The following is a 57671-nucleotide window of genomic DNA, read 5'->3' as shown; positions in this document are numbered from 1 at the left end:
GCAAATTACTACGTTGAAGATAAGCAATTCCGCAAAAAAAAGTTTAGATATTCCTATTTGTTTTTCCTCATGGGGGCTCCGAACCTACTGGTAGCTGTAGTGTTAACCCTCAATTACATTTAACACTTCTTCAGATTTTATTTTCTTCCATTTAGTAATACTATTATTTGTCTTACTTTAGGTGCCATCATAATCAAGCTGTTAAGACAATCGAATGAAAGTACCGCTATTTTATGTGAGCGCTTAAATAAAACTTTATAACTCTCACGGACGGCAAAGGTACCAGTGTTAGGTACAGGATGTTCTAGACAAGTAGCTGAATTTAAGGTACCTTGAGCTTTTTCAATTGTGAACAATTTGAAAAACCTCCGTCAACTGTGATGTGACTCACATTATTCACTATTTTATAGTGTTAAAATGGTGGACATTACAAGGGAGGTTTGCCTCATGTTTGAAAGAGATTATAATCAGGATCCATTTATTGTAATATGGGAGCTTACAAGAGCTTGTCAATTGAAGTGTCTACATTGTCGTGCGGAAGCACAGTATAAAAGAGATCCCCGAGAGCTTTCCTTTGAAGAAGGAAAAAATTTAATTGACCAAATATACGAAATGAATAATCCCATGCTTGTGTTTACGGGCGGGGATCCATTAATGCGCCCCGATGTGTATGATATCGCAGATTATGCTATTCAAAAAGGTGTGCGCGTCTCAATGACACCAAGTGCAACTCCTAATGTTACGAAAGAAGCTATTCAGAAAGCAAAAGAAGTCGGATTAGCACGTTGGGCGTTCAGTTTGGATGGTCCGACTGCTGAAATTCATGACCACTTCCGTGGAACAAATGGTTCTTTTGACTTAACCATGAAAGCTATTCAGTATTTACATGAGCTTGAAATTCCTATTCAGATAAATACGGTTATTTCAAGATATAATGTTCATGCATTAGATGATATGGCAAAATTAGTGGAGGACCTTGATTGTGTATTGTGGAGTGTGTTTTTCTTAGTTCCTACAGGAAGAGGTAAGGAAACAGATATGATCTCACCTGTAGAACACGAAAAGGTGTTTCGCTGGTTATATGATTTAAGTAAACGGGTAAAATTTGATATTAAAACAACAGCTGCACAGCACTATCGACGTGTGGTAATCCAGTCTAAGATGCGTGAGACAAAAGATACAGAACAACAAATTCGCTATGAAGATGCACTCATGCAAGGTAAGACAGGGAAAATCGATGGACTTGGAAGAGCACCTCAAGGTGTAAACGATGGCAATGGATTCGTGTTTATTTCTCATACAGGGGATGTATATCCAAGTGGCTTGTTACCAGTAATAGCAGGAAATGTAAGGGAAACTCCCTTGGCTGAAATTTATCGTGAATCCCCAATTTTTAAAGATTTGCGTAATCCAGATAAATATAAAGGAAAATGTGGCGTTTGTGAATTTAGACATGTATGTGGTGGATCGCGTTCTCGAGCTTATGCTATGACAGGGGATTACATGGAGAGCGAGCCATTCTGTGTATATATTCCAAAAGCCCTTCGCAAAAAAGAAAACACAATCTGAAGGCAAAGAATCCTGTTAGCAAGCTTTTTCTTGTGCTGTTTTTGAATCCAGTATGGTTAGGATTCGAACTCCATGCACAGAATGTATGGCCTTAAACTAAAATTGAGACACTTTACCCTCTCATTTTTATTGTATCTACGATTAGCTTATGACCTCAAGCTGACGGCGTCTGGAACTAGACAAACGAGAAGACCCAGGAATCTATGGGTCTTTTCGCTTTTTATGGTTATTCAATACTACAATATTTTGCAGGACACTCTTCACATTGTATTTCATTTTTTATGTAAGCTAAATCATGAATGGTAATATAGCCTCTCGAGACGGTGATGATCCCTTTAACCCTTAGCTCATGTAGCATACGGTTTACACTTTCCCTTGTTGTTGCGCAAAAATTAGCAAGCTCTTGATTCGTTAAATGTAGGTCAATAAAGACACCATTTTCCTTTTGAATCCCATAACTATTGGTCATTCTAATTAACGTTGAATACATTGCCCCTTTTTTGCCAAGTAAAACGAGGTCTCTAAATTTTGTTTGTGTTTTTCGAAAATGGTCACTCATCCATTTCATGAATTCAAATGCCAAGGAAGTATTTTCAAAGAGTTTCCTTTCTAATTCATCTTTTTGAATGACTGCAATCTCACTATCTTCTAATATTCTGCAATCAAATAAATACTTCGGTTCGTCTGTAAACAATGTTAACTCCCCAACAATTTCATTTTGACTGCAGATTCGTAAGGATAGTTCATTCCCATCGGCTGTCCCTTTGCTTACTTTTAAACGGCCTGACAGAATGAGATAGAGCTCTGAAGCCTTCATTCCTTCACGGAATAGATATTGTCCCTTTTCCATATGTATGACGTGATCAGCTGATTGTAATAGTTCTGTTAATTCATTTGAGAGCGTTGGCTTTTCTAATGTTATGCGACTCATCGTTACCACCTTCCTTTGGAGATGCTATAATTGCTTCTAAAGGAATAATATAATGTTACTATAATAGTAGGTGTATAATTAATCACACTTATTACATGATGGGTGCAAGACCTTTATCAGAATAGGGATTGCATAATTTTGAACATTTTCTAACAATTGAGGTTTATATGATGGAATACACATTTTGGTCACCTATAAAACTATCATTGTCTATAGCAATAACGGCAGGATTCATTGTCTTACTTCTTGGTTTGGTCGCAGGGAAGTGGATGGCGCATAAGCAATTTAAAGGGAAACTCTTTCTTGAAACAGTCTTGATGCTACCACTTGTCTTACCTCCGTCCGTAGTGGGTTTTTTATTAATTGTGATCTTTGGGAGAAATAGTGTCATCGGATCATTTATTGAAAAAATAACAGGTCAACCAATCATGTTTACGTGGTGGGCAGCGGTTATTGCTTCAACCGTTGTAGCATTTCCGCTCATGTATCAATCCGTAAAAACTGGATTCCAATCAGTGAATCCAGATATTGAGGATGCTGCAAGAACAGATGGCGCAAGTGAAATGAACCTGTTTTTATTTATATCCATTCCGTTATCCATAAAGTCGATTATAACAGGCTTTATCTTAAGTTTTACCAGAGCTCTTGGTGAATTTGGAGCAACCCTAATGTTTGCTGGAAACATTCCAGGTAAAACACAAACACTACCTACGGCAATCTATGTGGCAATCGATAGTGGCAATATGGAATTAGCCTGGCTCTGGGTTGTTACAACGGTCTTCATTTCTTTTTTAATGCTAGCAGCTACGTATCTAATTAAATAGCAAGTTTAAGAAAGATGCATTCTTGACAAGAATGTGTCTTTTTTTGGTTTTAAACCATTTTGTGACAAACTTAACAGATTATGTACAGTCAATATGTGACAATTTTGCTGAAAAGAAAAATGAGGAGGGGGTTCTTTTGTACCAAACAGCAGCTTGGTATCTTTCCATTATTTTAATGACGTTAATCACCGTCATTTTTATTACCGTCGTATTAAAGACAACTAAACGAAAAGAGTATGACGGCATTCAAAAAAAATGGTACCGCTTTAGAACGTTGTATTTCATTATTTTACTAGTTGTTTTTGGGACTGCAACATACTGTACACTTCAAGATCTTCCTTTTGAAAGGCCAGTCTATGGGCAAGGTGAAAATCCTGTCATCGTTGATGTGGAAGCGTTCCAATTTGGCTGGAATATGAGTCAGACTGAATTCAAAGTTGGTGAACCAATCGAATTTGACATTACAAGTTCAGATGTAAACCATGGCTTTGGTATCTATGACAAAGATATGAACTTAGTTGCACAAACTCAGGCGATGCCAGAATATACAAACACTGTTTTTTATACGTTCACGGAGCCTGGCACGTATCAAATTTTATGTATGGAATACTGTGGAATTGCTCACCATCTCATGATTGGTGAAATAGTTGTTACAAATTAAGAAGGAGGAGGTAACATGTCTACTACTATTCGGGGGTCAAATACCTCAAAAAATAAAACAATAGCTATGTATTTATTAACAGGTAGTCTAATTATTTTATTCATGATGGTATTTGGGGTTTTGATGCTTCTTGCACAAGGAAAAATGATGGATATAGACCCTGGCTTCTTTTATGAAATCATGACTGTCCACGGAACAGGTATGATTGGTGCGGCTGCATTATCTGCTGTTGCTGTTATGTGGTATTTCCTTAGTAAATATGTTCAATTAAGCAAAATAATTCTAATAACTAATCTTATCACCTTCATTATCGGAGTCGTAATGGTATTAGTAGGTATCTTTGTATTTGATTTTGCAGGAGCATGGACCTTCTTATACCCCCTACCTGCCATTTCTGCTGGTGGCTGGTCAATGACTGGAGCAGCCCTGTATTTAGGTGGTATGCTCATACTCGGAATAGGATTTTTATTACTAAATTTGGATGTAGCTCGAGGAATTATTAAACAATATGGAAGTTTAGGTGGAGGCTTGGGCTGGTCAATTGTATTTGGTAAGGAAAAAGGTTATGGTCCTCCAGCGGCGGTCGTGGCGAGTACAATGGTTGCGATTGTAAATACTACTGCATTAATTGCAGGAGCAACGGTTCTCATTATGAACCTTATTAATCTGTTTATACCATCAATCATGATTGATCCAATGCTTGCCAAGAACCTAACATACGCGTTTGGTCACATTTTTGCTAACTCAATTATTTATATGGGTGTTATAGCGGTTTATGAAATCTTAGCAACATATACAAATCGTCCATGGAAAGCCAATCGACCATTCTTGATTGCCTGGAACTGTTCAACTTTGTTTACGATTACAATCTATACCCATCATTTATTAATGGACTTTGCCATGCCAAAATGGATGATCATAATTGGACAGGTGTTATCATATGCAAATGGATTACCAGTACTAGTTGTCACAGCATATGGAGCACTAATGATTGTATATCGTTCTGGAATTAAGTGGGACATTGCCTCATCTTTTATGTTTCTATCTATGTTTGGGTGGGTAATAGGTGTTGTTCCAGCCATTATTGATGCAACGATCGTCGTTAATCATGTAATGCATAATACAAAATGGGTTCCAGGACATTTCCATATGTATATGGGATTAGGAGCAACAGCAATGTTATTTGGGTTTATGTATTACTTAATTAAAGTGAATGGAAAAGAGAAAGAATCATCAGTTGATCCGATTAGTTTTTGGGTATACATCATGTTCTTCATAGGATTATGTGGATCATTCCTATATTCAGGAAAAGTAGGAGCACCAAGAAGATGGGCCGAACACTTCCAAGAGTGGGTTTCATATGACCGTATGGGGGCAATCTTTGGTATTTTTATCGTTCTAGCTGTCTTGACATTTATCATCCGTTTTTGGAACTATTCAAGATCAATGGACTTTAAGTACCAAGATAAGATAGGATCAGATCACCATGTTGCGTAAAGGTGTCGGTATCCTATTTGCATTAGTTGTAAGTATTTCATTGCTTTGGCTAGGTACGGATGGATTACGTGCTTTTACAGCAGAGAAGGCAAGAATTATTGACCTAGAAAGGGAGCAGCCGAAGCTCCCTTCTGCTACATTAATTGATTCATGGGAAAACACCTTCAGTTTACAAGATTTAGAGGGGAAATATGCGCTCTTTACATTTATGTATACAACCTGTGGAGATGTTTGTCCTGTATTAGAAAGAAATTTTGCAGAAATCTATGAAAATATCCCAGAGGATGTACTTGGGACAGATGTTGTTTTAGTAAGTATAAGCTTTGATCCTAAAAATGATTCTCCAACAGTCTTACAAGCCTATTCAGAACATTTCGGAGCGGATGGCGATCGGTGGAAAATGGCGACTATTCAAGATGAACAAGAATTACAGAATGTGTTAGAGGCACTAAAAGTTATTGTGATACCGAATGAATATGGTGGTTATGAGCATAATTCTGCTTTTTATTTAATTAACCCAGAAGGAAAACTAACCAATATTTTTGACTACCAAACGCCACAAACTGTTGTGGATTTTTTAGATACCTTTCTTTTCTAGGGGTGAAGTTATGTACCGTTATCGTGATATATTTGTAGCGCTACTTTTACTTCTGATTGTTTCCATCCCCTATATAAGGTTATGGTTAGAAGAAAGCATGGTAGGCACAATGTTTATTCAATACCCAATATTAGTAGCTAGTGGATATTTTCTAGCTAAAGGATTCCCAAAAAGATGGAGAAGCTTTTTTACTTATTATAATGAAAATGGTATAGCAGGGATTATTATTGTTTTATGTGTATCCATTTTCTGGATGCTACCTCGGGCGATGGATGCAGCGTTGAATGACCCCTATATGGAAATGGCCAAATATCTAAGTCTATCTTTTGTTGTAGGGGTACCATTGTACTATAGTTGGAATCTGCTTGGTTCGATTAGCAAATCTTTTATTTGGACGAATCTCATTTCTAAGATTTTTGTAATGAGTTGGCTCTATATAGTGTCACCAGCAAGACTATGTAATAATTATTTAGTATCGGAACAGCAACAGCTTGGAAAAGCTTTATTTATCTTAGGGATAGTTATATGTATTGTATTTATAGGAAGGGTTTTTGTGGGAAAAGCATTATTTAGCGGTAATAACAACAATAATAGGCAGAAGATGAATGTAACGTCTAATGCCCTTAATGATAGGATAACGTGAAAAATGAGCTGACGATAGTAGAGGGCACTGAAAAAGTCCCTTTCTAAAATTGGTGTTGATTTCCGCTGCAGCCACTCGCTTTCCGCGGGCGGTCCGGGAGCCTCCTCGTCGCTGTGCTCCTGCGGGGTCTCCCCTGGCCACGCTTTTCCCGCAGGAGTCTCGTGCCTTCCGCTCCAATCAACATTAGTTAAAAAGGTATTATTTTCTCTGAATTTGAGAAAATAATACCTTTTTTCATTGTATAATGGTTGTATCAATTCTATGTGGGTGGGTTCAATGATTCAAAAACAACAATTAAACGATTGTTACGGTTGATAACACGACGATACAAATCATTTAAATCCGAAGTCGCAAAGCGCCCACCGTCTAACTATGCTACGGAAAATTAATGAACTTGTGGACTTCTCTTTCGTATATGAAGAGCTTAAGGAAAATTACTGTCGTGATAACGGTTGAAATGCTGTCGACCCTATTCGCATGTTCAAATATTTATTGCTAAAGACTATCCATGACTTGTCTGATGTTGATATTGTCGAGCGTTCTAAGTACAAAGAGCGTTATAAAATAGAAGCTAAAAATAGCGAATTAAAACACAGACACGGGTATGATGTAGCGAAATCCTCGGGTCTAATTGGCATGGAATTACAAGGTGCCATGGCGATATTTACGGTAAATATAAAGCGGATTTTAAAACTATTAGGGTAATAACCCAGGGTGAAATGGTATCATATGCATAAAAAAGACGACTTTTAATTCAAAAAATGAATTTTAGTCGTCTTTTTTGATTTATCAATTTAATCACCTATAAAAAACGTAAGTTTTTCAGCTGCCTCCGTTAGTATCAGCTCATTTTTTTTGTGATCAATCTGATTGAAAATGCTCAACTACTGTAATCGTGCGTCTTGAGTTTATCGCTACTACAAGGCCTACAAAGGTTAAAAGTACAAGACCTGCATATACTTCTCTGGAATTGATATCTGTATAAGTCTCTTCTTAGTTTCCAGCTGCTGCTCTTGGGAACAGAATATTATTTTCTAGATGTATATGCTCAAATAAATCTGATTCAAGCGCTTCAAGCCGCTGATAGACTAGACGGTATGTGCCACAAGCTCCAACTGGTGGTTGGAAATCATTTGTGATATCACGTATTTCTTTAATTAATCTTCCAGCTTCGTCATGATCATCTTCTAGATCTTCTACATGTTTTTTCACGAGTTCATGATTTTCTGGAGTAGGTTCATTTTCAAATTTAAGAATTAGAGGGAATGAGTCTGCTTCCTCTTTAATTGTATGCTGCTCAAGTTCCACCTTTAACTGATTAAATAATGAATGAACTTTCGCTAGATGTGGGTGATTACCTCCATGTACTCGTAATACTTTTGTTACATATGGGCTGAGTTGTGGAAGTTCTTCATTTAAATAACGATGGTGTTTATTGATAATATGGTCAATTAATTCAGAATAACTTGCAGCTTTCCAATCCACTGTTCTCTCATTTAATTCTTTCGTTTCTTGATAAAGAGTGTTTAATTTTGTCAAAACGTCATCTTTTGAAAGATTTCTTTCTTCAATAGCATCTATTAGTGGGCGATTACCACCACAGCAAAAGTCAATTCGAAGCTTCTTGAATAAGTCTCCAGCCTTCGGAAACTCTGTTACAATTTCTCCGATAATATGTTGTTCAGTAAAAGTTTGTACCATTTTATGACCTCCTAAATTTTTCATTACCATTAGCATAGCGTTTTAATAGGATGTATGAGGTGATGCGTATCACACTCGAAAGAAAACATGTAGAAATATAGGAGTTTGTGATGAATATCACAGGTTTAAATGGCTCTTGTTTGGTACGATAAAGCCAAATATTGATTGTTGCAAGGAGATGTCATCAATGTTTGTTCGTAGACAATATATGAACAGTCTAGTGAAAGAAAATGAACGACTAAAAACAGAAATAAAAGAATTAATAGCGGAAAGAGAACAACAGAGAGAAACTACAACGGTGTTTTTTAAAAACTTTTACGAGGAACTTGTAGCAACAATCGAACAACATGAGCATGTTAATGGTCAACATCATGTTCTAGGTGATTTGGTTGCCAAATTAAAATCAAAGTTTGACAGGGTTGAAGAGTTAAGTCAGTTATCTTTTAACAACTCTACAAAATTATATAAAAATGGTAAAGCATTACTTTCAGAAGCAGAGGATATGGTTGAAAAAGCAAAAGATGGAAAACGCCAAGTGTTAGAAGTTGAATCCATTATGAAACAACTCGGTAGTCAATTAAATGATACATCTGAAAAAATGAACCATCTTAATAGCCGTTCTAAGGAAATTGAAAACATTGTCCAGGTTATTAAAGAAATTGCGGACCAAACCAATTTACTGGCACTAAATGCTTCTATTGAAGCAGCTAGGGCCGGTGAGCAGGGAAAAGGATTTTCAGTAGTTGCTGCAGAAGTAAGAAAATTAGCTGAGAGTACAGCATCTAGCACGGATCATATTAGTTCACTCACGAAAACGATTCAAAAAGAGATTGACGGATCCTTACAATCTACTACAAATAGTACAATCCTTGTTCAATCAGGAGTGGAGGTAAGTACATCTACGACGGAAAAAATTAATTCTATTATGACGATTGTTGAAGCTGTACAGAAGGAAGTACATTTTGTTCTTGATACCATTGATGAGCAAAAGAGGTATTCACAGGATGTCATGCACGAAATTTCCCATACAAAACATATATTTGATAGTGCGAATGATTTAATTGTTAGGCATATCAATGACGCAAAAGTTGTGGATGATAAACTTGAAGAAGGAATGATTCAACTTAATGAAATCACTGCAAGAAAGTAGTGGTTTTTGATTAAATATACTACAATAGGAAAAAAGAGTAAAAGTAAACTAGCAAAAAGAAGGATGAATAGGACCAAGTATTTTTTAGTCGAATGAACTCCGAGGGCTAGATTGTTGGAGTTCATACGAAAAACTCTCGTGAAGCTAATTAATTTTGAAATTCGATGTGTCCCTGTTCACCAGACTTTTTGAAAAAAATTAAAAGTGAGTGAAATAGATGATTGAAAGACGAACACCAATACCAGTTCCAGAAGCAGTATCACGAGTCATGGAATATGCAGGTGAAGCTAAGAGTGAAGTCGTGCCAATTGAAAATTGCTATGGCCGATATTTAGCGGAAGACTTAGTGGCCGATCATGATGTTCCTCATTTTGATCGATCCCCATATGATGGGTTTGCTATTCGAGCAATCGATTCAACAAATGGAGGGCAGGACAATCCTGTTGAATTTGAGGTAATTGATGAAATCGGAGCGGGGTCTGTTACAACGAAGAAGGTAGGTGCTTTTCAAGCAGTTCGAATCATGACTGGTGCGCAAATGCCTGTAGAATGTGATGCAGTTGTCATGCTTGAATTAACGAATGAATATGAGCGTGATGGTAAAAAGTATATGTCCATAAAAAGAGCATTTCAACCAGGAGACAATGTTTCGTTTCAAGGAGAAGATACAAAAAAAGGTACCATTTTAGTTGAAAAAGGAACATTCATCAACCCAGGTGTAAAAGCTCTTTTAGCAACATTTGGTTACCATGAAGTAAAAGTTGCCAAAAAACCAGTCATTGGGATTTGGGCTACTGGTTCAGAGTTACTTGATGTCAATGAAAAACTTGTGCCTGGGAAAATTCGTAACAGTAATGCTTATATGATAAGTGCACAAATTGAAAGGGTAGGGGCGGAGCCAAAATATTTCGGAAAATTACCTGATGAATTTGAACTTTGCTACGAAGCCATTGAGAAAACTTTAGATGAAGTAGATATGTTAATTACGACAGGTGGAGTATCGGTTGGGGATTTTGATTATCTTCCAGCGATTTATGAAAAATTAGATGCGAGCGTTTTATTTAATAAAATTGCGATGAGACCTGGTAGTGTGACGACCGTTGCACAGTTAAATGGCAAGTTGATGTTTGGATTATCAGGAAATCCTTCAGCTTGTTATGTTGGGTTCGAGTTATTTGTTAGACCCGTAGTCAGGACAAGATTTTTCTCGAAAAATCCATATTTATTAAAAATGAAAGCAATACTAGATGCTGATTTTCCAAAACCAAATCCATTTACAAGATTTGTTAGAAGTAAAATCAGTTTTTCTGAAGGCAATATTGTCGTTACACCAAGTGGTCTTGATAAATCAAATGTTGTTACCTCGCTGGCTGGGGCTAATGCATTCATGGTTTTACCTGGAGGAACACGTGGATTTGGAAAAGGGGACGAAGTAGATGTTTTATATCTAGATGACCAGGAAGGAAGTATGTGGCCTTGGAAATAAGGTTTCCGCTTCTTCAAATTGTTGGGTATCAAAATAGTGGGAAAACAACTTTAGTTGAAAAAATTGTAAAAAAAGGAACCGAACAAGGGATAAAAATTGCTACGATTAAACATCATGGACATCAAAAAAGTTTAGAAAACCTTCATCAAGAAAAAGATTCTGCTCGTCATTTTAAGGCTGGTGCATCTGCTACGATCGTCGAAGGTGGAGGAAGTCTCCAGCTTGAAGCAAAGACCACAGGATGGACGCTAGAGAAGCTAATCCAGCTTTACGCTTTTTTTGAAAATGATATGATTTTAATTGAAGGCTTTAAAACAGCAGATTACCCAAAGATTGTTCTAATTAAAAATGAAAATGATATCGAGTTGCTAAATACATTAACAAATATCATGGCAGTGATATCCTGGATTCCAATTCAAACTAACTTCCGAGTTTTTCATATAAACGAGGAAGAAAAATATTTACACTGGATTTTTAATAGTGAGGTAGATAATGAATAATAATCGTTTATTTCGGATAACAAAGGAACCGATTAATGTTGAAGAAGTTATGAAGAAGGTTATAAGACGTGAGGCAGGAGCTGTAACAACATTTGTCGGTACAGTGCGCGAATTCACCAGAGGGAAACGAACCCTTTATTTAAAATATGATGCATATATCCCAATGGCAGAAAAAAAACTTGCACAAATTGGTGCAGAAATTTCAGAGAAATGGCCTGAAGCAAAGACTGCGATTACCCATAGGATTGGCGAGTTGGATATATCAGAAGCAGCTGTTGTCATCGCAGTCTCCACACCACATCGCAAGGATTCCTATGCGGCCAACGAGTATGCCATTGAAAGGATAAAGCAAATCGTCCCTATTTGGAAAAAAGAGCATTGGGAAGACGGCGAAATGTGGATTGGGGATCAATTAGAAACGAAACATTATCCAACAGGTCGACCTGAAGAGGAGGATTTGTAATGATTAAGGTTTTATTTTTTGCCCATTTACAGGAAATGGCGGGGACAGACAGTATCACTCTACATGTAGATGAAATAACCATCTCAAAACTGAAACAAACTCTTATTAATGAACATGATATAAATAACCTTGAACAGATTATGTTTGCTATTAACGAGGAATATGCAGTTGATGAGGACCTTGTCAAAGCAGGAGATACAGTAGCATTAATTCCACCAGTAAGTGGGGGTTAATTTGAACTCAACCACTTTCTGGTGGTTTTTTTACATCATTCCAGAGAGTCTATCTAAGATCAAGCCGGTTTTTTTTACAAGGTGGGGAAAGTACACACCTTTTGTCTGTTATCTTTTCCTTGTCAGGCAATAAGACTAGTGCAGGATTTGGAAAGCTTGAAGTGTTTTACATAACCAAAGAAAATGAAACGTATTTTCGCGTCGAAATTTCATTGAAGATTGCCACAGCATGTGGCTGAAAGTGGTGGAAGATACGATTTTTGAGATTCTCTTTTGGATTTTGCATAAAAAAACAGAAAAATTTATAAAAATACAATTGCTTTTATTTTTATACGGACTTATAATGATACTTATTATTTCAATATTTACGAAAACAATGAGGTGGATAAATTGAAAGCGGCAATTATAGGGGTTACTGGCTATGGCGGAATTGAGTTACTGAGATTATTAACAAATCATCCAACAATAGACGTGCACTCAATTCACACTTCGTCACAGACAAGGATGAGGCTTTCAGAGGTCTACCCCCATGTTACAAATCTAGTAAAACATTCATTAGAAGAAATAGATATTCCAAAGATAGCAAACGAAGTGGACGTTGTTTTTCTCTCAACACCATCAGGAGTTTCCACTACGATTGTACCTGAATTATTAAAAGAAGATGTGAAGATCATTGATCTCTCTGGAGATTATCGTTTAAAGAATCCAATTTTATATGAACAATGGTATAAAAAGCCAGCTGCTTTACAGGACGAATTAAACAAAGCTACATATGGCTTAGCTGAATGGAATAAGGAAGAAATTAAGAATAGTAGCTTCATATCTAATCCAGGTTGTTACCCAACTGCAACTCTACTTGGGTTAGCACCTTTAATAAAGAATAAATTAATTGATGAAAAATCAATTGTAATAGATGCAAAATCTGGTATTTCGGGGGCTGGTAAAAGCCCTTCAAGAACAACTCATTTTGCTGAAAGTAATGATAATTTTTCAATCTATAAAGTCAATCAGCATCAACATATTCCCGAGATTGAACAAGTCATTCAAGGCTGGGATGAATCAGTGCCATATGTTACATTTAGTACACATCTGGTGCCTATGACAAGAGGAATCATGTCAACGATGTATATTAATAGTGCAGTAGACTCACTTACATTGGATCAACTTCATGAATTATATAAGGAAAGTTATCAGGATTCTCCGTTTGTGAGAATTCGAGAAAAAGGAACCTTCCCTGCCACAAAAGAGGTATATGGAACGAATTATTGTGATATTGGCCTTGCATTTGATGAGAGAACGAAACGAATTACTGTTGTTTCCGTTATCGACAACTTGGTCAAAGGTGCTGCAGGGCAAGCCATTCAAAATGCAAATATTATGTTTGGTCTAGAAGAAAATACGGGATTACACTATGTACCGTTATTCCCATAGGCTATTAACTTAAAGGATAACCCTGACTGAACAAGTACTTAGAGCGTTTATCACGTCTGGGTAGCAAGTTATGTGACTCACCTATTGTTTTTGGGGACCTGACAAACCTGGGCGTAAATTAGCCAAAGCGCATTTGATTAGAAAAGGAGTGACTTTGCATGATAGATACGAAGGAAATTCAAGTATTAAAAATAGATGACGGATCCGTTGTGACTCCAAAAGGATTTAAGTCAGCGGGAATTCATGCTGGATTACGTTATACAAAGAAGGATTTGGGAGCAATTGTGTGCGATGTACCGGCTAGCTGTGCAGCCGTTTATACGCAAAGTCATTTTCAAGCGCCTCCCCTAAAAGTGACAAAAGAAAGTATAGCTGTAGAAAATAAACTTCAAGCTGTCGTAATTAATAGTGCATGTGCGAATGCATGTACAGGTGAACAAGGATTATTGGATGCCTATGAAATGAGAGCTGAATCAGCATCTCACTTTGGGATTGAAGAACATTTAGTGGCAGTGGCTTCAACAGGGGTAATCGGTGAACTATTGCAAATGGATAAAATTAAAGCAGGTATTAAACAATTAAATCCTGCCAATACAGCTGAAGCAGCTGAAGACTTCCAAACAGCCATTTTAACAACAGATTTAGTTATGAAAAAAGCATGCTATCAAACAACAATCGATGGAAAAACGATTACAATTGGTGGAGCGGCTAAAGGATCTGGGATGATTCATCCAAATATGGCAACGATGCTTGGGTTTGTCACCACAGATGCAAATATTGATTCACATTCCCTTCAATCTGCTATGAAAGCTGTAACGGATGTAACATTTAACCAAATCACGGTGGATGGTGAAACTTCTACAAATGATATGGTATTAGTAATGGCAAGCGGTATGGCGGAAAATAGTAAACTTACACCAGAACATCCTGAATGGGAGAGTTTTGTCTTGGCTCTTCAATCAACATTCGAGGATCTTGCAAAACAAATTGCAAGAGATGGTGAAGGAGCTACAAAATTAGTAGAAGTAAATGTAACAGGTGCGTTATCAGATGTAGATGCACGTATTATCGCTAAAAAAATTGTTGGTTCTAATCTTGTGAAAACAGCCATTTACGGTTCTGATGCGAACTGGGGAAGAATTATTGGTGCAATCGGACATAGCGCAGCAACCGTAGACCCTAATAAAGTGGATATTTCCATTGGTTCAATTCAAATGTTAAATAAAAGCCAACCATTGGCATTCTCAGAAGAGCTTGCAAAACAGTATCTTGAAGGAAAGGATATCGTCATTCACGTTAACCTAAATTTAGGAACTGGCATTGGAACAGCATGGGGCTGTGACTTAACCTATGATTATGTCAAAATCAATGCAAGCTACCGTACGTAAGGAGACTTAAAATGGAGACGATTGTTATAAAATGTGGAGGCAGTATCCTTTCTGAGCTGTCAGAGGCATTTTTTAATAGCATAAAAGAATTAAAAGAGAGCGGATATAAAGTAGTAGTTGTTCATGGTGGTGGACCAGAGATTGGTCATACTTTAACTTCACTGAACATCGAAAGTGAATTTGTAAACGGGTTAAGAAAGACTACAAAGGAAGTACTTGATGTTGTTGAGATGGTATTGTCTGGTAAAGTGAATAAAAAGGTTGTGATGGAGCTTGAAAAGGCTGGGATTCCCTCACTCGGATTATCTGGCTGCGATGCAAAACTAATACAGGCAAAGCCAGTTGACCTTGAAAACTTAGGGTACGTGGGAGAAGTCGAACAGGTCAATGTTTCATTCCTAGAGAACCTTCTAACTCAAGATTATGTTCCAGTAATCTCTCCGCTTGGAATGGATGAAGAGTTTACAAAGTACAATATTAATGCGGATACGGCAGCTGCTAGCGTAGCGATTGCCTTAAAGGCAAAGCATTTATTATTTGTTACCGATGTCGATGGAATTAAAAAAGATGGTGAAGTATTGCCTTCACTTTCTACAGATTCTGTTCTAAGTCTTATCGAAGAGGGGACTATATATGGTGGAATGATACCAAAGGTAAAAGCAGCACTCTCCGCGCTAAACGATGGTGGACTTAATGAAATCATCATCATAAATGGAAAAGGATCTTTATTATCGATAGATGGGACATTAAAAGGAACAAAAATCGTAAAAGAACTTGAGGTGGTATAATGGACGCACTATTTCCAACCTATGCGAGATGGGATTTGACAGTTGAATCCGCAGAAGGTGCGGTCATTGTAGATAATACAGGAAAAAAATATGTAGATTTTGTTTCAGGAATTGCCGTTTGTAATCTCGGTCATCGCCATCCAGCAGTAACTAGCGCTGTAGAAGATCAACTGAAAAAATATTGGCATGTATCAAATTTATTTAAATCTGATCTTCAACAAGAAGTAGCTGAGAAACTTGTCTCATATTCTGACCTTGATGCTGTCTTCTTTTGTAACAGTGGTGCAGAAGCAAATGAAGCAGCTTTGAAACTTGCTCGTAAACATACACAAAAATCAAAAATTATTACGTTTAAACAATCCTTCCATGGTAGAACTTTTGCAACAATGGCAGCAACAGGGCAAGAAAAAATTCACTCAGGTTACGGACCACTTTTGCAAGAATTTGTTTATCTTCCATACAATAATTGTGATGCGTTAGAGCGTGAAATGGATGACACAGTCGCAGCAGTTATGGTCGAAGTTGTTCAAGGAGAAGGCGGAGTCGTTCCAGGAACGGAAAAGTTTCTGAAAAAGATTGAAGAACTCTGTTCACAGCATGGTGCACTCTTTATCATTGATGAAGTGCAAACAGGAATTGGTCGAACAGGGAAGGCATTTGCCTACCAACAATTTAATCTTTCACCAGATATTATTACACTAGCAAAAGGACTTGGAAGTGGTCTCCCAGTTGGGGCAATGCTTGGTAAGGAGAAGTTAAAGGAATCATTTGGACCTGGATCACATGGTTCTACATTCGGTGGAAATCCCATTTCATTAGCAGCTGCTAAAGCGACTTTGTCAATCATTTTTGAAGATGAGTTTTTAGCGGAAGTTGAAAAAAAGGGAGAATATTTACAAGCTGAGCTAACAAAAGCATTAGCAGAACAAGATGTTGTAACAGAAGTTCGGGGTAGTGGATTAATTCTTGGTATTGTTTGTAAAGAAGAAGTGGCAGCAACGATTACTGCGCTTCGAGAGAATGGTTTATTAACTCTACCTGCTGGAACACATGTCATTCGACTATTACCACCATTAACTGTTACTTATGAAGAAATTGATGAAGCGGTAAACATTATTAAAGAAACTCTTGTCGGGACTTATGTAAAGTAAATTTGACTGGTGGTTAGAATCCGTTCTAACTGCCTGTCTTAAGAGGGACAAATTTTTTTGAGTATCTTTGTATAAAAATACGTAACATTAAATAAAAATACGAGGTGGAAACGATGAAGGGATACCTACATTTCGAAAATGGTGAAAGTTTTGTTGGAAATATGATCGATGATTGTTCAGTGTTAACAGCTGAGGGTGGAATCGAATTCTATACAGGAATGACTGGCTATCAGGATGTATTAACTGATCCTTCCAAAAAAAATCAAATCATTGTTTTCACTTATCCATTAATAGGAAATTGTGGTTTCAGCGAGCTAGATTTTAATATGAAACCCCAAGTAGCTGGCGTCATCCTATATGAGACAAAGGATTTCCATTCACACTATGAGGGGAAATACTCTTTACGACAGTATTTACAAAAGTGGAATGTACCAATGATTTCTCATGTGGATACTCGTGCAGTCGTTAAAAGAATCCGAGATAAAAAGATAGAAAAGGCGGTCATTAGTAATCAACCAGCACTAGCAGGAGCACTCATTTAAGAAGATAGTTTAGTATTCGCAAAAGAATTATAGAATTTAAACAGTAAGGTTAGGGGAGAAAAAATTTATGCCTAAAGATCATTCAATTCAATCAATTTTAGTAATTGGCTCAGGCCCTATTGTCATTGGGCAGGCTGCAGAATTTGATTATTCTGGTACACAAGGATGCAGAGCACTCCGTGAAGAAGGCTATAAGGTCATATTAGTAAACAACAATCCAGCAACGATCATGACCGATGAAGTAAATGCCGATGTTGTGTATTTTGAGCCACTTACAGTTGAAAGCATCGAGAAAATCATTGAAAAAGAACGTCCAGATGGGTTACTTGCTACACTGGGTGGTCAAACAGGCTTAAATTTAGCTTTTAGCTTAAGTGAACATGGGATCCTAGATAAGTACAATGTGAAGGTTCTTGGCACATCGATAGAATCCATAAAAAAAGGAGAGGACCGTGAGGCATTTCGAAGTTTAATGAAAGAATTAAACGAGCCTGTCCCAGATAGTGAAATTGTTAATACTGTGGAAGAAGCATTAACCTTTGTAGAAAAGGTAGGATTTCCTGTTATTATTCGTCCAGCTTACACATTGGGGGGAACAGGGGGAGGCATTGCGTATGATGAGCAACAATTCATTCAACTTACGAAAAATGGCTTGTCCGAAAGCCCAATTACTCAATGTTTGATAGAGAAAAGTATCGCTGGATATAAAGAAATCGAATATGAGGTTATGCGTGACCATAAGGGAACATGCATTACGATTTGTAATATGGAGAACATTGACCCTGTTGGTGTACATACGGGGGATTCGATTGTAGTTGCTCCATCCCAAACGCTAACAGATGATGAGTACAAAATGCTGCAAACTGCATCAGTTAAGATTATCTCAGCATTAGGTATTGTTGGTGGATGTAATATTCAATTTGCATTAGATCCACATAGTAAGAATTATTATCTAATTGAAGTAAACCCGCGTGTAAGTCGTTCATCAGCATTAGCCTCAAAAGCTACTGGTTATCCAATCGCCAAAATAACTGCAAAGCTTGCAGTAGGTTATACATTGGATGAATTAATTAACCCAATCACAGGTCAAACTTTTGCGAGCTCAGAACCAGCATTAGATTATGTGGTTGTAAAATTTCCACGCTTTCCATTTGATAAGTTCACGGATGTACCAAATGTACTTGGAACACAAATGAAAGCAACAGGTGAAGTTATGTCACTTGATATAAACCTTGAGAGTGCCCTCCAAAAAGCCATTCACTCATTAGAAGGGGATAATGAGAGCCTCCGCTTACCTGAAATCGAAAGTCTGTCAGTTAAGGATCTACAAGTATTAGTCGAACAGGGAAGTGAAAAACGTTTCTTTGCTATTTTAGAGCTTTTGCGACAGGGGATATCTGTTGAGCAAATTCACTCTATTTCGAAAATTGATGTATTCTTTTTACACATTTTTGGAACTCTGGTTGACTATGAGAACAAGATTCGCCAAACATCGATCAATGAATTCTCAGCTGCCTTCATGCAAGAGTTAAAAGAAAAAGGATTCTCCGATCAGTATATTGCCTACCTAATTAATGAGGAAGAAAAAACGGTTCGTAATAAGCGCAAAGAACTGGGAGTAAATCCAAGCTATAAATGTGTTGATACATGTGCGGGAGAATTTGAATCACAATCCTCCTACTATTATTCAAGCTATTTCGGTGAAACAGAAACTAAAAGATCTGCAAAACAAAAAGTATTAATTCTAGGTTCTGGTCCGATACGTATTGGTCAAGGAATTGAATTTGATTATAGTTCTGTACACGGAATACTTTCATTACAAGAGGAAGGGTACGAGACACTGTTACTCAATAATAATCCTGAAACAGTAAGCACTGATTATGAAACGGCTGATAAATTGTACTTTGAACCATTAACGCTTGAACACGTGTTAAATGTAATCGAAGCAGAAAAGGTTGACCAAGTAATGGTTCAATTCGGTGGTCAAACTGCGATAAATCTTGCAAAAGGATTAGAAGAAGAGGGTATTACAATTGTTGGCATTACACATGACACAATTGACCAGCTCGAGGACCGTGACCGTTTTTATCAACTATTAGAGAAGACGAATATTCCTCATATACCAGGTGAGATTGCTGATAATGGTGATGAATTAGTTGAGAAGTCTTCTGAAATTGGATATCCGATCTTAATCCGTCCTTCCTATGTAATTGGTGGTAAGGGAATGATTATTGTCCATGATGAAGAGGAGTTAGTGGCCTTAACAAAGGAAATCCCAAATGAAACATATCCTTTACTAATTGATGCGTATGTGCCAGGTACAGAGGTTGAAATTGATTTAATTTCAGACGGGAAAGAGATATTAATTCCAACAATTGCAGAACATATCGAAAAAGCAGGGGTTCATTCTGGTGACAGTCATGCGATTATGCCAGCCGTATCGTTATCTGAAGAAGATAAGAACACCGTTGCATCTTACGCTTATAAGATCGTTCATGAACTGCAATTTAAAGGGATTATGAATATTCAATTCGTACTCAATGACGGGCAAATTTTTGTACTTGAGGTAAATCCTCGTGCAAGTCGAACAGTGCCTGTTATTAGTAAAATCACAGGTATTCCATTGGCACAACTAGCTTCAAAACTTGTACTCGGGAAATCATTGCATGAGGTTACATCCCATAAGGGGCTATTACCTGATTTACCGTTCTATACCATAAAATACCCCGTCTTTTCAACATATAAACTACTCGGAGACCCTACAGTTGGTCCAGAGATGAAATCAACTGGTGAAGGAATAAGTATTGCAGAAACGATCAATGAAGCATTAACTAAAGTTTTTCACAGTTATATCTTATCAAAAAAAGGTGCAGATGAGATTGTTTTCGATACAGATGTGATTCCTCCAGGTATTAAGGAGTTAGCCGAAGAATTAAATCTGAAGGTGTATGCATCTAATGATATTGCAGAATGGAGCAAAAGTGATCAGGCATTAGCCTTTGTAAGTCTGAACAACGAAAAAACTGCGAAAATAAATAAAATCGAGGCAAGTCAAAAAAGAATTCAAGTATTTACAGAAATCGAGACATTACACGCATTTTTACAAGCTTTCCGTGATTCGCATTTTTCAGTCATGTCGATTCAGGAACGAAGAAGTGCATTCAATAAAGAGAAAGAAGTGATTAGCAAATGAGTACGGTACTTAAGGATAAATCTTTAAAAGGAAAAGATTTATTAACCCTTATTGATTTAACAAGCGAAGAAATTATGGATTTATTAGATTCAGCAATTGATCTAAAACAAAAACATAAAAATGGTGAAGATACCTCTTATTTAAAAGGAAAAACCTTGGCGATGATTTTTGAAAAGCATTCAACGCGTACGAGAGTATCATTTGAAGCTGGAATGTTGCAACTTGGTGGAAACGCCATTTATCTTAATAGCAATGATATGCAGTTAGGTAGAGGTGAAACGATTGCCGATACGGCGAGAGTTTTATCTGAATATGTAGATGCAATCATGATTCGTACATTTGAACATGAAAAAATTGAAGAACTTGCAAAATCTGCAAGTATTCCTGTCATTAACGGCTTAACGGAAGATTTTCATCCATGCCAGGCTTTAGCAGATTTACTGACTATTTATGAACAGAAGAAATCCTTTAAAGGAAGTAAACTTGTTTATGTTGGGGACGGTAATAATGTTGCCCATTCATTAATGATTGCAGCGGCAAAGGTTGGATTAGACTGTACGGTAGTATGTCCACATGGATACGCTCCAAAACCTTTCATTGTTGAGAAAGCGCAAGAAATTGCTAAAGAGACAAGTGCTATCATTGAAGTGAGTCATGACCCTGTTGGTGGTCTGAAAGGCGCAGATTTTATTTACACAGATGTTTGGGCAAGTATGGGTCAAGAAGAGGAGCAACAAGAGCGACTTCAAGCATTTATGCCATATCAGGTTAATGCAGAGCTTGTGAGTGCCGCAAATGAAGATTATACATTTATGCACTGCTTACCAGCCCATCGTGGTGAAGAAGTGACTTCTGAAGTAATCGATGGTCCACAATCGGTGGTATTTGAACAAGCTGGCAATCGTCTGCACGCTCAGAAGGCAATATTAAAAGCCATACTTGAATAGAATCTTAGGGCCTCGTCTCAAAGAGACAGAGGCTTTTTTTCATGATTTTTCAGCGGAGTGGGAATAGTATTCTTGTAGTACTTATTAAAAGGAGGATTATGATGGGACAAAGTCATGAATTTCGTGCAGGACAAAAAGCACCGAATAACGGGATTTATGTTGAAATCGGTGAGCAGGGTGATATGGTTAAAAACCCTAAAAGTGTTAAGTTAAGTGCTGGTGACCCATTCCCAGAAAATTCAAATCACAATCGCAAATGGTCATATAAAAGAAAACCTTAAATAAACTAGGGCTGATAACAGCTCGTATTTATACGACTAGCTTTAGATAGTTCTGAGAGAAGTACATGTACGAGGCTTAGTGGAGTGAACCGAAGTAGACAATAAAAAAAGACCCTCTGGATTCTCAGACTGTTGACAAACGCTCAGATACTTCGTTGCTAGCCTCACTCGTCCGCTCATGAAGGCAACTTCTATTCGCGTCTTCGATCGGCTGCCCCATGTCTGACAAGCGATTTCAAGACAGTCTGGGAAAGTGAATCTTACTTCCTATAAAAATGAGTGTAGACAAAGTCAATTTTGACTTTGTCTACACTCTAAAGACCCTCTGGGGTCTTTTTTTAATTAATGATTAGGTTCTTTCACAGGCTCATTTGGAATCACAGATCCTAAGATAACGATTAGGGCTGTAACAATGATTGCTACGATTGAAGCTGTCTGAAAAGAATATGTAGCTACATTCATTGATCCAACAACATATGTTGCCATTTGGATTAAGAGGAATGTCCAGAAAAAAGTCCAAAAATAACGCAATGTCTTCACCTCATTAAACGATACTGTAATCAGTTTACCACAATTGTTAACGTTTAGAAAAGACAATTTAGGCATTTCTCCCTTTCATCTTTTTACATAGAACATACACTAATAACGAAGGACGAAAATCAGGAGTAGGAGAAGAGACAATGGTACCAAATAAAGTTTTTTTTAAGCTTGATACGGAGTGGTCTGCTCTTCATTTGCCAACACGTCCAAATGGCTTTGCAGTATTAATTATTGGGGATAAGACAAATTTTGTAGAAGAGAATACAAGCTTTTGGATTCAAAACTATGCAAGGTCTCAAATACTTGAATATCTTAAAGATGAGGGATATACCGTTTTTTATTCCAACCTTTACGGTGCGAATTGGGGGAATGAGCTTTCCGTCAAATTAGCAACACAATTGTATCACATCGTAATGAAACGGGAAATTCTCAACAAACGCATTCATATACTTGCAGAAGGAATGGGTGCATTAACCGCGATGCAGTTAAGTAAAAAGCTTCAAGGAGAAATACGCTCAATGGCTTTCTTAAATCCATGTATTGATTTAGCTGCACATATTGAAAATGAAAGAAAAAGTAAATTTTTTTATAAAAAACTGATTAAAGAACTAGCGCATGCATATCAACTTGAGGATCGGGAAGTTGAATCAAATATACACAAATTGATCCCACAAAATCAACTTTTACCATTTCCAGATATCCCTATTAGGATATGGCATAACACAAATGAAAAGACATACACTCCTGAAATACACAGTAAGAAGTACCAGACTGACAATAAGATGGTAAAGTTAAGCTATCATATAAGTGAAAATACGTATGCATTTAGTCGCTCAATTGGTAGCTTCTATAAAGAAAATGAAAGAGAGTTATAAAAAGTCCTTAGTTCTTATAAAGAATAGGGACTTTTTAATTGACCATTTGCATACGATACTGTATCAAAAAGTATAGGGGATGTTACAGGTGAAGAAGGTCATATTATTTGATGCTTTCTCGTTTGTAGGATATGGGCTCTGCTGTAAAATGATAGATGAATCAATCCAAGTGTTGGCAGTGGACGAAACGCCAAAAGAAAATAGCCCCCGTGAGGATAAAATGCTTCGGATTGGACGAAATTCCTATTTTGAATTTGTAGAATACCCAAAGGTATTGGTCAACCAGAAAATGTTCGAGCAGACCGATGCTGTCATCTATCCATGGTATGACCCAGTGAGCTCGAAGCGAAACCAAGAATTGTTTCATTCTGTTATGAACTCGTGCAATGATGCAAAATCAAAGCTTATACTTGTTTCTGCCAATTGTGTGAATAGGGATGTAACAATCGATATGGAAAGTGAACTTGATCATAACTGGTACTCAAAAATTAATTTTACTGATAGTTTGTCTGAACATCGAAAAATACGTACGAAAAATATAGATTTTTTATTCACATTTATAGACTTTTCCAATCATGAATTAAAGGAAGGAATCCAAAAAAAAAATGATCATGAGGAATGGATTTCACAAAACTTTTATACGAAATGACTCATTTTGCTTTCAAATTCAGCAAAAGTGCAATAAAATATAGATAACTTATTAGACTGGTTGACTTTGTTTTGTTTTCGAAGGAGCTGTATTCATGCGAAAGCCGTATAGGTGGATGATTCTCATATTCCTTTCAACCCTCCTCATATCTTGTGGACAAACCGATACGGACACGGGTGTGAAAAAGGTGGGCTTACTCATTCCTGCCACAATTAATGATCAGGTATGGGGCACAAAAGGGTATAAAGGGTTATTGCAGATTAAATCCCAATTTGAGGTGGATGTCTTTTATAAGGAGGCAATCACTACTGAGGCTGCGACACGTACTGCAGTCGACGAATTTGTTGAAAAAGGTGTTAATCTAATATTTGGTCATGGTAACGAATATGCGATCATTTTTAACGAGATTGCAGATGAATATCCTGATGTCCATTTTATCTTTTTTAATGGTAACACAAGAAAAGAAAACGTTACCACATTAAACTTTGAAGGGCATGCTATGGGCTTTTTCGGGGGTATGGTTGCTGGGAAAATGACGGAAACAAACAAAGTCGGAATCATTGCTGCTTTTGAATGGCAACCCGAAATTGACGGGTTCTATGAAGGAGTATTATTTCAAAATGACGATGTTGAAGTTGATATCGGATACGTCCAGAATTGGGATAACGATGAAAAGGCACTAAGAATTGCTGAGCATATGATTGCTGAAGGAGTAGACATCATATATCCTGCTGGGGACGGATACAACGTAAGTGTGATTGAGAGACTTAAGGAAGATGGTCTATATGCAATAGGCTATGTATCAGACCAATCTGACCTTGGGAAGGAAACGGTATACACAAGTACGGTACAGCATGTCGATAAACTGTATGTATTGGTTGCAAATAAATTTAATCAAGGTGAACTTGAATCTGGAAACCTTTATTTTGACTTCCAGGAAGATGTTATATCAATGGGAACGTTCAGTCCAAAGATAGAAAAGGCTTTTATTGAAGAACTAAATCAATATATTTCAGAATATAAAGAAACAGGAGAACTCCCTTCTAAATAAGAAAAAGCTATCAGATTAACAGATAGCTTTTTCTTATTTTTTTCGAAAAAAATCAAGAAGAGGGGAGAGTTCTTTTAAGGCTGGTTTAATATTATCAATTGAAGTCATAATATCGTTAATTTGACCCATTAATTGATGGTAATCAACACCATCAACTTGATTACCAACATTCGTTTCCTTGCGAACGTCATGATTCACTCTTCCATCACTTGGACCAAACATAAGGCGATCAAACCTACTGCCTCTTAAAGATTTACGATTTTCCCCTTGCTTCACATCAAATTCCTCGTTTTCACTCATTAATGACACCTACCTTTAATTAGATATTTCATAGAACATTTTTACTTTATACATATGTATCACCACTGAAAATGAGATAGGCCTGTATCTCGTAAAAGACTAGGCAAAAGTGGAATCTAAGAGTGAAATTCAATCAATGATGGGTAACTTAAAGACAACAATTTCGTTTGGCATAGTCTACTCATTTGTTCCTCTTTGACTTTGTTCCTAAATGTGTGTGGAACAGTAAAAATTTCAGCGTTTAAACATTATTTACTTTATTGAATTTATCGGTGAAGGACTTACTGTTCGTAATTGCGGCATAAAAAATAAAGTCTTAGGAGTTGATAACAATTAAAAAATGAATTAAAATTAGTACCAAGTCATAATAATTGATAATAAAATGTGCTGAAATATATAGCCGAACATTCTAAAAAATAACATGAACGCAGAATAAAAGGAGATGTTTGTATGGGTGTAGGAATAATCGGAATCAATCGATTCGTACCCGAAAGAGTGGTAACAAACAAGGATCTTGAAAAAATCGTGGATACATCAGATGAATGGATTCGCACAAGAACTGGAATAGAAGAACGCAGAATTGCCGATGATGATACAGATACATCAGACATGGCGTATGAAGCTGCACGTAAAGCAATTGAGGATTCAGGAATCAGTCCAGAAGAATTAGACTTAATCATAGTAGCTACTGTAACACCTGACCATCCATTTCCATCCGTATCATGTATGATCCAAGAGCGTCTAGGAGCAAAGAATGCAGCGGCAATGGATATAAGTGCAGCTTGTGCAGGATTTATGTATGGTATTATTACAGGGAAACAATTTATTGAGAACGGCGATTATAAGCATGTATTAGTAGTAGGTGTAGAAAAACTATCAAAAATCGTTGACTGGAGCGACCGCAATACAGCTGTATTATTTGGTGATGGAGCTGGAGCAGTTGTTCTTGGTGAGGTATCAGAAGGAAGAGGAATTCTTTCATTTGAACTAGGAGCAGACGGTACAGGTGCTAAGCATCTATACCAAGACGAACACATCATCATGAATGGTCGTGAAGTTTTTAAATTTGCAGTAAGACAAATGGGCGAATCCAGTGTGAATGTGATTGAAAAAGCTGGTTTAAAACGTGAAGACGTAGACTTTTTAATTCCACACCAGGCAAACATTCGAATCATGGAAGCATCTAGAGAAAGACTCGAATTACCAGTTGAAAAAATGTCTAAAACTGTGAATAAATACGGAAATACTTCTGCAGCATCCATTCCAATTTCAATTGTTGAAGATATTGAAGCAGGAAGAATTAAGGATGATGACGTAATTGTTATGGTAGGATTTGGTGGAGGCTTAACTTGGGGTGCCATCTGCATGAGATGGGGACGCTAGGAAAGTATTTTTTTAGAAGATTTTTATAAAATTTAGTAGAATGATGTTGGAAGGTGATAGGAATATGGAAAAGAAACGTGTAGTAGTAACGGGATTAGGCACAGTTTCACCGCTAGGTAACGATACGAAAACAACTTGGGAAAATGCAGTAAACGGAGTTTCTGGAATTGGACCATTAACAAGAGTTCAAATCGAGGGATTACCTGCAAAGGTAGCAGCGGAATTAAAGGACTTTAATCCTGAAGATTTTATGGACAAGAGAGAAGCACGTCGAATGGACCGTTTCACACAATATGCGTTAGCAGCTTCATTAATGGCTGTTAAAGATGCGAATTTAACGATCACTGACGAAATTGCACCTCGAGTTGGCGTTTGGCTTGGTTCTGGTATAGGTGGAATGGAAACACATGAAGAACAGCATAAAATTTTCTTGGAAAAAGGGTACCGTCGTGTAAGTCCATTTTATGTACCAATGATGATTCCAGACATGGCTGCTGGCCAAGTTTCCATTGCTCTAGGAGCAAAAGGAATCAATACGTGTACGGTTACAGCATGTGCAACTGGAACGAACTCCATTGGTGATGCGTTTAAAGTTATCCAACGTGGAGATGCTGACGTAATGATTACTGGTGGAACAGAAGCACCACTAACAAATATGTCATTTTCTGGTTTCGTGTCTGCAAGAGCATTATCTTTAAACCCAGATCCAAAAACAGCAAGCCGTCCATTTGATAAAAACCGTGATGGATTTGTAATGGGTGAGGGTGCAGGAGTTCTTGTTCTTGAAGAACTAGAACATGCTTTAGCACGTGGAGCCAACATTTACGCAGAAATCGTAGGATATGGAGCAACTGCAGATGCGTACCACATTACTGCTCCAGCACCAGGCGGTGAGGGTGGAGCTCGTGCAATGAAACAAGCTATTGCAGATGCAGGCCTAACACCAAACGATGTTGATTATATTAATGCACATGGTACTAGCACAGATTACAATGATAAGTTTGAAACAGCGGCTATCAAAGAAGTTTTTGGTGAACATGCGTATAATGTAGCAGTTAGCTCTACAAAATCAATGACAGGTCACTTGCTCGGAGCTGCTGGTGGTGTGGAAGCAATCTTCTCAGTGCTAGCAATCAAAGAAGGTATTATCCCACCAACTATTAATTATGAAACACCAGATCCAGAATGTGATTTAGACTATGTTCCAAACGAAGCAAGAAAGCAAGAAGTAAATGTTGCACTAAGTAACTCTCTTGGATTCGGTGGACATAACGCAACAATACTATTTAAAAAATATCAATAATTAGTATAGTGAATGTTCAAATTGGAGGAGGAAAAGGACCAAGTCGACAAAAAAGCTACGTCCTCATGTTTTGTCGACACTAGTATGTCCTGTGCGTCGAAAGTTCAAGGGGGTGCAGTTTCCAGTACTGATGCGTATACAGTAATACGTGAGGAACTAAGAAACAAGCCAGCGCAGAAATTCGATGTGTCATTTTCATCAGACTTTTTGACATCCATAGAGTCAGGCCATGTGGTCTGGCTCTTTTTCTTTGTTCATGAATACGATATATTGTCTGGCGAAAGGATGTGTAGAGATGGGGTAATTCGAACTGATAAATGGTTAAAGGAATCAAATACAAGTCCAATAACCCTTTGTAAAAAACTTACAAGTTATTTTCCAAAGGAAGCATCTGAACGTAATATCTATCAACACTTGAAGATGCATGGGATGTATCGAACAACCGCTGAAAATATGCTAGATAGACTACCGAAAAATATCTGGGAAAAAGTAGGGGAAATGTATGAAACATTACAAAAGGAATGGAGCGGCCCACAAGTTCCTATATTCATTTTTCCAGCTGATGAAACCAATGTGAAAATTAGAAGAGAGTTTAACGGAAAATCAGGACTTGCATTTAGAGACAAATTATTTCTGTTTTTCTCAAATCATAATACAAATGAAGAAATAAAAGCAGTCCTGACACATGAGTACAATCATGTTTGTCGCCTAAAAAAACATCAAAAAGCAGAGCGGAATTATACATTACTGGACGCGGTACTATTAGAAGGAATGGCTGAAAATGCTGTTCGTGAGTATTGTGGTGAATCAGCCTTAGCAAGCTGGACAACATATTATACCGATGAACGACTTCTTAAAATAGTCGAACAAATAATTATTCCAAATCGGAATCTAAAAAGAAATGAAAAAAAGCACTCAGATATTCTGTATGGGAATGGATTTTACCCGAAGATGTCAGGGTATTGTGCAGGATATTATCTCGTCAAAAAATATTTGAACTCTACTAATCTATCCACGAGGGCAATCTTAGGAAAGGATTCAATAGAATTTGTAAAGGAATATATATGAGAAATTGAATTTTCTATAGGATCCTGATCTTCACGTTAAGAATGAATGGGGGACTCCAGAGTTTGTGGAGTATCCCTGAAGTACTAAGAAGTGGAAGCTGGGAAGAGCTCTATCTGTTGTGGATTGTCTTTGTTCTCCTAAAAAGTGGAAAACGATATCACTCAAGTCGCTCTGGAGTAACCTCACTCTCCTAAGAAGTGGAAACTGGATTACTCGATCTGTTGTGGAGTATCCCCATTCTCCTAAAAAGCGGAAAACGATATCACTCCAGTCGCTCTGGAGTAACCTCGATCTCCTAAAAAGTGGAAACTGTCATTACTCCATCTGTTGTGGAGTAACCTCACTCTCCTAAAAAGTGGAAACTGGCATAACTCCATCTGTTGTGGAGTATCCCCATTCTCCTAAGAAGTGGAAACTGGCATAACTCCATCTGTTGTGGAGTATCCCTATTCTCCTAAAAAGTGGGAACTGGCACAACTCCATTTGTTGTGGAGTAACCTCACTCTCCTAAGAAGTGGAAACTGGCATAACTCCATCTGTTGTGGAGTAACCTCATTCTTCTAAGAAGTGGAAACTGGCATAACTCCATTTGTTGTGGAGTAACCTCACTCTCCTAAGAAGTGGAAACTGGCATAACTCCATCTGTTGTGGAGTAACCTCGATCTCCTAAAAAGTGGAAACTGTCATTACTCCATCTGTTGTGGAGTAACCTCACTCTCCTAAAAAGTGGAAACTGGCATAACTCCATCTGTTGTGGAGTATCCCCATTCTCCTAAGAAGTGGAAACTGGCATAACTCCATCTGTTGTGGAGTATCCCTATTCTCCTAAAAAGTGGGAACTGGCACAACTCCATTTGTTGTGGAGTAACCTCACTCTCCTAAGAAGTGGAAACTGGCATAACTCCATCTGTTGTGGAGTATCTCCATTCTCCTAAAAAGTGGAAACTGGCATAACTCCAGTCGCTCTGGAGTATCCCCATTCTCCTAAAAAGTGGAAACTGATATACCTCCAGCATTCAAGAGTATCCCAACATCCTAATAAACAGAAACTGACAACACACCAGCCACTATGTAGTCTCCATTTTCTACTAACAAAATAATCTCCCCCTAAAGGTATTCAAAATAGGAGGAATTTCCAAAACGTATATACTTAAAGTTTGCTTGAAGGATTTTCCTAATTGTATTTTTTGATTTGATAATCGTACACCATTCAAAAATGGCACTTGTTGTAATTTTCTTGTCAGGGAATAACAGCGAGAACTCTTTTACACATCTTAAAATAGCTGATTCCATCTTTTCGATGAAATAACATTCTTCACAAATTAAAATATGTTGTCCCTGACATTTCATAAATGCTCTGCAATTTGGACACAAAATTCCTTTCTTCATCCGATCATAACTATACTCTGGCAGTAATGAATATGGGGAGAATGGAATATGTAACGCCAAAAGTTTTTTTCCGAATTCATGATGTTTCTCCACTACTTTCGATGGCTGATTATTTAATTGTTTAATAAAGCGATCAAGTTGAGTTGGAAATATGATGGGGAGGTCTGGAGAAGCATGGTAGAGGTAAAAGTCGGGATTGATAAACACGAGATGGCCCTCGACTGTAAAATTCATGCGTTGGTGTTGGAGTAATTGTCTGAAAAGAGAGACACTCCGTGAGAGTTGGATGAGTGGATTTTTTATCTCCATACCAGAGAGCGTGTGTAAACGATCACCTTCGAGTAAATAATCACCTTCAAAATTTTTCACTTCAAAGATATGAATTTTATGTTGAGATATGAGGAGGGAGTCGATTTGATAAAGGGTATTACTCGTTTCAAGTAGTAGGTCATTGATGATGAGGCAGTTAAAGGAGAGGTTTCCAAAGTGTTGGTCAAACATGACTTCTCCTGTATAACCTTTTTCAAGCGAATAGATCTGATTTTCGACTTTTTTAGAAACTTGCATTCGTCCATTAATCGACCTTAATAATTCTAATTCTAGTGGAACGGCACGGTTTTTAATAATCAATAGCGACACTTCCTTTTATAGATTCGAACTTATTGTAAGTCTTTAACTTCAGGTTTATCAATCATTTTTTAGTTTGGTCTCCTATTAATTTATAAAAATTCAATAAATCAACGCTTTTATGTAATAAAGTACTATTTTCAAAAAGTAAAAACACTTGATTTTAAAAAGTAATCTTACACCGATTTTAAAACTAAATGTGTTTAAATCAAGATTTTAAAGAAATAATAATAAAAATTATGAAAATTATCTTGCAATTCCAACATAGTTTTAATAGAATTTTAACTAGATTGAGAGAATAATAATTATTCAGGTTTAAGAGTATATTAAGGCAATTTTGCGAATTTACTTGAATTTGTAATCTTACTGTAATAAAATTTAGTTGACACTTTTGTCAGATAATTTAGGTACATAGCACTTCATTGCTTTAATATGGTAAAAAAAGAGATTAATAGGAATTAATGGTTGATAAATCCCTGTAATTATTATATTTTGAATTTTGAGTGGACTCTTTCCGAGTTCCTATGAGGATGGTGAACCAATTTTTATGGCCGCGTTATTAGAAGTGAAAAATTTGAAAACGTATTTTTACAAAAAAAAGTCAGTAATACCTGCCGTAGATGGTGTTGATTTAAAAATTAATAAAGGGGAAACTTTAGCGATAGTAGGTGAGTCAGGATCTGGTAAAAGTATCACCTCCCTTTCGATTATGAAATTAGTCCCAAGTCCAGCTGGAAAAATTGTAGAAGGTGAAATCATCTTAGATGGAAAAAATCTTATTGATTTATCTGAAGCGGAAATGTGTAAGGTCCGTGGAAATGATGTGTCGATGATTTTCCAAGAGCCTATGACATCATTAAATCCAGTACTATCAGTTGGTGAACAAATTATTGAAGTACTTATGTATCACCAAAAGATGACAAAAGCTGAAGCAACTAAGAAAGCAATTGAAATGTTAGAATTGGTTGGGTTTTCGAGAGCTGCTGAATTGATTAACGAGTACCCACATCGTCTTTCAGGTGGTATGCGTCAAAGGGTAATGATAGCGATTGCAATGAGCTGTAATCCTAAATTACTCATTGCGGATGAGCCTACAACGGCACTTGACGTGACCATTCAAGCACAAATCCTTGATTTAATGCGAGATCTTAGTCGTAAATTTGATACATCTATCTTAATAATTACACACGATTTAGGGGTAGTTTCTGAAGTTGCTGATAGAGTCGTAGTCATGTATTGTGGTCAAGTTGTGGAAGAGGCAGATGTTGATGACTTATTTAATGAACCATTACATCCATATACGGATGGTCTAATGGGTTCAATACCATCAATTGAGTTTGAATCAGATCGATTACAGTCAATTAAAGGGAATGTACCTTCTCCAGAGCATCTTCCGAAAGGGTGTCGATTTGCACCACGATGTCCACAAGCATTTGACAGATGCTTTTCTGAAATGCCTCAGTTGATGAGTAAAAGTGGACGTAAGGTTCGCTGCTTTTTACACGAAACGAAAGGGGACGTACAATGACTGCACCAAAAGGTAAAGGATTACAGGATACAGTAATAAATACAACACAACCTATTCTAGAAGTTAAGAATCTAACAAAGCACTTCCCCATAAAAGCTGGAATATTCCAACGAACGGTTGGGCATGTGAAAGCAGTTGACGACGTTTCATTTTATGTGAATAAAGGTGAGACATTAGGAATTGTGGGCGAATCAGGTTGCGGTAAATCAACTGCAGGTCGTACACTCATTCGTTTATATGAGCCAACTGGAGGCGATATCCTCTTTAAAGGCAAAAATATTTCGAAAATGTCCGAAGGGGAACTGCGCCGTAGTGTTCGAAAAGATATCCAAATGATTTTTCAGGATCCATATGCATCTATAAATCCTAGAAAAACGCTAGGGGCTATCATTTCTGAACCGATGATTACACATAACCTTTATAACCGGCAGGAAAGACGAGAAAAACTAAGTGAACTATTAGAAATGGTAGGTTTTAATCCATCATTTATTAACAGATATCCACATGAGTTTTCAGGGGGACAAAGGCAAAGAATTGGGATTGCACGTGCTCTAGCACTGAATCCAGATCTGATTATCGCAGATGAAGCAGTTTCAGCGCTTGATGTATCGATTCAAGCTCAGATTATTAATATAATGCAAGACTTACAGGCAGAATTAGGACTAACATATATCTTTATTTCCCATGACTTAAGTGTTGTTCGGCACATTAGTGATCGAATTGCCGTCATGTATCTGGGTAAAGTAATGGAGCTTTCCCCAAAGAAGAATTTATTCGAAGATCCTCTACATCCATATACGCAAGCACTTCTTTCTGCGATTCCTGTTCCAAGGAAAAAAGGGGTTCAGGCAAGAGAAAGAATTGTACTTAAAGGAGAGTTACCGAGTCCAGCAAACCCACCAAAAGGGTGCGTGTTTCATACTCGTTGTCCTGCAGCTACGGATATATGCCGAACTGCAGTGCCAGAATTTAAGGAAGTAAAACAAGAACACTTTGTTGCTTGTCACCTATATTAAGTGACAGTACAAATAAATTAGTCTTTGAAGGGGGGAGATACACCTAAAAAAGAAATCTTCAGCCGAAGAAGTCAAAATATTTACTAAAATGAGGGGGAGAAGAAATGAAGTTAAGTAAAAAACTAATGATGTTTTTAGTGTTGGCACTAGCTATGTCTCTTTTCTTAGCTGCGTGTTCTGGCGGCGGAAATGAAACGAGCAATGAGCCTGAAGAAAAAGAAGAGCCACCAGCAACGGAAGAGCCAGCTAACAATGAACCACAGCAAGGTGGAGATTTAATCATTGGATCTACTGGATCTCCAACAATGTTTAACCCATTATATTCTCAAGACGCTTCAAGTAGTGATATTGAAGATATGATCTTTGATAGCCTAGTAGGCTCTGACCTTGAATTTAATCCAGTAACTGAAAATGGTTTAGCAGAGTCAGTGGATATGTCTGATGATGGATTAACATTTACTGTAAAAATTACAGAAAATGCAAAGTTCCATGATGGGACTCCTTTAACAGCTGATGATGTTGTATTTACATACAGCATTCCATTAAGTGAGGAATATACTGGCCCACGTGGAAACTACTTTGAATCATTAGAAAGTGTTGAAAAACAAGACGATTACACAGTTGTCTTTAAATTGAATAAAAAGGATGCACAATTCCCAGTTGTTGGACTAGGATTTGGTATTTTACCAAAGCATATCTTAGGTGAGGTTCCAATCGCTGAATTAGGTGAGCATGAATTTAATACAAAGAACCCAATCGGTTCTGGTCCATTCAAATTTGTTGAGTGGAAAGATGGAGAATACATTAAAGTTGAAGCAAATGAAGATTACTGGGATGGACGCCCATATTTAGACACAGTTACTTATAAACTAGTTCCAGATGCAAACGCAATGCTTGCACAAATTCAAAATGGTGATGTTCATTACTATGCAGGGCTTGCACAACAAGATGTTCCGACTGTAGAAGCTTTTGCTGACCAAGCAGGAATTCGTCTTGAGAGTGGAATGGCACTTTCATACACATTCTTTGCAGGTAACGAACGTCTAGAGTTCTTTAAAGATAAAAAGGTAAGACAAGCGCTTACACATGCAATCGATCGTGAATCAATTGTTGAAAACGTAATGAATGGACTTGGAGAAGTAGCGCACGTTCCAGAAAGTCCATTAAGCTGGGCATACAATCCAGACGTTCCAAAATTTGAATATGATGTAGAAAAAGCAAAACAAATGTTAGACGAAGCTGGATGGGTTGTTGGTTCAGACGGTATTCGTGAAAAAGATGGTCAAAAGTTTTCATTTAGCGTTGTAACAAACCAAGGTAACAAAATCCGTGAAGATATTGTTGTAATTTTACAACAACAATTAAAAGAAGTTGGAATTGAAGTTAAACCAGAAATTGTTGAATTCAGTGCTTTAATTGCAAAAATTGAGCCAGGAGTTTGGGACTTTGATGCAATTGTATTAGGATGGAGTCTTGGTACAGATCCAGACCCAAGTGGTATCTTCCACTCTAAGTGGATTGAAACTGGAAACAACTTCATTGCTTACTCAAATCCTGAGTTAGATGAATTAATGGATGCTCAGTTACAAGAACTAGATCGTGAAAAACGTGCAGAAATGATTGGTGAAATTCAAGCAGGTCTTGCTGAAGATCAACCATATACATTCTTGTACTATCCAGAAGAGTTCCGTGTTTTACCTGCGAACTTAGAAGGATATGAGTTCCATGCGAAAAACCAATTATATAACATTAACAAATGGTGGTTAAAGCAAGCTGAATAATAATTGGGGATAGTATAGTTGCAATGAGGAATGTAGGCTTTGTGGCATTCCTCTTGCAATCAATATGCAACACAGTTTATAAGACTTACTTACCATGTAAGTAAGTCTTATAAACTGTTATCAAGCTTTATCCTTTCTCTTTTTTATAATTACAACAAAATATTTACTACTGAAATAAAAATCTATTAGAAGGAGAATAGATGATGGTTTCATATATCATTCGACGAACGTTGATGGCTATTCCCTTGTTATTCGGAATTACCATAATATCTTTTGCAATTATTCAAGCTGCTCCAGGTGGACCAACAGCCATGCTTATGGACCCAACAATGAGTCCTGAAAATAAAATAAAATTTGAAGAGAAATACGGGCTCAATGATCCAGTCCATATTCAATATTTAAGATGGGTTGGTAACATGGTACAGGGGGATTTTGGAACATCATTATTACGTCAAGGTGTACCAGTATCTGAGATGATTTTGAATCGACTCCCAAATACGGTTCTGTTGATGCTCGTTTCTACTATTCTAGCAATGATTATTGCGATACCGTTTGGAATCCTTTCTGCTATGCGACCGTATTCAAAACTTGATTATGGGGTCACGGTTACTTCATTTTTAGGAGTAGCAACACCGAATTTCTGGTTTGGACTCATTCTAATCATTATCTTTTCACTACAATTAGGATGGTTTCCAACAGGTGGTACTCATACAATGAACGCACCATTTAGTCTTTGGGATCGATTGCATCATTTAATTTTACCTGCATTTGTATTAGCAACGGCGGATATGGCAGCTCTAACGAGATATACACGATCAAGTATGCTTGAAGTTCTGCAACAGGATTATATCCGTACGGCTAGGTCAAAAGGGTTTAAAGAAGGTAAGGTAGTAATCAAACATGGAATTCGAAATGGAATGATCCCGATTATTACAATCTTTGGACTGATGCTTCCATCATTTATTGGCGGAGCAGCTATCACTGAAAATGTATTTAGTTGGCCAGGACTTGGTAGATTATTTATCGAGTCTGCATTTAACCGTGATTATCCAGTAATAATGGCATTAACGGTTTTATCAGCAGTGTTTGTTGTTATTGGAAATTTAATTGCAGATATCTTATACGCGATTTTTGATCCGCGTATTGAGTATTAAGGGGGGGAACTGATGGCACAGCTAAATCTAAATACATCACAAAATGAACTTGAATTAAACCCCAACTTAAAGGAAAAACCAGATACGTTAACCAAAATATTTTTTAGGAAATTTCGTAAAAATAAGCTTGCTGTAGTTGGTGCAATTGTCTTGCTGATGATTATTGTTGCTTCCTATTCAGCACCGCTTATTGCACCTTACGCATATGACCATATTGATCTACTTAAAAAACTGAAAGCTCCTGGCAGTGAGTACTTATTAGGTACTGACCGGTATGGACGTGATATTTTAACAAGACTATTATATGGAGGAAGGGTGTCACTCACTGTTGCACTAGCGTCTGTATTAGGTGCAATTATTATCGGGACAACAGTAGGGGCAATCGCTGGGTATTTTGGTGGTATAATAGATGCCATTTTAATGCGCTTGGTCGACGTGATTATTTCTATCCCTAGTTTCTTTCTACTAATTACAGTTGTTACAATTTTTAAGCCTAGTGTAACGAATTTAGTATTAGTTTTTGCATTAACGACTTGGACTGGGACTGCACGTCTTGTGCGTGGTGAATTCCTGTCGTTACGTTCAAGGGAGTTTGTATTAGCTTCAAAATCAATTGGAACTAAGTCGTATAAGATTATTTTTAGTCATATCTTACCTAATGCAATGGGACCAATTATTGTTGCAGCAACTTTATTAGTTGGACAAGTTATCCTAACAGAAGCGGCATTGAGTTATTTAGGACTTGGTGTAAATCCTCCAACACCTACTTGGGGAAATATGCTTCAAGATGCACAGAGTTTAACGATCATGATTCAAGCGCCTTGGTACCCAATTTTTCCAGGTGTTCTCATTTTGATAACGGTTCTATGTTTTAACTTTGTTGGAGACGGTTTACGTGATGCGTTAGACCCAAAGGTAAATGAATAAAAAGCCAAGATGCCATTCTTGGCTTTTTTCTTTTGTTATGCAATGATTAGAAGAGTGGTGTGTTGATAAATAAATAAAAGTATTTTCTAACAATACATGAATATTTTGGAATAAAACTTTCTCCTTCTGCCTATACTGTTGACAAAACAGCTTTGAAGTGAGGGGTAGAAAATGTTGTTTCTTCATGATATTTGGGTAAATTGGTTTGAAGGTGAAGAAAATGGTTACAACGTTTGCCACTTCCATGAATGGCGCAAGGATGATAGTGTTGAACTGTTAGACCAGGTACCTTTGCTAAAAATTGAGTCGACTTTGTTTAACTACATTGAGAATGATTTATTGGAATTACCACAGCAACTACTAATGGATGTTTACCAAAAGGCGTATGTTCGCAAAAACCATGAACGAATTCAACTAGATTATTGCTTTGTTGTAACGGATGGTCAAGGAATACTTGCAGTAGATACAATCGGTTACAATATCCCAATTCGGAAGAGTAGGTTAATTCCTAGACAGGAACAGCTTGTTTATGAGATGGTGAATGGCCAAGAAGCAATTCCTTATTCTTTTGACAGTAAAGAGGTCATGGAAAAGGAACACCACATTTTATCTCCTTCACCAGTTGAAATGGCAGGTCTGACTCGAAAAGAGAGACAACTTAAACAACTCTTGTTTATGGCGTTAGACCAATTAGCATCAACTAAAAATGTGGCAGAGATAAGATATTGGTATACGGAATGGAATCCTTCAAGATACCAAGAAATTCAAGATATGCAGTTTGATGAAATTTGGCAAAACCTCTATGAAGAAACGAGAAGTGGTTGGACAAGCAAACATGTTCAACTTTGTGAAAACCTAATTAAAGGTCAACCATTTTTTGAAAAGCTTTGGGAAATTGAACATGAATCAAAAGTTTAGTAAACAAGGGCTATCCGATAAGTCATAGAAAAGTGACTTTTGAGGATAGCCCTTGTTTTTTAGATTTAGTTGTAATTTTTATTGCTTCACTTATATTTAAGCGGGCAGTCTGGGAACATAGTCGTAGGCTCATTCTAGAAAAAACTTTCCGCTGGATACTTTGTAACCACACACATACGTAAGAATTTGTGAACACGTATGCGAAAATTCTAGAGTCTTCTACTACTAGTAATAAGGCCAGTTTTTCATTTTATTATTTTCTCTTTCTTCCTAGTCCCATTGCACTTTCCATTTTTTTAATCGTTTTGCTTGCAACTTTATTCGCTTTTTCAGCACCAGCATCTAAGATCTCATCTAATTTTGGTGAGTTAAGAATTTCATAATATCGTTCCTGGATTGGACGAATTTCATTGAGTACAATTTCTGCAAGATCTGCTTTAAATACTCCATAACCCTTTCCTTCGTATTCTGCTTCAATCTCTTCCAACGTTTTGTGGCTGAACGTAGAATAGATTGTCATAAGATTTGATATTCCAGGTTTATTTTCCTTATCAAACTTTACAATCCCCTCGGAATCAGTTACTGCGCTTTTAATTTTTTTCTCTATTTGTTTTGGGTCATCTAGTAACGCGATATAGGATTTAGGATTCGGGTCAGATTTACTCATTTTCTTTGTTGGTTCTTGTAAAGACATAATTCTTGCGCCTTCTTTTGGAATTCTTGCATCTGGAATCGTGAAGATTTCACGGTACTTTTTGTTAAATCGTTCAGCTAAATCACGTGTTAATTCGATATGTTGCTTTTGGTCTTCACCAACTGGTACTAGGTCAGCATTGTATAAAAGAATATCGCCTGCCATAAGTGGTGGGTATGTTAATAAACCTGCCACTACTGCTTCTTTCCCTTGCGATTTATCCTTAAATTGAGTCATTCTTTCGAGTTCTCCAATATATGAAACACATTGTAACATCCAGCCTGCTTGAGCGTGGGCAGGAACTTCAGATTGGATAAATAATGTTGCTTTTTCTGGATCAAGACCGATTGCCAGATAGAGTGCTGCTAAACTTCGAATATTTTTACGTAGTTCGATTGCGTCTTGGGGTACAGTAATTGCGTGTTGATCAACAATACAGTAGAAGCAATTGTACTCATTTTGTAGTTCAATGAATTGTTTCATTGCACCAATATAATTTCCTAAAGTTACGGATCCACTTGGCTGAATACCTGAAAATATCGTTTGCATTTTGATTCTCTCCTTTTTAATTAAACTTCTGTTGAAGTATTGAGTAGTTAAGACAAAATAAAAAACCATTCATCCCTAACAAATAAATGTTAGGGACGAATGGTTACCGCGTTGCCACCCTAGTTATTTTATCCATACGTATAATCACATAAGAATAAAATCTCTCAAGTCCTTGTAACGTAAGGAATACGTCCTTGCCTACTGCATCTTTTCAGCAAAGAAGCTCCAAAGTCCATTCCATATGTCCCATTATCTGTTTACACCGCCCACAGACTCTCTGCAAAATGGATTTCATATGTACTACTCTTTTTCATAGCATCCTATGTATAGAGGATGTTCAAATGGTGAAAATGACACATTGGTTATGGAAATTCAACTACCTACCGACACATCTTGTGTCGAACGTCGAATTCATCACATCCTGTGAAAGCTCGTTAGGTTGGTTATCTGCTTGGAAAAGCAAAAAACCTTCCTGTGTGCTATAGCAGTTGCTCACGTCTGCTATTCAAAACTACGCTTCCTCGAACTTCTTGGTCCTTTTTATCCACCTATATGAACACGTACTTATATTAGTTTTATTATAATTCTTTCTGATTGAAATGCAAGTATGGAAGTGAAAAATAAATGGGAAAATCAGAATAGGCTGATACGCATAAGATAGTACATTTTGAAACAACATAAGTAGCGTATATCTTGATGATACAAGAAATGGAAACTACATATTTAGGAGGTTATCTATTTGAAAAAATTATCGTGGGGATTATGCCTACTGCTCATTTGTGCTCTTGCACTTTCGGCCTGTGGAACGTTTGATAATGGAAACGAAGAAAAAGGCGGTGGAGAAGGGAAAGCTCCAAAACAAGAGCTTAGAATCAATATTAGTTCTGAACCTCCAACATTACACCCAGGCTTAGCAACTGATGCCACTTCTGGGGTAGTTCTTATCCATGCTTTTGAAGGTTTAACTCGCATCAATAAAAATGGAGAACCTGAAGAAGCAATGGCGGAAAAAATTGATGTATCGGAGGATGGAAAAACTTATACCTTCACGATTCGCGATGCAAAATGGTCAAATGGTGATCCAGTAACTGCTCATGATTTTGAATACGCATGGAAATGGGTTCTAGTCCCTGGAAATCAATCAGATTATGCATCACAAATCTATAATTACGTAGAAGGGGCAAAAGAAGCATACAACACCCCTGACATTACGATCGATAAAATGGAAAACGTCGGGATTAAAGCAATTGATGATAAAACTCTTGAAGTAAAACTTGTAAATCCAACTGCTTATTTCTTAGAGTTGACTGCTTTCTATACGTACTTACCTGTAAACAGTAAAATTGTAAAAGACAATCCAGATTGGGCAAATCGTGTAGACGAATCCTATGTTTCAAATGGTCCTTTTGTCATTACTGATAAATCGGCAACCATTACGCTTGAAAAAAATAAAGATTATTGGGATGCCGATACTGTAAAACTAGAAAAAATCACAATGGATATGATTAATGATCCTAATACAGAATACCAAAGTTTTAAAAAAGGTGAGTTGGATTGGGCTGGTGCACCGACATCCTCATTGCCAACTGATGTTATTCCTACCTTACAAAAGGAAGGAACGCTTAAAGAGAGTGTGATAGCAGGGACGTATTGGTATAAGTTTAATACCAAAAAAGAACCTTTCCAAAATGAAAATCTTCGCAAAGCCTTTGCATACGCAATTAACCGTCAAGCGATTGTAGATAATATTACGCAGGGCGGACAAGTTCCAGCGATGGCATTAGTGCCTCCGACAATCTTGAAGGAAAATGAGAAGGGTTATTTCAAGGATAATGATGAGGAGGCAGCAAAAGAATTTTTACAAAAAGCATTAGATGAAATGGGACTATCTGATGTTTCGGAACTCCCAGAGATTGCCTTATCCTTTAATACTTCTGAAGGGCATCAAAAGATAGCACAAGCCGTTCAGGATATGTGGAGAAAGACTTTAGGTGTGGAAGTAACGCTTAGTAATGCTGAGTGGAATGTATACCTTGATAATATTGACCAAGGAAACTTCCAGATAGGTCGTACAGGCTGGTTAGCTGACTTTAATGACCCAGTTAACTTCCTTGAGATTTTTACAGTACCAGAAGGAAATAATGATACAGGTTGGACGAGTGAAACATTTAATAATTTACTTGCTCAAGCTGCAGTTGAAACTGATAACGAAAAAAGACTTGGGTTGTTAAAGGATGCAGAGCAGATTGTCATTGATGCGATGCCAATTGCACCGATTTATTTTTACACTAATAACTGGATACAAAATGAAAACTTAAAAGGAGTGGCTATTTCTCCTTTGGGAAATGTTCAATTTAAGTGGGCCTATTTTGAGTAAGTTGAAATAGGCAATCATAAAATAAAAAAAGTAAGGTATATAGTTTTCCTATATACCTTACTTTTTGAAAAGCTAAGAAAGCATAAAATGCTGACTTATTTGCATGTCTAGCTCTAGGCGCCATCCGCTTGAGGTTACAAGCCAATCGCTACTGAAGGAATTTCGCCTTCTGTCAGCGTTCATCTTGTGCTTTTCGCCCATACCCGTACGGCTTGGGTTCGGAGCACTATGTGCAGGAAGTGCTTGCTTTTAGCTGGAATTGGGACGCCTTGCGCTTTTTCTAATTGGGAGGTGTACGAAGTGGCAAAATATATCATGAAGAGACTCATTTACATGCTATTTTCTCTGATTATGATTGTAACCGCCACATTTTTCTTAATGCAAGCGGCTCCAGGTGGTCCTTTTACGAGTGAGAAGGATGTACCGCCAGAAATTGAAGCGGCGCTGAATGCCCATTATGGTTTAGATCAACCATTATATAAACAGTATTTTAACTATTTATATGACGTGGCGAGATGGGATTTTGGTCCATCTTTCAAATATAAAGCAATGACAGTGAATGAGATCATCAATAATGGGTTTCCGATCTCTTTGTTCTTAGGGATTGAGGCTATCCTCATTGCTATTGCATTTGGTGTTGGATTAGGTGTGATTGCAGCCCTTTATCATAATAAATGGCAGGATTATTCCGCTATGATCATTGCAGTATTTGGAATATCTGTTCCGAGTTTTATTTTAGCAACGGTTTTACAATATATATTTGCTATCAAATTAGACATATTTCCAGTTGCTAGGTGGGAATCTTTCATGCATACCATACTGCCTGCCATTGCGCTAGCATCCTCACCGATGGCATTTATCGCACGATTAACGCGTTCAAGTATGCTTGAAGTCTTAAGCAATGACTACATAAAAACAGCTCGTGCTAAAGGACTTGCCCAAGGTGCAATTACAGTGAAGCATACGATACGTAATGCGATGCTCCCCGTAGTTTCTTACATGGGTCCTTTAACCGCTGGTATATTAACAGGTAGTTTTGTAATTGAAAAAATCTTTGGAATTCCAGGATTAGGGGATGAATTTGTAACGAGTATTACAAACCGTGATTACACGGTGATTATGGGAGTCACTGTTTTTTACAGTATCTTACTCTTGGTTTCTGTTCTCCTTGTCGATATATTATACGGATTTATTGATCCTCGCATCAAGCTATCTGGGGCGAAGAAAGGAGAGTAACATATGCAGAATATTCCAAAGGAACTGTTTACACCTGCAACCTTAAATGAGAATGAAGCCGAAAAAATTTCAAAACCTAGCTTATCTTTTTGGAAGGATGTCACTACTAGATTTAAGAAAAATAAATTAGCGTTAGTAGGGGTTGTTCTATTAATTTTATTAGTATTAATGGCCATATTTGGTCCAATGATGAATGAATTTGATTATCGTACAACAGATCTTGCGAATGCAAACAAAGCTCCGTCAAGCGTTCATTGGTTTGGAACAGATGAATTAGGTAGAGATGTGTTTACAAGAACTTGGGAAGGTGCAAGAATCTCTTTATTTATTGGACTGGCTGCTGCTGTTATTGATCTTATCATCGGTGTTTTATGGGGCGGTATCTCTGGTTATATGGGCGGAAAAGTCGATGAATTTATGATGAGAGTAGCAGATATTTTATATGGAGTTCCTTATTTGCTTTTAGTTATTTTACTAATGGTTATTCTTGAACAAGGGATAGGCACGATGATTCTTGCGATGACGATTACAGGTTGGATTAATATGGCTCGAATTGTTAGAGGACAAGTACTGCAGTTGAAATACCAGGAATATGTACTTGCGGCTCAAACGTTAGGTGCTGATGTGAAGAGAATTATGTTTAAGCATTTGATTCCGAATTCAATGGGACCTATTTTAGTGACGATGACGTTAACAATACCAAACGCCATCTTTACTGAATCATTTTTAAGTTATCTTGGCTTAGGTGTTCAGGTTCCGCTTGCCAGCTGGGGAACAATGGCTTCGGAAGGATTGCCGGCTTTTGAATATTACCCATGGCGTTTGTTTTTCCCAGCGACCTTAATCTGTATTACCATCTTTGCATTTAACGTCATAGGCGATGGGATGCGAGACGCATTAGACCCAAGGTTGCGCAAGTAAGGGAGTGAGTAAATGGAAAAATTATTGGAAGTGAAGGATCTTGAAGTCTCTTTTCAAACCTATGCAGGCGAGGTAAAAGCAGTCCGTGGTGTCAATTTTGATTTATATAAAGGTGAAACATTAGCAATTGTTGGAGAATCAGGGTCAGGGAAAAGTGTAACCTCACAAACGATTATGAAATTGATTCCCATGCCACCTGGAAAAATTACAAATGGGCAAATACTTTTTGATGGGGAAGATCTTGTCCCGAAGACAGATAAGGAAATGGAGAAGATCCGTGGGAAGGATATAGGCATGATCTTTCAGGACCCGATGACCTCGCTTAATCCAACTATGAAGGTTGGCATGCAAATTATGGAGGGTTTGATTAAACATCAAAATATGTCAAAGGGAAATGCAAAGGATCGTGCGATTGAGTTACTTAGACTCGTTGGGATTCCTAGCCCAGAAAAGAGAGTCAATCAATATCCACATGAATTTAGTGGAGGAATGCGACAGCGTGCAATGATTGCCATTGCTTTAGCATCTAGTCCGAAATTATTAATCGCAGATGAACCAACGACAGCCTTAGACGTGACGATTCAGGCACAAATATTGGAATTAATGAAGGAACTTCAAAAAAAACTAGAGACAGCCATTATCTTTATTACTCATGATTTGGGTGTCGTTGCAAATGTAGCAGATAGGGTGGCAGTAATGTATGCTGGCAAGATTATCGAAACAGGAACAGTGGATGAAATTTTTTATAACCCAAAACATCCGTATACATGGGGACTTTTATCGTCCATGCCGAGTCTAGATAGCGATGAAAAAACAGAACTAATGGCCATTCCGGGTTCACCACCTGACCTAACGAATCCTCCACAGGGTGATGCATTTGCACCACGTAATCATTATGCCATGAAAATTGATTTTGAAATGGAGCCACCGATGTTTAAAGTTTCCGATACACATTATGCTGCAACTTGGTTACTACACCCAGATGCACCAAAAGTGGATCCACCAGAAGCAGTAAAGCGTCGCATGAAAAACTTCTCATCCGAAAAGCTTAGGAAAGGATGATGAATGAAATGGCTGAAAAACAAAAATTAGTGGAAATCATTAACTTGAAGCAATATTTTAACGTTGATAAACCAAACATGGTGAAAGCCGTGGATGGCATTACGTTTGATATTTATAAAGGTGAGACACTTGGGTTGGTTGGAGAGTCAGGTTGTGGGAAATCAACGACAGGGAGAACCATCATACGCTTGTACAATGCAACGGGGGGCAAGGTTCTTTTTAATGGAGAAGATGTTCATGGTAAAAAGTCTAAAAAAGAACTGAAAAAATTCAATCGAAAAATGCAAATGATTTTTCAAGATCCATATGCTTCTCTGAATCCTAGAATGACAGTAGCAGATATTATCGCGGAAGGCATTGATATCCATGGACTTGCCAAAAATAATAAGGATAGAATGGAACAGGTTTATTCCCTTCTAGAGACGGTCGGCTTAAACCGTGAACATGCAAATCGATATCCCCATGAATTTTCTGGAGGACAACGGCAACGGATTGGCATCGCGCGTGCACTAGCAGTAAAGCCAGAATTTATTATAGCGGATGAACCTATTTCTGCATTAGATGTTTCTATTCAAGCTCAGGTTGTAAACTTACTAAAAAAACTTCAAAAAGAAAAAGGATTGACCTATTTGTTTATTGCCCATGATTTATCAATGGTCAAGTATATTAGTGACCGCATTGGAGTCATGTATTTCGGGAAAATTGTTGAGCTTGCAAATGCAGATGATTTATATCAAAACCCCATTCATCCGTATACCCAATCATTGTTGTCTGCCATACCATTGCCAGATCCTGATTATGAGCGAAATCGTAAGAGAAAGGTCTACGATCCGAGAGAACATGGATATTCAAGGGATGAAGAAGTAACACTACGCGAAATTCGACCAGGTCATCTTGTTGCTTGTTCTGAAAAGGAATATAAAGAATATAAAGAACAATACAGTTAGTGGGACAAATGTACCTTGTCCCACTTTTTATTTTTAGGATATGATAAATATTGGCTTTGTCGAAATTTGTTGTTTGATTCTCTATCACTTGTGCATTTTTTATCTTCATTGAGTATCTTACGTCTCATTATAGTGAAATATGGTAAAGTTTACGCTTCTTGCTGTATATTCATCTCAAGAGGAATATACAAGCACTAACGATGAGGGAATGAAATCGACAATGGGCGTTTGCGCAATTTATTCATTTTCAGGGTATTACCAGTTATACTAGCGCACTTATTAAGAAGACTATACTTATAAGGGGACAAAACTTTATTCGAGAAAATTTTTATTTTATAGGATTTCCTGAAAAATGAACTAGAATGACAATAGAGAGGAAGGGGGAATACAATGAAAAACATGCTGATGTATCTAGCAACAGTGCTTTTATTTATTAGCGTGAATGAAACAGGTTTTGCGGAGAGTAAGGTGCTCTCCATGAATCCTCATCCCAAAAGTAAAATCGTGATGTCTGAAAAAGCAATTCCCGAACATGTAACACGGTTTGAATTTAATTCTGGCCTACAATTTGAATATCCAGATGCAATCAGAGGAATTTACGTAACCGCTCATTCTGCCGGTGGTGATCGTTTTTCTCAACTTGTTCAACTAATTGAGAGCAGTGACTTGAATTCAATGGTAATTGATGTGAAAGATGACTTTGGGTATTTAACATACGTCCCACCGCAAAATTCGAACTATCAAGAAATTAGTAAGGACTATATCAAAAATCCTTCAGCCATGCTCAAACAATTAGAGGAAAAGCAAATTTATCCCATTGCAAGGGTAGTTGTTTTTAAAGATACTGTATTAGCTGAAAAAAGACCTGATCTGTCATTTAAAGACGGTGAAAATGTCTGGAAGAACGGCCGAGGAGAAGCATTTGTAAATCCATTCTTAAAAGAAGTTTGGGATCATAATGTAGGGATTGCGATTGAAGCCGCAAAACTTGGTTTCCAAGAAATTCAATTTGACTATGTTCGATTTCCTGAAGGATTCGAAAGACGGGATCGTTCATTAACCTATGGGATGGGGGAGTATGAAAAAATAGATCTGGATAATGTACAAAAACGTGTAGCTGCTGTTACAGATTTCGTCGCCTATGCAAAAGGAAAATTAGAGCCATATAATGTAAAGGTATCGGTTGATATCTTTGGCTATACTGCTACATTACCAGAGGCGCCTGGAATTGGGCAAAACTTTTCAAAGATTTCCGAGCATGTTGATGTCATTTCTTCGATGATTTACCCAAGTCACTGGACATCATACTTTGGGATCCCCAACCCTGATTTAGAGCCATATCGATTGGTTTCGGAGTATGCAAAAGTGGAAAATCATAAACTAAATCAACTCAAAAACAGACCGATTTCAAGGCCGTGGTTACAAGACTTTACAGCCAGTTGGCTGGGCAAAGGAAATTACACCGTGTACGGAGTAGCTGAAATCGAAGCACAAATCAAAGGATTACAAGACCAAGGCATCAATGAATTTTTATTATGGAATGCTGCAAATAATTATACAAAAGGTGTGGACTACACACCTTAAATCACTAAAGGCTGGTCTGAATCAACCTAGACCAGCCTTTATTATTATTTTTTCCGTCCACCTACGTTCTTCCAACCAGCTTTTACATTTAAATCATTTTTTACAATATGAGAACCCGTTTTGCCTCCAAAAACTCTTTCGCCAATACCATTTGCCATAACACCCATCAAAGCAGTAATACCAATGACTAGAATTGCAATAAGTGCTAAATCCGTTATGTAGCTCGTCATGTATACCCTCCTTAATGAAAACGCCTTCTTTAATTCTATTGTATTCGAACTGTCCCTTTAATAAAAGTGAAAAATTAAGAAATAATAAAAGCATACACAAATGGGTGTTCAAAAAGTACAAGGGAGCAGATGTATGAACTGGTATGAGAAACTAAATCAGTATTTTCCGATTGAAGAAATGAAATCTAAAGAGCATATGGAAACCCTTTTGCAAGAAAAAGGGGATATTTATCATAAAGACGAAGGGCCGCACCATGTCCTCATGTATGTTGAACTTGAGCATTTTATTTTTATTGATTATCTTTATGTATCAACAGAGTCACGTGGTCAAGGACTAGGTCACAAACTCATCGAAAAACTTAAGAAAAAAGGAAAACCGATTATTCTTGAGGTAGAACCAGTCAACTATGAGGATTCAGACACTGAAAAAAGGCTCAGGTTCTATAAGCGGGAAGGGTTTGAACATGCAACTTCTATAGGGTATAGACGCAAATCATTAGCAACAAATGAGGTAAATCCAATGGAGATCTTGTATTGGTCGCCAACAAACGAATCGGAAGAACTTGTTTATGAAGCAATGAAACAAACCTATGACGAGATTCACACTTATAAGGATAAAGAATTTTATGGAGAATCTTACCAGGATGTAAATCAGGTATTATCATTTAACAATAATAATGATAATCGAGATATCTTAAGAGACGTGTAATTTTTCTAGCAGTAGGAGTTATCTATTCCTATTGCTTTTTTATTTAGAACTATTGATGAATCAAGGTTATCAAGTATCTAAAGTTTTCTTTAAAATTGTCTATCTTTCTCTGAAAATTTAAGGTATAATATTTAAAGAGATTACTTAATTAAATTAATTATAATTTAATCATATGATAAACATCCATGACCAATCATGCTGATTGTTAAGTAATAATCTACTTTTTAAGGGAGTGATAAGGTTAATGGTTACTCTTTATACTTCTCCTAGCTGTACTTCATGCCGAAAAGCAAAGTCATGGTTAGAAGAAAATCAAATCCCGTATCAAGAAAGAAACATCATTTCCGATACTCTTTCAATCGAAGAGATCAAAGAAATTTTACGTATGACGGAAGACGGAACAGATGAAATCATTTCAACTCGTTCTAAGGTATTCCAAAAATTAAATGTAAATCTTGAGACAATGCCACTTCAAGATTTGTACAAATTAATCCAAGGAAATCCTGGGCTTCTACGTCGACCAATTATCATCGATGAGAAGAGACTCCAGGTTGGGTATAATGAGGACGAAATTCGTAGGTTCTTACCTCGAAAAGTTCGTACCTTCCAATTAAAAGAAGCACAACGTCTAGTTAATTAACATCAAGAAAACTTCTACATGTATATCTGTAGAAGTTTTTTTATTTTTTAAGACTTTTCCCTCGTTTTCTTTTGTGTTTCGTATTATAATGGTACATACTCCGATAGGACTTAACCAGTTAGTTAGGCAATATAACTGTTTTTCAAAAATTAGCCTTTTTTATTTCCATTCTCATTGCTTTTAACATAAAATAATAAGTACAAGATATAGACCTTTTTTAAATGTACTAGGTTATTCTTCAGCTATTATGGGAAAAGTGAAGGAAAGAGCATCTGGCTCGGGGGTATAACGTCCCTTCAAAAAATGAGCAAGAAGGGAGAGGTTCTGTAATGGAAATCGAACGTATCAACGAACATACTGTAAAATTTTATATATCATATAATGACATAGAGCAACGTGGGTTTGAACGCGAGGAAATTTGGTATAATCGGGAGCGAAGTGAAGAGCTCTTCTGGGAGATGATGGATGAAATTCATCAAGAAGAAGAATTCACGATTGATGGTCCACTATGGATCCAAGTCCAGGCCCTAGAAAAAGGGTTAGAGGTTCTTGTAACACGTGCACAGCTTTCAAAAGACGGAAATAAATATGAGCTTCCTGTTGATGGGGATAAAATCCCTGTTGATGAAAAGATTGAATCATTACTCGACCAACAATTCCATACCAAATACGAGGATAATGATTTTGTAGAACAATTTGAGGAAGAAAACTTTCAATTTTTAATCCGTTTTAATGATTTCGAGGATATAATTTCTCTTGCACATCGAAACCAACTTGAGGGATTACGTAATTCCTTATACTCATTCGAGAATAAGTACTATTTATTTATTGAGTTTAATGAGGAAATTTACACTGAAGATGAACTGGAAGATATGCTTAGCATTGTCCTAGAGTATGGTAGCGAGTCTGCCTTATCGATTCACAGGATTGAAGAATACGGTAAGAAGCTCATGAATGAAAATGCACTAGAAGAAATGGTTAAATACTTTTCACTATAAGTAAAGGTCGATTTCATTAAGATGGAATCGGCTTTTTTTATGTTAGTTAGAAAACGCATGCTTTCCGTATGCCTACAAGAGCTAGTTGGTTGAGGTAGATGATAAAAGGCATCTACGATTACCACAGGACGTGACAATTCGTCATTGTTTCACATCCAAGCGCTTACGCATTTGATTTAAAAAGTTCAAAATTTTTAAATTGTACAACTCTGTCATCTATGCTATTTTTAAGGGGCAGTCCATCAGATAAAAAGGAGATGACATGAGTGTTTGTTGCATTACGTGAAAATGGAGAATATATTTCACTAGTGGAAAAATGGAAGCGCTCAGATTTACTTGAGCTTCGTAACCAAGAAACCTTTCTTTGTCCAGCATGTCGAAAAAAAGTTCAGTTAAAAGCGGGAATGAAGAAAACTCATCATTTCGCACACTTAAAAGGAGCAGAATGCGCAGTTATTAAAACCGAACCTGAGTCAGAATATCACCTCGAGGGTAAGAAACAGTTGTTCCAGTGGTTTCAAGCTCAAGGTTATGATGTAAAGCTTGAGCCATTTTTACCCGAAATCTCACAACGACCAGATCTCTTAGTCAATACTCATGGAAAACGGTACGCGATTGAGTACCAATGTTCAGGGATTGATTACCCCTTATTTAAGAAAAGAACAGATTCATATAGGAATGAAGGAATCGTACCCATTTGGATTTTGGGTGCCAAATGGTTTAAACGATTGTCGACTCATTCTGTTAAGCTCTCATCCTTTCAGTGGCTTTTTGCTACATCTTTCAATCAACCGATTCGACCTAGTATTTTGTATTACTGCCCAGATACCTCTACATTTGTAAAGCTCTCCAATTTACTACCATTCACATCTACGGAAGCCTTTTGTTCCATTCATTTTTATAAAGAACATGTGCTGTCCTTTCCGATGTTATTAGCTCCAAACCAATCTACATTCCCATTACTTTCATTGTGGGTAAGCAAAAAATATAATTGGAGAGTTCGCTATTCTATGCATTCATCCCCTCAGTTAGCTTCATTATTAACGACCTTATATGAAAAACGAATTCCGCCAGCTCTTCTACCTGTAGAAGTTGGAATACCTGTCCATTCAGGGTATTGGTTCCAGACAGCTCCAATGATATGGCAAATATGGCTGTTACTTGATCTATTGCTTCCTCTTAAGGTAGGAGATACGTTCTTTTTTTCAAACATAATGCGGGTCATCTCAAATCGAATCACTGAAAAAGATATATCAATTAGGTACCTTCCGCTAGTTTTTCATACTCAATACTCTCTTGCAGTAGAAGAATATTTACTTTTCTTAGTATCCGTGGGCAAGCTAAAAATACTAACTAAAACGAAATATCAAAAAGTAGAGGACTTCCAACTCCCTAAAAGTATGGAAGAAGCAAATACCAATGATAAAATACTTTTAGAAAAATACTTGGAAACTGTTGGAAGGCATGATGGAAATGGATTTGTACAACATAATATGGGATAGAACTGAATTCATTGAGCATAAACTTTTTATGATAAAAAAAGGAGATACATCCGACAGTATCGAATACTTTTATGTGAATAGGAAATAGGAGGTATATAGAATGACGAAACAATCAACCGTAAAGAAGCTTCCGAATCGAGATGAAATTCCTGAGCAAGACACGTGGAAATTAGAAGATATTTTTGCTACAGATGAAGATTGGGAAAAGGAATTTAAAGAAGTAAAAGAGTTGATACCCGAAATTCAAAACTTTCAGGGGAGTCTAGGTGAATCCGCGGACAAGCTATATGAAGCTCTAGCCTATCAAGATGCGATTTCTTTAAGAATGGGGAAACTTTATACATATGCACACATGCGTAATGATCAAGATACTTCAAATTCCTATTATCAAGGATTATACGACAGAGCAACAAATCTATATACACAGGTAGGTAGTGCTCTTTCATTTATTGTTCCAGAAATTCTTTCTATAGATGAAGAAAAGATCAAATCCTTTGTAGCTGAAAAAGAAGAATTGAAAGTGTACGAGCATGCATTACATGATATTAATCGTGAGCGTCCGCATGTTCTTTCTGCTAAGGAAGAGGCATTGCTGGCACAAGCATATGAAGTAATGGATTCTTCTAGCAATACTTTTGGAATGCTGAATAATGCAGATTTAACATTCCCAACGATTAAGGATGAGAATGGGGAAGAGGTTGAAGTTACACATGGTCGTTATATTCGCTTCCTAGAAAGCTCAGACCGTCGTGTACGTGAGGATGCATTTAAAGCTGTGTATGATACATATGGGAAATTTAAGAACACATTTGGAAGTACATTGAGTGGAACCGTTAAGAAAGATAACTTTAATGCCCGTGTTCGTAATTATAAATCAGCTCGTGCGGCAGCATTAAGCAGCAATAATATTCCTGAAACTGTTTATGATAATTTGATCAATACCATTCACGATAATCTGCCACTTTTACATCGCTATGTAGATCTTCGTAAAAAGGTGTTAGGTGTGGATGAGCTCCACATGTATGACCTCTATACGCCTCTTGTAAAAGACGTGAAGATGGAGGTTTCCTATGAGGAGGCAAAAGAGTACATCCTAAAGGGGCTTGCTCCACTTGGAGAAGATTATTTGGGTGTACTAAGAGAAGGTTTTGAGAATCGATGGGTGGATATCCATGAGAATAAAGGGAAGCGAAGCGGGGCCTATTCTTCTGGAACATATGGAACCAATCCATATATCTTGATGAACTGGCAGGATAATGTGAACAATCTCTTTACATTGGCCCATGAATTTGGCCATTCCGTTCATAGTTACTATACAAGAAACAATCAACCATACACATATGGAAACTACTCCATCTTTGTCGCAGAAGTAGCGTCAACTTGTAATGAGGCATTGTTAGGAGACTATTTATTAAAAAATATAGATGACGACCAAAAGAAATTGTATCTATTGAATCATCAATTAGAAGGTTTTAGAGGTACTGTTTTCAGACAAACCATGTTTGCAGAATTTGAACATATGATTCATTTGAAAGCTCAAGAAGGTGAGGCATTAACTCCTGACTTGTTTACAGAGATGTATTATGACCTCAACAAGAAATATTTTGGACCAAATATTGTCGTGGATGAAGAGATTGGTTTGGAATGGTCTCGTATTCCGCATTTCTACTATAATTATTATGTGTATCAGTATGCAACTGGCTATAGTGCAGCGACTGCCTTAAGTAAACAAATCTTAGAAGAAGGCAAGCCAGCAGTTGATCGATATATCAATCATTTCTTAAAAGCGGGAAGTTCTAAATACCCAATTGAAGTACTTAAAGATGCCGGTGTAGATATGACCTCAGCAGAACCAATCAAAGAAGCATGTAAAGTATTTGAAGCAACCCTAACTGAAATGGAAAAATTATTAGAGAAAAAATAGAACGAAGGGGCAACCAGTTTTGGTGCCCCTTTTACATTGTATAAGATATGGAAGATGCTTTTCACATTTGTTCTTACTAACGAAAACCCTTGAAACGATTTCGTTGGTTATAAATAACGAGCGTTACAAGTAATGAAAGAAATAATAGAGGAGCCGTAATATATAAGGGGATTAGTTTCATTAATCCTAATAAATTTAGCCCAAATGTAATGATGATCATTAAACTTCCGATTATCAGTCCAATTCTCCTCACTTTATGTCCTCCTTACCATAGATGTAGGTATGATAATTTCTTTAAGTTGATTCCTTAAGTAACTAACAAGTGAATGCCAGTAGCGTAGTGATACTATATTTTTATGTCCAAGCGCTCACTTTAAGAATAGGAATTTGACAACTTTGTGAAAGAATGTACAAATAGTTGAAAATGGTTATCAATCTTTGCTATTATTTAATCAAGAAGTAATCACACAAACAACACCCCTTTGTTTGAAGTGAAATTTCTCCCATCCCCTTTATTAATAGAAAAAAGACTTGGAACAAAAAATGTTCCAAGTCTTTTTTATTGTCAAGATGATTGACTTACAATACGCCGAGTGCTTTTAATCTAAATATCTCCAGAAGGTTCCGTATTTAACGGGAACTTGTTCCACTTTTTGCTTTAATAAAAGCTTCTTCATTTCACGTTCAACTTCTGGTATTGGCAAGTCATAAAGTACAGAGATTTCTTTTGATGCAACGAATTTATAGTATTTTAAGAATTCTTCGATTGGCGGCGGGGGAGTTGGTTCAATTTTTTTACCTAGCATATCGTAAATAATATTTACGTACATCTCATAAGGATAACAGCCAGTAATTTTTAAACCTTCTTCCTCGATGTTTTCATTAAAGAAAACCAATGTTGGAATTTCCTCTACTTCCATTTCTGAAGTGATTTTTAAATCACATTGAAATGCCTTTGCTGCACTTGATGAATGAAGGTCATTTTGGAACTCATTTACATCAAGTCCGACCTCCTCTGCACAAGAAACTAATACATCTGGATCTGAAATATCCCGTTTTTCAAGAAAGAGATTTTCTTGAAGTTTTCGTAAAAAACGAATGCCAGCTCTTTTACCTTGTAATTCCGCGGCTTTTATCCCAATTGAAACAGAATGCGGTGCAGAAATTGGGTTTTCAAGCCATAGACTTCCATCACAAGACATTCCTGACCTACTAGCAGTCCGTTCCCAAACTTGTGCTAAGTCTTGCGGTTTTTTCTTCTTTTGTATATTTAAGGAAGCAAGGCGGCCACTTAAAATATGGCGAAGCGTAAAATACGTTCCATATTCGATTGTCAGCTTTTTTAAAATGGGTTCCAATGCCCAACAGTCTGGACATAATGGATCAATAAACATATAGATTTCCAATGGACGGTTGCTAGATGAATGATTGAATCCCACCTTTTCAGTGTGTTTCAAGACCTTACCCCTTTCTACCCGTCAGGAGTGACTTTCATTAGTTGAGTGTATTAACATTTTATCAATGGACGAGGATTAACTCAAATAAAGCGCACTTTTCATAGTAATAAATAACTATTATGGAAAGAAAAAGAAAACTCTCCCTGCTTGTCCAGGAAGAGTGCGTCTTATCCAACATAGGATTGAGTTACTTTTCTAACATAATTTTGGGTCTCTTTGAAAGGAGGAATTCCACCATATTTGTCCACATTCCCAGGCCCCGCATTATAGGCTGCAAGTGCAAGTGAAACATTCCCGTTATAACGGTCTAGCATGTTTCGAAGGTATTTTGTCCCTGCTTCAATATTTTGAGCAGGGTCGGTTAAGTTTGTTACCCCTAAGCTCCTAGCTGTAGCAGGCATCAATTGCATAAGTCCAGTAGCACCTGCATGACTTTTTGCATTTGGGTTAAAGTTAGACTCATGTTTTATGACAGAACTTATTAAGCGAGCATCCACGTTGTACTTTTGTGCCGCGTTTTGTATCAACTCATCATAATTGCTTGTAGTGGATACTGAATCTGTATTAGAGATTGTTAAAGGCATGAAGTGCTGGTTACGAGTTAAAGATAATGAACTCACCTTCGAACGATTGGTTTCAGTTGGTATATTAGGTAAAGTAGACATCAGTTGTAACATCATGTCCTTAAATACGGAGTTGGTATTACTCGATGATGTCGAATCAGTTACTGAGACATTTCGTAACGCTTGAAGTTCCAGCAAAACTTTAAAATCAATTTTCATCTGGATTCGTCTCCTAGTAGAATTTGTTTCTTTCGATTATAGAATCTACGAATTTTGTTATCTGTTTTTCGAATAGGTATTTGATATTGATTTAGTAACTCCAAGAAAACTTTCTTTCCGATTATTTCATTTGTTACTTCATATTCTACCTCGAAATCGGTTGTATTTAAATAGTAACTCTTATCCAATACAAGTAAACCATTATTATATTCGACTTCTGCTCGTTTGGTTTTAAGTGACCCAAAGTAAGTAACATCTGTTGGGGCAATCGATAACGTTTTTAAAATAGTAGAAACCTCACCTTCAACTAACCTTCCACCATTAAGCATTTGGTGCGCTTCTTCCTCAGTCAGTACTTGATGGGTTTCTAGTAAACCACGAGCAACTGGTTGTTTTAAAGTAAGTGTATAAAGCCCTTTTTTTTCGCGGATTCGTAATGCAGACCCATGGTTTTTTAAAGAAAATTCCGGTGTATCAAAGTAAAAATTCTCTTGAATTATTTTTTTGTCTTCACCAAGTGAAAACTCTGTTAGTAATAGATTATATTCAGCTTCTTCCAATAAATTTTTAAATTCAATCTCAAGCTCTTGTGACATACTTTCAGTCCTTTTACACATTTTGTTTTATTATATCATTAGTGTCGACTTTTTTCGGAAATGATTATCAGTTTCTTTAACGAAATGATGTACATATGATAAAATAGGTGTGGATTTGGAAATTATTAAACTTGAATCGTGAAAAGTAATAAAGGAGATTATTCATGCAGAAACGTATTGAAATAAGTCATTTTAATTATTCCAACAATAAATTGGAGCTTAAAGCAGAACAGACAGAATTTGATACTACTGGATTAAGCGCAAGTGGACAAATGTTGGTTGATTCTGATTCATTAGCATTCATTTACAAACTAGAAAATGAGCAAGAGTTTATTTATGTCAGCCTGAATTCGGATTTATGGCCATCACTTAAAAATATTATTGCAGAAAAACAACAAGTCTTTTTACACCTAGATGACAATCATGAAATTGAATTAATCGATATTATTCCTGAATTAGAATACCTTTTACAAAACATCGAAGGTAATGCTAATTATGGTGAAGAAATGGTCGAATTGGTTGAAAAAACATTTTTATCCCATTCAGTGGAAGATGAAAAAATCACTGATTAAATAAACAAGTAAGAAAAAACGGGGGTCGATTATGAATAAAGACTGGGATCTTTTTTTGGCTCCGTACAAGCAAGCTGTTGACGAGCTAAAAATCAAGCTTAAAGGAATGAGAACGCAATATGAAATGCAAGGTACCCATTCCCCAATTGAATTTGTAACTGGTAGAGTAAAGCCAATCCCGAGTATTTTAGATAAAGCGGAAAAGAAACAGATTCCGCTAGACAAACTTGAAGAAGAAATACAAGACATCGCAGGATTACGTATGATGTGTCAATTTGTAGATGATATTAAGCGTGTCGTTGAAATTTTACGAAAGCGGAACGATATGGAGATCATTGAAGAACGTGATTATATCACAAGAAAAAAAGCGAGTGGATACCGTTCTTATCATCTTGTCATCAAATA

The 57671-nt window shown here is 37.0% G+C and carries 56 protein-coding genes, 3 pseudogenes and 1 other annotated feature (2 of these 60 only partly in view); of the genes and pseudogenes, 47 read left to right on the top strand and 12 right to left on the bottom strand.

The features are described from left to right. Window positions 1–123, top strand: the end of a protein-coding gene (locus ACWPVE_RS02550; protein ID WP_453990493.1) for a DUF5316 domain-containing protein. 171 nt of this gene lie to the left of the window's left edge; only the last 123 of its 294 coding nucleotides appear in the window; the start codon falls outside the window, past its left edge; it ends in the stop codon at window positions 121–123. 324 nt (window positions 124–447) lie between these two features. Next, a complete protein-coding gene (locus tag ACWPVE_RS02545; RefSeq protein ID WP_453990492.1) occupies window positions 448–1569 on the top strand; it encodes a TIGR04053 family radical SAM/SPASM domain-containing protein in 1122 nt (373 codons plus the stop codon). 226 nt (window positions 1570–1795) lie between these two features. Here ACWPVE_RS02545 and ACWPVE_RS02540 read toward each other — a convergent pair whose 3' ends face one another. Continuing rightward, window positions 1796–2500 (bottom strand): Crp/Fnr family transcriptional regulator, encoded by a 705-nt coding sequence (locus tag ACWPVE_RS02540; protein ID WP_453990491.1) that lies wholly within the window; start codon window positions 2498–2500, stop codon window positions 1796–1798. Window positions 2501–2670: 170 nt separating this feature from the next. On the opposite strand from ACWPVE_RS02540, the gene modB reads away from it, so the two are divergent. The 5 genes from modB (at window position 2671) to ACWPVE_RS02515 (ending at window position 6723) form a co-directional block, all read left to right on the top strand. Beyond that, complete coding sequence (modB, locus tag ACWPVE_RS02535; RefSeq protein WP_453990490.1) at window positions 2671–3324, top strand: molybdate ABC transporter permease subunit; 654 nt, start codon at window positions 2671–2673, stop codon at window positions 3322–3324. Between the two features lie 136 nt (window positions 3325–3460). Beyond that, window positions 3461–3985: a cytochrome C oxidase subunit II gene (locus ACWPVE_RS02530; RefSeq protein ID WP_453990489.1), complete on the top strand. Its 525-nt coding sequence runs from the start codon at window positions 3461–3463 to the stop codon at window positions 3983–3985. Between the two features lie 15 nt (window positions 3986–4000). Then, a complete protein-coding gene (locus ACWPVE_RS02525) occupies window positions 4001–5482 on the top strand; it encodes a cbb3-type cytochrome c oxidase subunit I (RefSeq protein WP_453990488.1) in 1482 nt (493 codons plus the stop codon). Beyond that, on the top strand, window positions 5472–6080 hold the full coding sequence (locus tag ACWPVE_RS02520) for an SCO family protein (RefSeq protein ID WP_453990487.1): 609 nt from the start codon (window positions 5472–5474) through the stop codon (window positions 6078–6080). The genes ACWPVE_RS02525 and ACWPVE_RS02520 overlap by 11 nt, the downstream gene beginning before the upstream one ends. Before the next feature lie 10 nt (window positions 6081–6090). Next, window positions 6091–6723: a hypothetical protein gene (locus tag ACWPVE_RS02515; RefSeq protein WP_453990486.1), complete on the top strand. Its 633-nt coding sequence runs from the start codon at window positions 6091–6093 to the stop codon at window positions 6721–6723. A 295-nt stretch (window positions 6724–7018) separates the two neighbouring features. On the opposite strand, the pseudogene ACWPVE_RS02510 reads toward ACWPVE_RS02515, so the two are convergent. Then, a pseudogene (locus ACWPVE_RS02510) lies at window positions 7019–7093 on the bottom strand (hypothetical protein); the annotation flags it as partial. Between the two features lie 2 nt (window positions 7094–7095). Here ACWPVE_RS02510 and ACWPVE_RS02505 point away from each other — a divergent pair. Together ACWPVE_RS02505 and ACWPVE_RS02500 are read left to right on the top strand one after the other, a co-directional pair. Further along, window positions 7096–7287: pseudogene (locus tag ACWPVE_RS02505) on the top strand (transposase); the annotation flags it as partial. Next, window positions 7261–7428, top strand: a pseudogene (locus ACWPVE_RS02500) (transposase); the annotation flags it as partial. The pseudogenes ACWPVE_RS02505 and ACWPVE_RS02500, both read left to right, overlap by 27 nt. A 288-nt stretch (window positions 7429–7716) precedes the next feature. On the opposite strand, the gene ric reads toward ACWPVE_RS02500, so the two are convergent. Next, window positions 7717–8424 (bottom strand): iron-sulfur cluster repair di-iron protein, encoded by a 708-nt coding sequence (gene ric / locus ACWPVE_RS02495; protein WP_453990485.1) that lies wholly within the window; start codon window positions 8422–8424, stop codon window positions 7717–7719. A gap of 178 nt (window positions 8425–8602) precedes the next feature. Here ric and ACWPVE_RS02490 point away from each other — a divergent pair, with 178 nt between their 5' ends. The 13 genes from ACWPVE_RS02490 to ACWPVE_RS02430 all read left to right on the top strand — a co-directional run bounded on the left by ACWPVE_RS02490 (window position 8603) and on the right by ACWPVE_RS02430 (window position 21977). Continuing rightward, window positions 8603–9574, top strand: coding sequence for a methyl-accepting chemotaxis protein (locus tag ACWPVE_RS02490; RefSeq protein ID WP_453990484.1), 972 nt, complete (start codon window positions 8603–8605; stop codon window positions 9572–9574). A 217-nt stretch (window positions 9575–9791) separates the two neighbouring features. Next, window positions 9792–11060 carry a molybdopterin molybdotransferase MoeA gene (locus tag ACWPVE_RS02485; protein ID WP_453990483.1) on the top strand — a complete coding sequence of 423 codons (1269 nt, stop codon included), beginning with the start codon at window positions 9792–9794 and terminating at the stop codon, window positions 11058–11060. Further along, on the top strand, window positions 11045–11560 hold the full coding sequence (gene mobB, locus ACWPVE_RS02480; RefSeq protein ID WP_453990482.1) for a molybdopterin-guanine dinucleotide biosynthesis protein B: 516 nt from the start codon (window positions 11045–11047) through the stop codon (window positions 11558–11560). The genes ACWPVE_RS02485 and mobB overlap by 16 nt, the downstream gene beginning before the upstream one ends. After that, complete coding sequence (locus ACWPVE_RS02475) at window positions 11553–12023, top strand: molybdenum cofactor biosynthesis protein MoaE (RefSeq protein WP_453990481.1); 471 nt, start codon at window positions 11553–11555, stop codon at window positions 12021–12023. The genes mobB and ACWPVE_RS02475 overlap by 8 nt, the downstream gene beginning before the upstream one ends. Beyond that, window positions 12023–12256 carry a molybdopterin converting factor subunit 1 gene (gene moaD / locus ACWPVE_RS02470; protein ID WP_453990480.1) on the top strand — a complete coding sequence of 78 codons (234 nt, stop codon included), beginning with the start codon at window positions 12023–12025 and terminating at the stop codon, window positions 12254–12256. Before ACWPVE_RS02475 ends, moaD begins: the two co-directional genes overlap by 1 nt. A 390-nt stretch (window positions 12257–12646) precedes the next feature. Next, window positions 12647–13687 (top strand): N-acetyl-gamma-glutamyl-phosphate reductase, encoded by a 1041-nt coding sequence (gene argC / locus ACWPVE_RS02465; protein WP_453990479.1) that lies wholly within the window; start codon window positions 12647–12649, stop codon window positions 13685–13687. A gap of 158 nt (window positions 13688–13845) precedes the next feature. Further along, window positions 13846–15075 carry a bifunctional ornithine acetyltransferase/N-acetylglutamate synthase gene (argJ, locus tag ACWPVE_RS02460; protein WP_453990478.1) on the top strand — a complete coding sequence of 410 codons (1230 nt, stop codon included), beginning with the start codon at window positions 13846–13848 and terminating at the stop codon, window positions 15073–15075. A gap of 11 nt (window positions 15076–15086) precedes the next feature. Then, complete coding sequence (gene argB / locus ACWPVE_RS02455) at window positions 15087–15863, top strand: acetylglutamate kinase (protein WP_453990477.1); 777 nt, start codon at window positions 15087–15089, stop codon at window positions 15861–15863. Beyond that, complete coding sequence (locus tag ACWPVE_RS02450) at window positions 15863–17014, top strand: acetylornithine transaminase (protein WP_453990476.1); 1152 nt, start codon at window positions 15863–15865, stop codon at window positions 17012–17014. The genes argB and ACWPVE_RS02450 overlap by 1 nt, the downstream gene beginning before the upstream one ends. 113 nt (window positions 17015–17127) lie before the next feature. Continuing rightward, window positions 17128–17556 carry a carbamoyl-phosphate synthase domain-containing protein gene (locus ACWPVE_RS02445; RefSeq protein WP_453990475.1) on the top strand — a complete coding sequence of 143 codons (429 nt, stop codon included), beginning with the start codon at window positions 17128–17130 and terminating at the stop codon, window positions 17554–17556. A gap of 67 nt (window positions 17557–17623) precedes the next feature. Continuing rightward, window positions 17624–20749, top strand: a complete 3126-nt coding sequence (locus tag ACWPVE_RS02440) for a carbamoyl phosphate synthase large subunit (RefSeq protein WP_453990474.1) — start codon at window positions 17624–17626, stop codon at window positions 20747–20749. Next, window positions 20746–21696: an ornithine carbamoyltransferase gene (gene argF, locus ACWPVE_RS02435; RefSeq protein WP_453990473.1), complete on the top strand. Its 951-nt coding sequence runs from the start codon at window positions 20746–20748 to the stop codon at window positions 21694–21696. Before ACWPVE_RS02440 ends, argF begins: the two co-directional genes overlap by 4 nt. 101 nt (window positions 21697–21797) lie before the next feature. Then, window positions 21798–21977, top strand: coding sequence for a YjzC family protein (locus ACWPVE_RS02430; protein WP_077617287.1), 180 nt, complete (start codon window positions 21798–21800; stop codon window positions 21975–21977). A 342-nt stretch (window positions 21978–22319) separates the two neighbouring features. Here the strand turns inward: ACWPVE_RS02430 and ACWPVE_RS02425 are convergent, their stop codons facing one another. Next, on the bottom strand, window positions 22320–22508 hold the full coding sequence (locus ACWPVE_RS02425; RefSeq protein WP_453990840.1) for a YjzD family protein: 189 nt from the start codon (window positions 22506–22508) through the stop codon (window positions 22320–22322). A 149-nt stretch (window positions 22509–22657) separates the two neighbouring features. Between ACWPVE_RS02425 and ACWPVE_RS02420 the strand changes: the two genes are divergently transcribed. The 3 genes from ACWPVE_RS02420 (at window position 22658) to ACWPVE_RS02410 (ending at window position 25092) form a co-directional block, all read left to right on the top strand. Beyond that, the gene (locus tag ACWPVE_RS02420; RefSeq protein WP_453990472.1) at window positions 22658–23392 is read left to right on the top strand and encodes an alpha/beta hydrolase; all 735 of its coding nucleotides are present in this window, start codon (window positions 22658–22660) and stop codon (window positions 23390–23392) included. Between the two features lie 88 nt (window positions 23393–23480). Then, on the top strand, window positions 23481–24041 hold the full coding sequence (locus ACWPVE_RS02415; RefSeq protein ID WP_453990471.1) for a hypothetical protein: 561 nt from the start codon (window positions 23481–23483) through the stop codon (window positions 24039–24041). Window positions 24042–24135: 94 nt separating this feature from the next. Beyond that, window positions 24136–25092, top strand: a complete 957-nt coding sequence (locus ACWPVE_RS02410) for a BMP family ABC transporter substrate-binding protein (protein ID WP_453990470.1) — start codon at window positions 24136–24138, stop codon at window positions 25090–25092. A 33-nt stretch (window positions 25093–25125) separates the two neighbouring features. On the opposite strand, the gene ACWPVE_RS02405 is transcribed toward ACWPVE_RS02410, so the two are convergent. Then, window positions 25126–25392, bottom strand: a complete 267-nt coding sequence (locus ACWPVE_RS02405; RefSeq protein WP_453990469.1) for a hypothetical protein — start codon at window positions 25390–25392, stop codon at window positions 25126–25128. Between the two features lie 450 nt (window positions 25393–25842). Between ACWPVE_RS02405 and ACWPVE_RS02400 the strand changes: the two genes are divergently transcribed. The 3 genes from ACWPVE_RS02400 to ACWPVE_RS02390 all read left to right on the top strand — a co-directional run bounded on the left by ACWPVE_RS02400 (window position 25843) and on the right by ACWPVE_RS02390 (window position 29146). After that, window positions 25843–26775, top strand: a complete 933-nt coding sequence (locus tag ACWPVE_RS02400; RefSeq protein ID WP_453990468.1) for a beta-ketoacyl-ACP synthase III — start codon at window positions 25843–25845, stop codon at window positions 26773–26775. Between the two features lie 64 nt (window positions 26776–26839). Beyond that, entirely contained in the window at window positions 26840–28078 is a 1239-nt protein-coding gene (fabF, locus tag ACWPVE_RS02395; protein ID WP_453990467.1) for a beta-ketoacyl-ACP synthase II, read from the top strand. Window positions 28079–28309: 231 nt separating this feature from the next. Beyond that, on the top strand, window positions 28310–29146 hold the full coding sequence (locus ACWPVE_RS02390; RefSeq protein ID WP_453990466.1) for a DUF2268 domain-containing protein: 837 nt from the start codon (window positions 28310–28312) through the stop codon (window positions 29144–29146). Between the two features lie 1107 nt (window positions 29147–30253). On the opposite strand, the gene ACWPVE_RS02385 is transcribed toward ACWPVE_RS02390, so the two are convergent. Continuing rightward, window positions 30254–31165: a nuclease-related domain-containing protein gene (locus tag ACWPVE_RS02385; RefSeq protein ID WP_453990465.1), complete on the bottom strand. Its 912-nt coding sequence runs from the start codon at window positions 31163–31165 to the stop codon at window positions 30254–30256. Window positions 31166–31709: 544 nt separating this feature from the next. On the opposite strand from ACWPVE_RS02385, the gene ACWPVE_RS02380 reads away from it, so the two are divergent. The 6 genes from ACWPVE_RS02380 to ACWPVE_RS02355 all read left to right on the top strand — a co-directional run bounded on the left by ACWPVE_RS02380 (window position 31710) and on the right by ACWPVE_RS02355 (window position 38486). Continuing rightward, window positions 31710–32690, top strand: a complete 981-nt coding sequence (locus ACWPVE_RS02380; protein ID WP_453990464.1) for an ABC transporter ATP-binding protein — start codon at window positions 31710–31712, stop codon at window positions 32688–32690. Further along, the gene (locus ACWPVE_RS02375; RefSeq protein WP_453990463.1) at window positions 32687–33706 is read left to right on the top strand and encodes an ABC transporter ATP-binding protein; all 1020 of its coding nucleotides are present in this window, start codon (window positions 32687–32689) and stop codon (window positions 33704–33706) included. The genes ACWPVE_RS02380 and ACWPVE_RS02375 overlap by 4 nt, the downstream gene beginning before the upstream one ends. A gap of 104 nt (window positions 33707–33810) precedes the next feature. Next, a complete protein-coding gene (locus tag ACWPVE_RS02370; RefSeq protein WP_453990462.1) occupies window positions 33811–35487 on the top strand; it encodes a peptide-binding protein in 1677 nt (558 codons plus the stop codon). Window positions 35488–35690: 203 nt separating this feature from the next. Beyond that, the gene (locus ACWPVE_RS02365) at window positions 35691–36641 is read left to right on the top strand and encodes an ABC transporter permease (RefSeq protein ID WP_453990838.1); all 951 of its coding nucleotides are present in this window, start codon (window positions 35691–35693) and stop codon (window positions 36639–36641) included. 12 nt (window positions 36642–36653) lie between these two features. Further along, window positions 36654–37568: an oligopeptide ABC transporter permease gene (gene opp4C / locus ACWPVE_RS02360; RefSeq protein WP_453990461.1), complete on the top strand. Its 915-nt coding sequence runs from the start codon at window positions 36654–36656 to the stop codon at window positions 37566–37568. Between the two features lie 171 nt (window positions 37569–37739). Continuing rightward, window positions 37740–38486, top strand: coding sequence for a DUF3603 family protein (locus ACWPVE_RS02355; RefSeq protein WP_453990460.1), 747 nt, complete (start codon window positions 37740–37742; stop codon window positions 38484–38486). A gap of 253 nt (window positions 38487–38739) precedes the next feature. Here ACWPVE_RS02355 and trpS read toward each other — a convergent pair whose 3' ends face one another. Beyond that, entirely contained in the window at window positions 38740–39729 is a 990-nt protein-coding gene (gene trpS / locus ACWPVE_RS02350) for a tryptophan--tRNA ligase (RefSeq protein WP_453990459.1), read from the bottom strand. Window positions 39730–39817: 88 nt separating this feature from the next. Then, window positions 39818–40052: a binding site (T-box leader), on the bottom strand. Between the two features lie 416 nt (window positions 40053–40468). Here trpS and ACWPVE_RS02345 point away from each other — a divergent pair. From ACWPVE_RS02345 to ACWPVE_RS02320, 6 genes are all read left to right on the top strand, one after another. Further along, window positions 40469–42106, top strand: a complete 1638-nt coding sequence (locus ACWPVE_RS02345) for a peptide ABC transporter substrate-binding protein (protein ID WP_453990458.1) — start codon at window positions 40469–40471, stop codon at window positions 42104–42106. Window positions 42107–42406: 300 nt separating this feature from the next. Then, a complete protein-coding gene (locus ACWPVE_RS02340) occupies window positions 42407–43342 on the top strand; it encodes an ABC transporter permease (RefSeq protein WP_453990457.1) in 936 nt (311 codons plus the stop codon). A 3-nt stretch (window positions 43343–43345) separates the two neighbouring features. After that, entirely contained in the window at window positions 43346–44263 is a 918-nt protein-coding gene (locus tag ACWPVE_RS02335; RefSeq protein WP_453990456.1) for an ABC transporter permease, read from the top strand. Between the two features lie 12 nt (window positions 44264–44275). Continuing rightward, the gene (locus ACWPVE_RS02330; RefSeq protein ID WP_453990455.1) at window positions 44276–45325 is read left to right on the top strand and encodes an ABC transporter ATP-binding protein; all 1050 of its coding nucleotides are present in this window, start codon (window positions 44276–44278) and stop codon (window positions 45323–45325) included. 8 nt (window positions 45326–45333) lie between these two features. After that, entirely contained in the window at window positions 45334–46272 is a 939-nt protein-coding gene (locus ACWPVE_RS02325; RefSeq protein ID WP_453990454.1) for an ABC transporter ATP-binding protein, read from the top strand. Between the two features lie 390 nt (window positions 46273–46662). Continuing rightward, complete coding sequence (locus tag ACWPVE_RS02320; protein ID WP_453990453.1) at window positions 46663–47856, top strand: putative glycoside hydrolase; 1194 nt, start codon at window positions 46663–46665, stop codon at window positions 47854–47856. 44 nt (window positions 47857–47900) lie between these two features. Here ACWPVE_RS02320 and ACWPVE_RS02315 read toward each other — a convergent pair whose 3' ends face one another. Beyond that, window positions 47901–48086: a hypothetical protein gene (locus ACWPVE_RS02315; RefSeq protein ID WP_453990452.1), complete on the bottom strand. Its 186-nt coding sequence runs from the start codon at window positions 48084–48086 to the stop codon at window positions 47901–47903. A 133-nt stretch (window positions 48087–48219) separates the two neighbouring features. Between ACWPVE_RS02315 and ACWPVE_RS02310 the strand changes: the two genes are divergently transcribed. From ACWPVE_RS02310 to pepF, 5 genes are all read left to right on the top strand, one after another. After that, entirely contained in the window at window positions 48220–48795 is a 576-nt protein-coding gene (locus tag ACWPVE_RS02310) for a GNAT family N-acetyltransferase (RefSeq protein ID WP_453990451.1), read from the top strand. Between the two features lie 244 nt (window positions 48796–49039). Beyond that, on the top strand, window positions 49040–49435 hold the full coding sequence (gene spxA / locus ACWPVE_RS02305; protein WP_453990450.1) for a transcriptional regulator SpxA: 396 nt from the start codon (window positions 49040–49042) through the stop codon (window positions 49433–49435). 329 nt (window positions 49436–49764) lie between these two features. Continuing rightward, window positions 49765–50433: an adaptor protein MecA gene (gene mecA / locus ACWPVE_RS02300; RefSeq protein ID WP_453990449.1), complete on the top strand. Its 669-nt coding sequence runs from the start codon at window positions 49765–49767 to the stop codon at window positions 50431–50433. Between the two features lie 266 nt (window positions 50434–50699). Continuing rightward, on the top strand, window positions 50700–51935 hold the full coding sequence (locus ACWPVE_RS02295; protein ID WP_453990448.1) for a competence protein CoiA: 1236 nt from the start codon (window positions 50700–50702) through the stop codon (window positions 51933–51935). A 100-nt stretch (window positions 51936–52035) separates the two neighbouring features. Then, a complete protein-coding gene (gene pepF / locus ACWPVE_RS02290; RefSeq protein WP_453990447.1) occupies window positions 52036–53859 on the top strand; it encodes an oligoendopeptidase F in 1824 nt (607 codons plus the stop codon). A gap of 76 nt (window positions 53860–53935) precedes the next feature. On the opposite strand, the gene ACWPVE_RS02285 is transcribed toward pepF, so the two are convergent. The 4 genes from ACWPVE_RS02285 to ACWPVE_RS02270 form a co-directional block, all read right to left on the bottom strand. Continuing rightward, window positions 53936–54112 carry a hypothetical protein gene (locus ACWPVE_RS02285; protein ID WP_453990446.1) on the bottom strand — a complete coding sequence of 59 codons (177 nt, stop codon included), beginning with the start codon at window positions 54110–54112 and terminating at the stop codon, window positions 53936–53938. A 346-nt stretch (window positions 54113–54458) separates the two neighbouring features. Next, complete coding sequence (locus ACWPVE_RS02280; protein ID WP_453990445.1) at window positions 54459–55316, bottom strand: ClpXP adapter SpxH family protein; 858 nt, start codon at window positions 55314–55316, stop codon at window positions 54459–54461. A 167-nt stretch (window positions 55317–55483) separates the two neighbouring features. Beyond that, entirely contained in the window at window positions 55484–56098 is a 615-nt protein-coding gene (locus tag ACWPVE_RS02275) for a lytic transglycosylase domain-containing protein (protein ID WP_453990444.1), read from the bottom strand. Then, entirely contained in the window at window positions 56095–56694 is a 600-nt protein-coding gene (locus ACWPVE_RS02270) for a CYTH domain-containing protein (RefSeq protein WP_453990443.1), read from the bottom strand. Before ACWPVE_RS02270 ends, ACWPVE_RS02275 begins: the two co-directional genes overlap by 4 nt. A gap of 164 nt (window positions 56695–56858) precedes the next feature. Between ACWPVE_RS02270 and ACWPVE_RS02265 the strand changes: the two genes are divergently transcribed. Together ACWPVE_RS02265 and ACWPVE_RS02260 are read left to right on the top strand one after the other, a co-directional pair. Further along, window positions 56859–57266: a UPF0738 family protein gene (locus ACWPVE_RS02265; protein ID WP_453990442.1), complete on the top strand. Its 408-nt coding sequence runs from the start codon at window positions 56859–56861 to the stop codon at window positions 57264–57266. A 31-nt stretch (window positions 57267–57297) separates the two neighbouring features. After that, window positions 57298–57671 carry the 5' portion of a GTP pyrophosphokinase gene (locus ACWPVE_RS02260; RefSeq protein WP_453990441.1) on the top strand. 250 nt of this gene lie beyond the right edge of the window, so the window shows 374 of its 624 coding nt (coding positions 1–374); its start codon is at window positions 57298–57300; its stop codon lies off the right edge, out of view.

The sequence above is a fragment of the Bacillus nitroreducens genome (genome assembly GCF_964021195.1).
Note: the sequence above shows the minus strand (reverse complement) of the source record. Positions and strands in the feature narration are given on the sequence as shown.

Excerpts from the sequence above, each read along its gene's own strand:
- ACWPVE_RS02545 (WP_453990492.1), top strand. The coding sequence starts at position 448 with ATGTTTGAAAGAGATTATAATCAGGATCCATTTATTGTAATATGGGAG.
- ACWPVE_RS02540 (WP_453990491.1), bottom strand. The coding sequence starts at position 2,500 with ATGAGTCGCATAACATTAGAAAAGCCAACGCTCTCAAATGAATTAACA.
- modB (WP_453990490.1), top strand. The coding sequence starts at position 2,671 with ATGGAATACACATTTTGGTCACCTATAAAACTATCATTGTCTATAGCA.
- ACWPVE_RS02525 (WP_453990488.1), top strand. The coding sequence starts at position 4,001 with ATGTCTACTACTATTCGGGGGTCAAATACCTCAAAAAATAAAACAATA.
- ACWPVE_RS02520 (WP_453990487.1), top strand. The coding sequence starts at position 5,472 with ATGTTGCGTAAAGGTGTCGGTATCCTATTTGCATTAGTTGTAAGTATT.
- ACWPVE_RS02515 (WP_453990486.1), top strand. The coding sequence starts at position 6,091 with ATGTACCGTTATCGTGATATATTTGTAGCGCTACTTTTACTTCTGATT.
- ric (WP_453990485.1), bottom strand. The coding sequence starts at position 8,424 with ATGGTACAAACTTTTACTGAACAACATATTATCGGAGAAATTGTAACA.
- ACWPVE_RS02490 (WP_453990484.1), top strand. The coding sequence starts at position 8,603 with ATGTCATCAATGTTTGTTCGTAGACAATATATGAACAGTCTAGTGAAA.
- ACWPVE_RS02485 (WP_453990483.1), top strand. The coding sequence starts at position 9,792 with ATGATTGAAAGACGAACACCAATACCAGTTCCAGAAGCAGTATCACGA.
- ACWPVE_RS02475 (WP_453990481.1), top strand. The coding sequence starts at position 11,553 with ATGAATAATAATCGTTTATTTCGGATAACAAAGGAACCGATTAATGTT.
- moaD (WP_453990480.1), top strand. The coding sequence starts at position 12,023 with ATGATTAAGGTTTTATTTTTTGCCCATTTACAGGAAATGGCGGGGACA.
- argJ (WP_453990478.1), top strand. The coding sequence starts at position 13,846 with ATGATAGATACGAAGGAAATTCAAGTATTAAAAATAGATGACGGATCC.
- argB (WP_453990477.1), top strand. The coding sequence starts at position 15,087 with ATGGAGACGATTGTTATAAAATGTGGAGGCAGTATCCTTTCTGAGCTG.
- ACWPVE_RS02450 (WP_453990476.1), top strand. The coding sequence starts at position 15,863 with ATGGACGCACTATTTCCAACCTATGCGAGATGGGATTTGACAGTTGAA.
- ACWPVE_RS02445 (WP_453990475.1), top strand. The coding sequence starts at position 17,128 with ATGAAGGGATACCTACATTTCGAAAATGGTGAAAGTTTTGTTGGAAAT.
- ACWPVE_RS02440 (WP_453990474.1), top strand. The coding sequence starts at position 17,624 with ATGCCTAAAGATCATTCAATTCAATCAATTTTAGTAATTGGCTCAGGC.
- argF (WP_453990473.1), top strand. The coding sequence starts at position 20,746 with ATGAGTACGGTACTTAAGGATAAATCTTTAAAAGGAAAAGATTTATTA.
- ACWPVE_RS02430 (WP_077617287.1), top strand. The coding sequence starts at position 21,798 with ATGGGACAAAGTCATGAATTTCGTGCAGGACAAAAAGCACCGAATAAC.
- ACWPVE_RS02420 (WP_453990472.1), top strand. The coding sequence starts at position 22,658 with ATGGTACCAAATAAAGTTTTTTTTAAGCTTGATACGGAGTGGTCTGCT.
- ACWPVE_RS02410 (WP_453990470.1), top strand. The coding sequence starts at position 24,136 with ATGCGAAAGCCGTATAGGTGGATGATTCTCATATTCCTTTCAACCCTC.
- ACWPVE_RS02405 (WP_453990469.1), bottom strand. The coding sequence starts at position 25,392 with ATGAGTGAAAACGAGGAATTTGATGTGAAGCAAGGGGAAAATCGTAAA.
- ACWPVE_RS02400 (WP_453990468.1), top strand. The coding sequence starts at position 25,843 with ATGGGTGTAGGAATAATCGGAATCAATCGATTCGTACCCGAAAGAGTG.
- fabF (WP_453990467.1), top strand. The coding sequence starts at position 26,840 with ATGGAAAAGAAACGTGTAGTAGTAACGGGATTAGGCACAGTTTCACCG.
- ACWPVE_RS02380 (WP_453990464.1), top strand. The coding sequence starts at position 31,710 with ATGGCCGCGTTATTAGAAGTGAAAAATTTGAAAACGTATTTTTACAAA.
- ACWPVE_RS02375 (WP_453990463.1), top strand. The coding sequence starts at position 32,687 with ATGACTGCACCAAAAGGTAAAGGATTACAGGATACAGTAATAAATACA.
- ACWPVE_RS02370 (WP_453990462.1), top strand. The coding sequence starts at position 33,811 with ATGAAGTTAAGTAAAAAACTAATGATGTTTTTAGTGTTGGCACTAGCT.
- ACWPVE_RS02365 (WP_453990838.1), top strand. The coding sequence starts at position 35,691 with ATGGTTTCATATATCATTCGACGAACGTTGATGGCTATTCCCTTGTTA.
- opp4C (WP_453990461.1), top strand. The coding sequence starts at position 36,654 with ATGGCACAGCTAAATCTAAATACATCACAAAATGAACTTGAATTAAAC.
- ACWPVE_RS02355 (WP_453990460.1), top strand. The coding sequence starts at position 37,740 with ATGTTGTTTCTTCATGATATTTGGGTAAATTGGTTTGAAGGTGAAGAA.
- trpS (WP_453990459.1), bottom strand. The coding sequence starts at position 39,729 with ATGCAAACGATATTTTCAGGTATTCAGCCAAGTGGATCCGTAACTTTA.
- ACWPVE_RS02335 (WP_453990456.1), top strand. The coding sequence starts at position 43,346 with ATGCAGAATATTCCAAAGGAACTGTTTACACCTGCAACCTTAAATGAG.
- ACWPVE_RS02330 (WP_453990455.1), top strand. The coding sequence starts at position 44,276 with ATGGAAAAATTATTGGAAGTGAAGGATCTTGAAGTCTCTTTTCAAACC.
- ACWPVE_RS02325 (WP_453990454.1), top strand. The coding sequence starts at position 45,334 with ATGGCTGAAAAACAAAAATTAGTGGAAATCATTAACTTGAAGCAATAT.
- ACWPVE_RS02320 (WP_453990453.1), top strand. The coding sequence starts at position 46,663 with ATGAAAAACATGCTGATGTATCTAGCAACAGTGCTTTTATTTATTAGC.
- ACWPVE_RS02315 (WP_453990452.1), bottom strand. The coding sequence starts at position 48,086 with ATGACGAGCTACATAACGGATTTAGCACTTATTGCAATTCTAGTCATT.
- ACWPVE_RS02310 (WP_453990451.1), top strand. The coding sequence starts at position 48,220 with ATGAACTGGTATGAGAAACTAAATCAGTATTTTCCGATTGAAGAAATG.
- spxA (WP_453990450.1), top strand. The coding sequence starts at position 49,040 with ATGGTTACTCTTTATACTTCTCCTAGCTGTACTTCATGCCGAAAAGCA.
- mecA (WP_453990449.1), top strand. The coding sequence starts at position 49,765 with ATGGAAATCGAACGTATCAACGAACATACTGTAAAATTTTATATATCA.
- pepF (WP_453990447.1), top strand. The coding sequence starts at position 52,036 with ATGACGAAACAATCAACCGTAAAGAAGCTTCCGAATCGAGATGAAATT.
- ACWPVE_RS02275 (WP_453990444.1), bottom strand. The coding sequence starts at position 56,098 with ATGAAAATTGATTTTAAAGTTTTGCTGGAACTTCAAGCGTTACGAAAT.
- ACWPVE_RS02270 (WP_453990443.1), bottom strand. The coding sequence starts at position 56,694 with ATGTCACAAGAGCTTGAGATTGAATTTAAAAATTTATTGGAAGAAGCT.
- ACWPVE_RS02265 (WP_453990442.1), top strand. The coding sequence starts at position 56,859 with ATGCAGAAACGTATTGAAATAAGTCATTTTAATTATTCCAACAATAAA.